The organism is Specibacter sp. RAF43 (assembly GCF_052114065.1).
In the GTDB taxonomy this organism is placed as follows: Bacteria; Actinomycetota; Actinomycetes; order Actinomycetales; family Micrococcaceae; genus Specibacter.
Window position 1 is genome coordinate 1 of the sequence record NZ_JBFREA010000024.1, and the last position, 56,969, is coordinate 56,969.

The following is a 56,969-nucleotide window of genomic DNA, read 5'->3' on the forward strand; positions in this document are numbered from 1 at the left end:
GCGCCGATGGTACTGCATTCGTGAGGATGTGGGAGAGTAGGACACCGCCGGACAACACCCCAGGGTCGAGGCCCCCACCACCGTGGGGGCCTCCCCACCTTTAACCCCCCAAACACACCCCAAGCCGCGAGGCCCGGGGCCGGCCGAGTTCGCTCCACCAAATGTCGAGGCGATGGGCAGGATGCGCCGGGTAAGCTTGGACGATGCCCAGCCTCTTTTCGCACGCCTCAGATTCAATGGATGACCGTTCCCACACGTCAATTGATGTCTCAGCAACGGTAACCATTGCTGCTTCGATTGAGGATGCCTTCGACGGGTTTACCGAAGGCATTCATCTTTGGTGGCCGGTAGAGTCGCAGAGCATTTTCGGCGGGGAGTCGTACGTGGTATTCAGCGATCAGCTATTGCTGGAGGAATCGGACGCCGGGGATGTGCGGCCGTGGGCAGAGGTTGATGAGTGGGTCAGGCCGGAGTCGATTGCCATGCGGTGGGTGCTCGATCCGGATCCCCGGGCGCAAAGCAGCGTTCGGGTGTCTTTTTCAGCTGGCGGGGCGGAGCGCTCTACGGTTTCCGTTCGGCAGCAAAGATCCTCTACCAATCCTGGTCGTGGCGGCTTTGTTTGGGATTGGTCACTTATCTTGTCCAGATACGCCAGATACATGGGTGGGAGCGTCGGGCTCGACTAGACTTGAGGATGGGCTGGAGTGCCCAGGGAATTCTTGCAGTGGAAGATCAATAGTGAAGAGCGGCTGTTACTGTGCCAGTTGGTGCGCTCAAAGGTTTAGGAGTCGGCATGGCTGAGTATCACGGTAACAACCACGGGGGCAATTCCCAAGGACGCAATGGGGGATTCAACGGAGGACGAGACCGGGACGGCCAGGGGAGTCGTCCCACCGGGGCCGGCTCTGCCCGCTTCGGTGACGACCGTCCGTCGGCTGAACGGGACAACCGTGAGAACCGTAAGCCCTATGGCGGCCGACCCGGCCGCAGCGGCGGCGACAGGCCAGTCGGGAATCGAGATGACCGTCCGTTCAGGGCGGCAGACCGTCCGCTGGTCAACGGCCGTCGTGAAGACCGCAAGCCCTATGGTGACCGTCCGGCCCGCCCCTACGGTGACGACCGTCCGGCCCGCGGCGGCGGCGACCGCCCGTATGGTGACCGTCCGGCTCGTGATGAGCGCAAGCCTTACGGTGATCGTCCGGCACGCCCGTATGGTGACCGTCCGGCTCGTGATGAGCGCAAGCCTTACGGTGACCGTCCGGCACGCCCGTATGGTGACCGTCCGGCCCGTGACGAGCGCAAGCCTTACGGTGATCGTCCGGCACGCCCGTATGGTGACCGTCCGGCCCGTGACGAGCGCAAGCCTTACGGTGATCGCCCGGCACGCCCCTATGGTGACCGTCCGGCCCGTGACGAGCGCAAGCCTTACGGTGATCGCCCGGCACGCCCCTATGGTGACCGTCCGGCCCGTGACGAGCGCAAGCCTTATGGTGATCGCCCGGCACGCCCGTATGGTGACCGTCCCGCCCGTGACGAGCGCAAGCCTTACGGTGATCGCCCGGCCCGCCCTTTCGGTGACCGACCGTCCCGCAGCGGCGGGGACCGCCCGTACGGTGACCGTCCGGCCCGTGACGAGCGCAAGCCTTACGGTGATCGCCCGGCACGCCCCTATGGTGACCGCGACGAGCGCAAGCCGTACGGTGACCGTCCGGCCCGCGACGAGCGCAAGCCTTACGGTGATCGCCCGGCACGCCCCTATGGCGACCGCGACGAGCGCAAGCCGTACGGTGACCGTCCGGCCCGCAGCGGCGGAGACCGCCCGTACGGTGACCGTCCGGCCCGTGACGAGCGCAAGCCTTACGGCGACCGTCCGGCACGCCCCTATGGCGACCGCGACAACCGCGGCGGCGACCATGGGCATACCGGACCCCGCGTGGCACCGCCGCGCAATGCCGGGGACCTGCGCAGCTCCAACCGCCCGGACCGCGACCGTTCGCCGGAGATCGACCGGGACGTTACGGGGGAAGAACTGGACAAGGTAACCCGTGCCCAGCTGCGCATCCTGGATTCGCGCAACAATGAATGGGTTTCCAAGCACCTGGTGATGGCCGGGCGACTCATCGACTTCGAGCCGGAGCTTGCCTTCGAGCACGCCTTGGCGGCGAGCCGCCGCGGCGGACGCCTGGCCTGCGTCCGCGAAGCCGTCGCCATGACCGCCTACGCCGCCGGGAATTACGCCGAGGCGTTGCGTGAATTGCGCACGTACCGTCGCATCAGCGGCTCCAACGTCCACCTTCCGCTCATGGCGGACTGTGAGCGCGGACTGGGCCGGCCCGACCGCGCCCTGGACCTGATCAAATCCGAGGACGCGTCGTCGCTGGACCTCGCGGGCAAGGTTGAGTTGGCCATCGTGGAGTCCGGCGCCCGCGGCGACCTGGGCGACTATGACGCAGCCCTCTCGGCCCTGGAGATCCCGCAACTGGACATCAACCGCGCGTTCTCCTTCAGCCCCCGCCTGTTCCGCGCCTACGGCATCGCCCTGCGCGCCGCCGGACGCAAGGCCGAGGCCAAGACCTGGGAGCACCGGGCCGGTGTGGCCGAGGAGGCGCTGGGCATCGAGGACGACACCGATTCCTTGATCATCGACCTTGGCGCTGACGACGACGAGGACGGCGTGGAGGTTCGGCCCCGGACCCGCGTCTCGGACGTCATGGACGCCTCCGACGCCGGAGCGCCGGCCGCCGCTGAAAGCGTTGCGGCCCTCGACGCAGAGCCGGGCAAGGGGCATGACGTGCCGGAAGTGGACGACGCCGAGTCCGACTACTTCGAATCCGACGACGCCGAGTCGGACATTGACAGTGCCGAGGACGATCTCGATCAGGCGGTCGGGGAACCGGATACCGACGCTCAGCGCGACGACGACGCCGTCCAGCACGACGGCCCGCTCGAGTCCAGCGATCACCAGGGGAACTAGCGAATTGGTGTCGGAAACACTGCTCAGCCGGTTCGACGCCGTCCTGGCCGATCTGGACGGCGTCGTATACGCCGGCCAGCACGCCATCCCGGGTGCGGTCGAGGCCCTGACCGCACTGGCGGACCATGGCGTAAAACTGGGGTACGTGACGAACAACGCGTCGCGCACCCCGGCCCATGTGGCGGCGCACCTGCGGGAGCTGGGCGCCCCCGCCGCGGACGACCAGGTGGTCAGCTCGGCCCAGGCCGGAGCCGCCCTGCTGGCGGAGAAATTCCCGGCCGGCAGCACCGTTCTGGTGATCGGCAGCGGCGCGCTGGCCCGCGAGATCGAGCTGGTGGGTATGACGGTTGTCAACGGCGCCCAGGACCGGCCCGACGTCGTCATCCAGGGTTTTGACCCCGACCTGGGCTGGGCGGACCTGGCCGAGGCCGCGTACGCCGTCAACGCCGGCGCCGCCTGGATCGCCACCAACACGGACCTGACCATTCCACGCGACCGGGGGATCGCCCCGGGCAACGGGGCGCTGGTCGCGGCGGTGCGCACCGCCGTCGGGCAGGACCCGCTGGTGGCCGGCAAGCCGGCGGCGCCGCTGTTCCACACCGCCGCTGGCCGCTTGGGCGCGAGCGCCCCTCTGGTGGTGGGCGACCGCCTGGATACGGATATCCTCGGCGGCAACAACGCCGGCATGGCCACCGCGCTCGTGCTCACGGGCGTGGACTCCGGCGAGACCGCGCTGAGGGCGCGCACCGCCGAACGCCCGGACTTCATCCTCGAGACCCTCGCCGACTTGTACCAGCCCTATCCTGCGATCACGGTCGCGGACGGCGTTTTCACGTGCGGTGACGTGTCGGCCACGGTCGAGCACGGAACCGTCACCGTGACCACGCCGCAACCCGGTGGGATCAATGCCTGGCGCGCCATCTGCGCCGCCTGGTGGGCGGCGGTGCCGGAGTCGGACACGGCGACCGACCCCCGGCTGGAGTGGCAGCGCGCCGTGACGTTGATCGGGGGGGCGGAGACCGGTGAGTGATCACGCGGCCGTGCCGCCGACCAACGCGTCGCCCACGGGGGACCCTGCCGTGGACGCCATCGTCGCCCGCGCGGCACAGGCCGCCACGCGCCCGACCCAAGAGCACAACCCCCTGTACGCCGGGCTCGCCGATGCCCTCCAGGAAGAGCTCGACGCCGACCCCGACGCCGACCCCGACGCCGGCCTGCCGGACGGCACCGCATGAACCGCCTGGATGCGGAACTTGTCACCCGGGGACTGGCCCGCTCCCGGACACTGGCCGCCACCCTGATCAAGGCCGGCCGTGTGACGGTGGACGGCAAGCCCGCGGCCAAGGCCTCACAGCGGGCGGACGCAGACATGGTCATCGAGGTGGGTGCGGCAGGTGAGCCCGAGTACGTCTCCCGCGCCGGGCACAAGTTGGCGGGGGCGCTGGCCCACTTCCCCCAGGTGAGGGTGGCCGGCCAACGCTGCTTTGACGCCGGCGCGTCCACCGGCGGGTTCACCGACGTGCTGCTGCGCCACGGCGCCGCCCGGGTGGCCGCCGTCGACGTCGGCCACGGCCAAATGGTCCAGGCATTGCGGCAGGACCCCCGCGTGGACGTGTATGAGGGCGTCAACATCCGTTACCAGCAACCGGAGGATATCGGCGGGCCGGCCGACCTGACCGTCTGTGACCTTTCCTTCATCTCCCTGACCATGGTGATGGTGCCGCTGACGCAGGCAACACGCCCGGGCGGGAATCTTTTGCTCATGGTGAAACCCCAGTTCGAGGTGGGCCGGGAGCGGCTGGCGCGCACCGGCGTCGTCAGTTCCGAGAATGAACGACGGCGCGCCGTCGCCCAGGTGGCGCAGGCGGCGGTCGCGGCGGGACTGTCGTTGCGGGGGCTGGGGGTCAGCCAACTGCCCGGCCAGGACGGTAATGTTGAGTATTTTCTGTGGGCCAGCCGGGAACTGTCGGCGCAGGCACCTAAGATCGAAGAACAGGCAAGGGCCGTGGAAGGGTTGCTGGCGCAGCTCTGGCCCTGATGAACTTGACCCAGCCCACCATTGGCACCCGGCCGGATTGACGAGGAAGCGGAACACATGACACGGCGCGTCTTGATTCTTGCCCACACCGGGCGCGAGGAATCGATGATTGCTGCGCTCGAGGCCTGCGTGCAACTCCACGCCAACAACATCGTGCCGGTCATGTATGCCGAGGAGCTGGCGGACATGACCGGGTACCTGGGGGTCTCGGACGTCAGCATGGAGATCTTGGACCGCGACGTCACCTTGGCCGACGTCGAGCTGGTCATGGTGCTCGGCGGCGACGGGACCATCTTGCGCGCCGCCGAGCTGGTCCGCGACTACGACGTCCCGCTGTTGGGCGTGAACCTGGGCCACGTGGGCTTCCTGGCCGAAAGTGAACGCGCCGACCTCATCCAAACCGTTGACTGGGTGGTCCGGCGCGAATACTCCGTGGAGGAGCGCATGACCCTGGACGTCACGGTCCGGGTCAAGGGCAAGGTCGTGGCGCACACCTGGGCGCTGAACGAGGTGGCCCTGGAAAAGGGCAACCGCGAACGCATGATTGAGGTGGTCACCGAAGTCGACGGGCGTCCGCTGAGCTCCTTTGGCTGCGACGGTGTCGTGATGGCCACCCCCACAGGCTCCACCGCCTACGCGTTCTCCGCCGGCGGCCCGGTCGTGTGGCCCGAGGTGGAGGCACTGCTGATGGTCCCGATCAGTGCCCACGCCCTTTTTGCCAAGCCGCTGGTCGTGGCGCCCACCTCCACGCTCGCGGTGGAGGTCCTCACCCGCAACGGCGCCTACGGGGTGATCTGGTGTGACGGGCGGCGCACCGTGGACCTGCTGCCCGGCGCCCGCATCGAGGTCACGCGCTCCAACCAGCCGGTCAAGCTCGCCCGCACCCAGGCGTCGCCGTTCTCCGAGCGCCTGGTGCGCAAGTTTGAGCTGCCGGTACAGGGCTGGCGCGGGCCCTCCGGGGACGAGTCCGTGGCACCCACCACCCAGCTGCCCATCATCGCCCCGCCGCGGCCAAAAACGCAGCCGGACGGCCCGCACGCCGGCCCGGTCCCGCTCGTGCCCGACCTCATGGCCGCCCCGGACGGCGCCGCGGACGGGGGGTGGCCAAACCATGATTGAGGAAATCCGCATTCGCGACCTTGGCGTCATTTCCGAGGCCACCTTGCCCCTCGGCCCGGGCCTGAGCGTCGTCAGCGGCGAGACCGGCGCCGGAAAGACCATGGTGGTGACCGCCGTCGGACTGCTCCTGGGCAACCGGGCCGACGCCGGGGCCGTGCGTACCGGGGCGAAATCGGCGTCCGCCGAGGCAACGCTGACCCTGCCGGCCGGCCACGCCGCCCTGAGCCGGGCCCTGGAGGCCGGCGCGGACATTGACGAGTTCGACGGCGGCGCGGAGCTGATCCTGGCCCGCACGGTGGGTGCCGACGGGCGCAGCCGGGCCCATGTGGGCGGGCGCAGTGCGCCCGTGGGGGTGCTGACCGAGCTGGGGGAGACCCTCGTGGCGGTGCACGGGCAGTCGGATCAGATCCGGCTCAAGGGCGCCTCGGCGCAGCGGGAGGCGCTGGACAAGTTTGCCGCGGAGGCGGAAAAGTCCTTTTCGACCCGCCTGGCCGCCTACCGGGCCGTTTTTGAGCGGTGGCGCGAGGCCCGGGCGGAGCTGGAACTGTTGCGCACCTCCAGCCGGGAACGGTTGCGCGAGGCCGAGTCGCTGGCCACCGCCCTGGCGGAGATCCAGGCCGTGGACCCGCAGCCGGGCGAGGACGAGGCACTCAAGGCCGAGGCCATCAAGCTGGGCAATGTCGAGGAACTGCGCAAGGCCTCCCTTGGCGCGCACGAGGCACTCATCGCCGAGGACTACGGGGAGGGCCCGGACGCCGTGACCCTCGTCGATGCGGCCAGGCGGCTGCTGGAGGCCGTGGCCGACTCCGACGACGAGCTCGCCGAGACCTCCAAGCGCATCTCCGAGGTGGGCTACCTGCTCGCCGACATCGCCCGGGACCTGGTCGGTTACGCGACCTCGCTCGACTCCGAGGGGCCCGGCCGGCTGGCTGAGGTGGAGGACCGTCGCGGCGAACTGGCGGTCTTGGTGCGCAAGTACGCACCCAGCATTGACGAGGTCTTGCAATGGGCCGCGGCGTCGCAGCTCCGGCTGGATGAACTGGCGGATGATTCCGGCCGCATCGAGCTCCTCGAAGCCGAGGTGGCCGACGCCCTGGCGGAACTGGCGGCGCTGGCCGCCGACGTCACCAGGCTGCGCCGCTCCGCCGCGGACAAGCTCTCCCGCCAAGTCAGCGCCGAACTGAAGGCGCTGGCCATGCCCGACGCCAGGCTGGTCATCGAACTGGCCGCCGCGGAGCGCGGCATCCACGGGGCGGACGATATTTCCTTCCTGCTGCAGCCGCACGCCGGCTCCCAGCCCCGCCCGCTGGGGAAGGGCGCCTCCGGTGGTGAGCTCTCCCGCGTCATGTTGGCGCTGGAAGTGGTGCTGGCCGCCGTCGACCCCGTGCCGACCTTCGTCTTCGACGAGGTCGACTCGGGCGTGGGAGGCAAGGCCGCCGTCGAGATCGGGCGGCGCCTGGCCATGCTGGCCCGCCACGTGCAGGTCCTGGTCGTCACGCACCTGCCACAGGTGGCCGCGTTTGCCGACCAGCACATCCTGGTCACCAAGAGCTCCGTGAACAACCGCTCAGGGGGCGGCATCACCACCAGCAACGTCCGGCTGCTCAATGATGAAGAGCGTGTCAGGGAACTGGCCCGCATGCTGGCAGGACAGGAGGAATCCGCGACCGCGCAGGCCCACGCCAAGGAACTGTTGGCCGGCGCCCGGCGAACTTCACCGTAGCGACTCCGCATATCCCGTGACCGGCCGGCTACGCGGCGGCGGTCCGCTGACGAATATTGGCTCATTAGATGATAGGCTCGAATTCCGTGGTGCAACGATCAAATTCCCGGTTCAGTGGTCAGTCCAAGACGACCAAACACATCTTCGTCACCGGTGGTGTCGCGTCCTCGCTCGGTAAGGGGTTGACGGCGTCCAGCCTCGGTCACCTGCTTCGTGCACGCGGCCTCTCGGTGACCATGCAAAAGCTCGATCCCTATCTCAATGTGGATCCTGGCACAATGAATCCCTTCCAGCACGGTGAAGTCTTCGTCACTGATGACGGCGCCGAAACCGACCTCGACATTGGCCACTACGAGCGCTTCCTCGACGAAAACCTTGAAGGCTCCGCCAACGTCACCACCGGCCAGGTGTACTCCACCGTCATCGCCAAGGAACGCCGCGGCGAATACCTCGGGGACACCGTCCAGGTCATCCCGCACATCACCGACGAGATCAAGCGCCGGATGCGCCTGCCCTCGGAGGCCAAGAACGCCCCCGACGTCATCATCACCGAAATTGGCGGCACCGTCGGGGACATCGAGTCCCAGCCGTTCCTGGAATCCGCCCGCCAGGTGCGCCAGGACGTGGGCCGGACCAACGTGTTCTTCGTGCATGTCTCCCTGGTGCCCTACATTGGCCCGTCGCACGAACTCAAGACCAAGCCCACGCAGCACTCCGTCGCCGCGCTGCGGTCCCTGGGCATCGCCCCGGACGCCATCATCCTGCGCTCGGACCGGAACCTGCCGGACGCCATGCGCGCCAAGATCGGCCGCGCCTGCGACGTGGACCTCGACGCCGTGATCGGCTGCCCCGACGCCCCGAGCATCTACGACATCCCCAAGACGCTGCACGCGCAGGGCCTGGACTCGTACATTGTCCGGGCCCTGGACCTGCCGTTCAAGGACGTCAACTGGACCAAGTGGGACAAGCTCCTGGAAGCGGTCCACAATCCGCTGCACAACATCGAGATTGCCTTGGTGGGCAAGTACATCGACCTGCCCGACGCCTACCTGTCCGTGACCGAGGCCCTGCGTGCCGGCGGGTTTGCCAACAGCACGAAGGTCGCCATCCGCTGGGTCCCCTCCGACGACTGTGCCACGGAAGCCGGGGCGCTGAAGGCGTTGGCCGACGTCGACGCGATTTGCGTGCCCGGCGGCTTCGGCATCCGCGGCCTGGAGGGCAAGCTCGGCGCCCTCAAGTACGCCCGGGAAAACCAGGTCCCCACCCTTGGGCTGTGCCTTGGCCTGCAGTGCATGGTCATCGAGTACGCGCGCAATGTGGTCGGCCTGGAAGGGGCATCGTCCTCCGAGTTCGACGACGACCCCACCTACCCGGTCATCGCCACGATGGAGGAGCAGCTGGACATTGTGGACGGCAAGGGCGACCTGGGCGGCACGATGCGCCTGGGCCTGTACCCGGCCGTCCTGGCCGAGGGTTCGGTCATCGCCGAAACCTACGGCACCACCGACGTTTCCGAACGCCACCGGCACCGCTATGAGGTCAACAACAAGTACCGCGACCAACTCGCGGCCGCGGGCCTGGTCTTTTCCGGCACGTCCCCGGACGGCAAGCTGGTGGAGTATGTGGAACTGCCGCGCGAGGTCCACCCGTACTACGTCTCCACGCAGGCCCACCCGGAACTGAGCTCACGGCCCACCCGCCCGCACCCGCTCTTTGCCGGCCTGGTGGCCGCCGCCCTGGAGCGCCAAAACGCCACCCGGCTGCTGGAGGTCTAGGCGGCGGTGACCAGTCCCGAGACACCGTTGACGGCGGAGACCACGGAGCGGCTCCCGGCCGGTGCGCCGGCTCCGGCCGGTCTGCCCGGCGTCGGCGGCGGCCCGGTGGCCGACCAGATCAGCGCCCGCGCCGTCCAGTCCTCCTCAACGGTGTACCAGGGGCGCATCTGGGACGTCGTCTCGGACACGTTCACGCTGGAACCCGGGTCTGCGCCACTGACCCGCGACTACATCGCCCACCCGGGGGCCGTGGCCGTCGTCGTCCTCAATGAGCACGACCAGGTGCTGTTGCTGCGCCAATACCGCCATCCCGTCCGGATGAACCTGTGGGAGATTCCCGCCGGGCTGCTGGACGTCGAGGGCGAGGATTTTGTGGCGGGCGCCGCCCGGGAGCTGGCCGAAGAGGCCGACCTCGTCGCGGCCCGGTGGCAGGTGCTGACCGACTTCTTCACGTCGCCGGGCTCCTCCAGCGAGGCCATCCGGATCTACCTGGCGCGCGGCATTTCCTTCGTGCCCGAGGCCGGCCGCCACGTGCGCACCGAGGAGGAGGCCGAAATCCAGTTCCGCTGGGTGGACCTGGACGAGGCCGCCGACGCGGTCGCGGCCGGGCACATCCACAACCCGTCCGCCGTCGTGGGCATCCTCACGGCCGCACGGGCCCGGCGCAACGGATTCTCCACCCTGCGTGAGGCACACGCGCCCTGGCCGGCCCACCCCAGCCAGCGCCGGCCGTGACCGAGGCGCCCGGCCCGCCCTCGGTTGTGGACCGGGCCGTCGAGGACTACCTCCAGCATGTGGGGGTGGAACGCGGCCTTGCCGCCAACACGCTGCAGGCCTACCGGCGCGATCTTGTGCGCTACGGGCGGTTCCTGCGGTCCGCCGGGGTGGCTGCACCCGGGGACGTCACCCGCCACCACGTGAGCGCCTTTGCCCAGGCACTGGCCGACGGTGCGGACGGGGGAGCGGTGCTCGGGTTGCGCTCGGCCGCCCGCACGGTCGTGGCCGTCCGCGGCCTGCACAAATTTTGGGCCCTGGAGGGGCTGACCGCCGCCGACCCGGCCGCCGACGTGCACCCGCCCATGGCCGGGCGCCGCCTGCCCAAGGCCATCAGCGTGGCCAACGTGACCCGGATCCTGGACGCCGCCGGCTCCGACACCGCGGCCGGCCTGCGCGACCGGGCCATGCTGGAGTTCCTGTACTCGACCGGGGCGCGCATCAGCGAGGCCGTGGGGCTGGACGTGGATGACCTGGTCCTGGCCGGGTCCGGCGACACCGGCCCGTCCCTGGTGCGGCTGTTCGGCAAGGGGTCCAAGGAGCGGCTGGTGCCGGTGGGCTCCTACGCGCAACGGGCGCTGGAGGCGTACCTGGTGCGTGGGCGCGGATCGCTGGCCGCCAAGGGCAGGGGGACCCCCGCATTGTTCCTGAACACCCGCGGTGGGCGGATCAGCCGGCAGAGCGCATGGGCCATCCTCAAGTCCGCCGCCGACAGGGCCGGGCTGGACCTGGACGTGTCGCCGCACACGCTCCGGCATTCCTTTGCCACCCACCTGCTCGAGGGCGGCGCGGACGTGCGGGTGGTGCAGGAGCTGCTCGGCCACGCATCGGTGACCACCACGCAGGTGTACACGCTGGTCACGGCCGAGACGCTGCGCGAGGTGTACGCGGCCGCCCACCCGCGCGCGCTGGGCTAAACGGATGGCCTACGCTGAGGGCATGAGAGCAGCCCATGTGACCTTGTGCTTTGTGATCCGCGACTTCGACGGGGCGGAGCAGGTGTTGTTGGGGCTGAAGAAGACGGGGTTCGGCACGGGCAAGGTCGTGGGGATCGGCGGCCACGTGGAACCGGGCGAAACCCCGGCACAGGCCATCTGCCGCGAGGTGGCCGAGGAGTCCGCCCTGGTGGTGGCCGAGAGGGACCTGATCCCGGCCGGCACCGTTGACTTCGTGTTCCCGGCCCGGCCGGAGTGGGATATGTTTACCACCGTCTACCTGTGCCGGACCTTTGCCGGCCAGGTGCAAGAAAGCGACGAGATCGCCCCCGCCTGGTACCCGGTGGACCAGTTGCCGGAGGCGCGCATGTGGGCCGACGCCGTCCACTGGCTTCCGGCGTTCCTGTCCGGGGAGCGGGCGGCCTGGCGGATCGAGCTCAACCCGGACAACGAGACGGTCGCCTCCAGCACGTCCGTGCCCGTCCCGGAGAGGATCTGACCCGCACCAAACGTCGAAAAACTCCCCGGCGACGCGGATTCTCGACATCTAGTGCGGGCCAGTTTTCTGGTTGGAGTCAGGGCTTGACGACGGTCAGCAGGAACGTCGAATCCTCCAAGGCCTCCACGGAGTGCCGGGCCATCGGGATCACCAGCAGGTCACCGGTCGAGCCCTCCCAGGACACGTCGCCGGAGGCGAGCACCAGCCGCCCGCCCAGCACTTGCAAGGTGGCCTCGCCCGGGTTGTCGTGGGCATCGAGCATGGAACCGGCGGTGAGCGCGATGACCGTCTGGCGCAGCACCTTCTCATGCCCGCCGTGCACGGTGCGGGCGCTGCGCCCGTTCTTGGTGGACTGCGCGGCCGCCAACAATTCCCGGGCCAACGCCTTCAGCGAAGATTTTTCCACGATGCTCCTTCTACCTGCCGTGCCTACCAGTCTTGTACGCCACTTTACCGCTGCCCGGCCCCGCCAGGGCAAAAGACCCCGCCACGGCAAAAGACACCGCCGCCCCGGGGCGGCGGTGTGGCGGGCAAGTTCTAGCCCAGGTGGCGTTCGTCCACGCCGTTGTACGCGCTCAACGGGCGGATCAGGGCGTTGGAGGCGCGCTGCTCCATGATGTGGGCCGTCCAGCCCGTGATGCGGGAGGCAATGAAGATGGGCGTGAACATGTCCGTGTCGAAGCCCATCAGGTGGTAAGTCGGCCCGGCCGGGTAGTCGAGGTTGGGCTTGATCGCCTTGGCCTCGTCCATGGCCTGCTGCAGGCCGTCGTACAGGCCCAGGATCTCCGGCCGGTCGAAGTGGGCAATCATGGCATCCAGCGCGCCCTTCATGGTGGGCACGCGGGAGTCCCCGTGCTTGTAGACGCGGTGGCCGAAGCCCATGACCTTCCTCTTCTTGGCCAGGGCGTCCTCCATCCACGCCTTCGCGCGGGCGGCGGCGTCCTCGCGGGATTCCTCCTTGCGGATGCCGATCTCGTCAAAGGTGTGCATGACGGCCTCGTTGGCGCCGCCGTGCAGCGGCCCCTTCAACGCCCCGATCGCCCCCGTCACCGCCGAATGCAGATCCGACAGCGTGGAGGTGATGACCCGGGCGGTGAACGTGGAAGCGTTGAAGGAGTGCTCGGCATACAACACCATGGACACGCGGAACGCGTCCACCACCTCGGGCGCCGCCTCCTCGCCAAAGGTCATCCACAGGAAGTTCTGCGAGTAGTCCAGGTCCTCCCGCGGCTCCACCACGCCCAGGGAACGACGACGGCGCTGGTCGTAGGCGACGACGGCCGGGAAGTGCGCAAACAGGGATTTTGCCTTCTCCAGTTCGGCCGCGGGCGAGGAGTCCTCGACCAGGGCGTGGTTGGCGCCCAGGACCGAGACGGCGGTGCGTGCCACATCCATCGGGTGGCAGTCCAGCGGCAGCAGGTCGATGGCGGCCCGCACGTTGGCATCCAGCGCCCGGTTGGCCCGCTCGAAGGCCTCGAACCGGGTCAGCTCCTCCTCGGTGGGCAGCTCGCCGGTCCACAGCAGCAGGGCCACCTCCTCAAAGGACTTCCGGGCGGCAAGTTCCTGGACCGGGTAGCCGCGGTACAGCAGCGAATTGGACTCGGGATTGACTTTGGAGATGGCCGTGTAGTCGGCCACGACGCCGGCAAGACCCTTACGTACGACTTCGTCACTCACAGTGGGTGCTCCTTGGGGCCTAGAGATTGGCGTTGTTGGTGGTGATGTCCAGGCCTGGAACCTGGAAATTGAAGATGCCTGTATCAAACTGGTTATACGCTTCGTAGTCAACCAGTTCATAGAGGCGGGCGCGAGTGAGCATCTCCGGCACGGCGGCCTCCTGGGTGCCGTCGGCGGAAATCGCGTCCAGGACCCTTTCCGCGGCCCCCATGGCGCTGCGCAGCAGGGTCACCGGGTAGATGATCATGGCGACGCCGGCGTTGGCCAGGTCCTTCCGCGAGAACAGTTCGCTCTTGCCAAATTCGGTCATGTTCGCCAGCACCGGCACGGAGACGGCCTGGCAGACCGCTTCAAATTCGGCGACGTTCTTCATGGCTTCCGGGAAGATGGCGTCCGCGCCGGCGTCGACCAGGGCCTTGGCCCGGTTGATGGCCGCGTCGAGGCCCTCTACGGCGCGCAGGTCGGTGCGGGCCATGATCAGGAAGTTCGGGTCGCGGCGGGCGTCGGCCGCGGCGGCGATGCGCTTGACGGCCGTGTCCAGGTCCACCATGTTCTTCCCATCCAGGTGGCCGCAGCGCTTGGGGTTGAACTGGTCCTCGATGTGGCAGCCGGCCAGGCCGGCGTTTTCAAGTTCCGCGATGGTGCGGGCCACGTTCATCGGTTCCCCGAAGCCGGTGTCGGCGTCGATGAGGCACGGCAGGTCCGTCATGCGGGCGATCTGCCCGCCGCGGGCCGCCACCTCGCTCAGCGTGGTCATGCCGATGTCCGGCAGGCCCAGCTCGTTGGCCAGGACCGCGCCGGAGATGTAGACGCCGTCGAACTTCTTTTCCGCGATGAGGCGGGCCGACAACGGGTTGAAAGCGCCGGGGAACTGGCGGGCCGCACCCGGGACGAGCATGGCGCGCAGATCGCGGCGCTTCTGCTCCGGGGACTTCTTGGAATACAGCATTTAGAACAATCCCTTCGGGGCGGCGGCGAGGTCAATGACGCCCGGGGCCGCGGTGATGTTCAGCTGGCCCAGTTCGCCCGCGGCCAGCTGGGGCAGGTTTTCGGCCGCCGCGATGAAGCGGTCGATCTCGGCCGGCTCGACGAGGCCGGCGGCCAGGGTGCGGAACTTGTTGATGTACTGCTCGCGCGCAAACGGCCGGGCGCCGAGCGGGTGGGCGTCGGCGACGGCGATCGAGTCCGTGATGACCGTGCCGTCGGTGAGCGTGATCTCCACGGAGCCGCCAAACGCCTTCTCGGCGATGTCCAGCGAGTGGTAGCGGCGGGTCCATTCGGCGTCCTCCGCCGTGGTGACCTTCTGCCACAGCGCCACGGTGTCGGGGCGGCCGGCGCGTTCGGGCGAATAGGAGTCCACGTGGTGCCACGAGCCGTCCTGCAGGGCCACCGTGAAGATGTAGGGGATGGAGTGGTCCAGGGTCTCCCGGGAGGCGGTGGGGTCGTACTTCTGGGGGTCGTTGGCGCCGGAGCCGATGACGTAATGCGTGTGGTGGCTGGTCTTGATCAGCACGCCGGCAACGTTGGCGGGGTCCGCGGCTTCGGGGTGTTCGCCGTGCAGCTTGCGGGCCAGGTCGATCCACGCCTGGGCCTGGTACTCGGCCGAGTGTTCCTTGGTGTAGGTGTCCAGGATGGCACGCTTGGCCTCGCCGTCGGCCGGCAGCGGCACCGTGTACCGGGCCTCCGGGCCGTCCAGCAGCCACGCGATGACGCCGTCTTCACCCTCATAGATCGGCACCGGGGAGGTCTGGCCGCGCATGGCGCGATCCGCCGCCTCGACGGCCATCTTGCCGGCAAACGCCGGGGCGTGCGCCTTCCAGGTGGAGATCTCGCCCTTGCGGGACTGGCGGGTGGCCGTGGTGGTGTGCAGGCCCTGTCCCACGGCCTGGAAAATGGTCTCGACCTCCAGGCCCAGCAGGGTGCCGATGCCGGCGGCCGCGGACGGGCCGAGGTGGGCAACATGGTCGATCTTGTGCTTGTGCAGGCAGATGGCCTTGACCAGGTCCACCTGGATCTCGTAGCCGGTGGCGATGCCGCGGATCAGGTCCGCGCCGCTGGCGCCGGTGTGCTGGGCGACGGCGAGAATCGGCGGGATGTTGTCGCCCGGGTGCGAGTACTCGGCGGCGAGGAACGTGTCATGGTAGTCGAGTTCGCGCACGGCCACGCCGTTGGCCCAGGCCGCCCACTCGGGGGAGACCAACTCGCGGATGCCGAAGACGGAGGCGCCGGCCCCGCCCGAGGAGGGGGCGTGGGCCAGGGCCTGGGCGCGGGCCGCGACGATGGGGCCGCGGTTCAGTGACGCGATGGCCACCGAGGCGTTGTCGATCACGCGGTTGATGATCATCTCCGTCACCTCGGGCGTGACGGCGACCTGGTCGGCGGCAACCTTGGCGATCTTGTAGGCGAGCTGGTCTTCGCGGGCGAGGTTCTCTTCGCTTTTGTAGACACGAACGGCGTGCTGGGTAACCATGGTGGTCCTTTCAAAGGGCGGTTGGTGGGGCTTGAGTTCTTGGGGCCGGTGGGGCGCTGCCCCGGGCGGGACGCTGCCCGGCTAGGAGGCGGCCGGCTCGGGTGTTCGCTGCGGGGTCCCGGCCGGCTGGGGGGTCGGCTGTTCGGGTGCGGCGGAGAGCAGGTGCCGCAGGCTGTTGTCCAGGTGGACGGTGGTGGCGGCGTTGGCCACGACGGCGTTGCCGTTGGCGATGGCCAGGGCGATGGCCGCGTGTTCCTTGGCCGCGTCCCGGAGCCGGGCCGGATTGTCCTTGGAGAACCGGCGCACGCGCACCAGGTGCACGCGCAGGCTCTTCAACGCCTGGGTCAGGTAGGGGTTCTCGATTGCGGCGTCGATGGCGGCATCCAATTCGCCCACCAGCTGGTAGTACTCCCGGCGGGCCGGGTCGTTGTCGCTGAGCAGCTCGCCGGCGTTGACCAGCTGCCGGTGCAGGTCCCGGAAGACCTTGGGGTCGCACCGCCGGGAGGCGAGCTCCGCGGCCCGGCATTCCAGGGCCGACCGGAGCTCGAACAGTTCGCCCAGGTGGTCCAGGGAGATGGCGCTGACGACGACGCCGCGCCCGCTCTGCGGCTCGGCCAGCCCCTCCGCGCTGAGCTTGGCCAGGGCCTCCCGGACCGGGGTGCGGGAGACTCCCAGGCGGGCGGAGAGCTCGACCTCGGCCAGGACGGTGCCGGGGGGCAGGCGCCACTCCACAATGTCGCTGCGCAGCGTGGCATAGGCCTTGTCGCTGGCTCGCATCCGCGCCTCCTTTGGCTACTCGCGCCGTTTCACGCCGTTCCACGGCACGGCATCAGTGCATACAACGAGTGTATACAAAGATTGCAGGAAATTGCAGTTTCCTTGGAAATAGTTCCCGGCAAAGCGATTTGTGTATACAGAAATGCTTGTGCGCCGGCCCGAAATCTGCCTAACATGGTGCACGTCACATCAACGCGGATGGAGAACCCCCATGGCACCACACGGCACCGGCTACATGTCCGAATACCAGCGCAGCCTCAACGATCCGGAGCGGTTCTGGCTGGACGCGGCACGGGCCGTGGATTGGGTGGTTGAACCCCGCCGCGCGCACAGCGACGCCGAGGCGCCCATCAGCCGCTGGTTTCCCGACGGTGAACTCAACACGTGCTTCAACGCCCTGGACCGGCACGTGGCCGCCGGCCGCGGCGACCAGACGGCGCTGATCCACGATTCGGCGATGCTGGGCACCATCCGCCGCTACAGCTACAAGGAATTGACCGACGAGGTGGCCCGGTTTGCCGGAGTGCTGCGGGCCCATGGCGTGGGCAAGGGCGACCGTGTGGTCATCTACCTGCCCATGATCCCGGAGGCGGCCATCGCCATGCTCGCCACCGCCCGCCTCGGTGCCATCCACTCGGTGGTCTTTGGCGGGTTTGCCGCGACCGAATTGTCGGTGCGCATCAAGGACGCCGCGCCGGCCGCCATCGTGACCGCCACCGGCGGGCTGGAGCCCAACCGGCACATCGAATACCTGCCCACCGTCCGGGAGGCGCTGGCCAAGGCCGGCCGGGAAGACACGCCCGTGATCATCAAGCAACGCCCGGGCTTTGCCACGGACCCGGCGGCACTGGAGTGGACCTGGACGGACTGGGACGCCGCGCTCGCCGATGCGCAGCCGGCCGCGCCGGTAACCGTCAAGGCGACCGATCCGCTGTACATCCTGTACACCTCCGGGACCACCGGCACGCCGAAGGGCGTGGTCCGCGACAACGGGGGACACGCCGTCGCCCTGCTGTGGAGCATGAGGAACCTGTACGACATCCACCCCGGAGACGTGTGGTGGACGGCGTCGGACGTGGGCTGGGTGGTGGGGCATTCGTACATCGTGTACGGGCCGCTGCTGGCCGGAGCCGCCACGGTCATGTACGAGGGCAAGCCCGTGGGCACCCCGGACGCGGGCGCCTTTTGGCGCGTCATCGCCGAACACGGGGTCAAGGCCTTGTTCACCGCCCCCACGGCCATGCGCGCCATCCGCAAGATGGACCCGGCCGCCGCGCTGCTGGCCACGTACGACCTCGGCTCGCTGGAAACCCTGTTCACCGCCGGGGAGCGCCTGGACACCGATACMTACCACTGGGCCGGCAAGGTGCTCGGCGTGCCGGTCGTGGACCACTGGTGGCAGACGGAAACCGGCTGGGCGATTGTCGGCAATCCGCGCGGCATGGAGCCGCTCCCCATCAAGGCTGGCTCGCCCACGGTGCCCATGCCCGGCTACGACCTGCGCATTGTGGACGGCGGCGGCCAGGAGGTGCCCGCCGGGACCGAGGGCAACATCGTCTTGCGGCTGCCGCTGCCGCCGGGCACGCTGCCCACCTTGTGGGGCGACGACCAGCGGTACGTGGACTCCTATCTGGGGGCGTTTGCCGGCTGTTACGCCACGGGGGATTCCGGCTACGTGGACGACGACGGGTACGTGTTTGTCATGGGGCGCGCCGATGACGTCATCAACGTGGCCGGGCACCGCCTCTCCACGGGCGCCATCGAGCAGGTGGTGGGGCAGCACCCGGCAGTGGCCGAATGCGCCGTCATCGGCGTGGCCGATGAGCTCAAGGGCCAGCGGGCGGTCGGCTATGTGGTGCTCAAGAGCGGCGTGTCGATCGACCCGGCGGTGCTGGAGAGCGAGCTGGTGGCCCTCGTGCGCCGGGAGATCGGTCCCGTGGCCGACTTCAAGAACGCCACCATCGTGGACGCCCTGCCCAAGACGCGTTCCGGAAAGATCCTGCGCAAGACCATGCGCCAGATCGCGGACGGGGCCGACTACACCGTCCCGTCGACCATCGAGGACATGTCCGTCATCGAGGACCTTATTCCCGTCCTCACCGCGGGGCGGTAACCCGATCCAGGGGTATCCTGCCGGCCGAAATACTTCCCTTCGGCGCGGAACCCGGCCCGGGTTCCGCGCCAGTGGCCACCCTGCGCCGAACTGATCGTGAGTCGTGCGCCCGGCGGAAGTCCGCGGCCGGGGGCGCTCACTGGTGAGGCGACAACGGCGGGAATCGGCCCCTTTTGGCTAAGGGTGTGGCGGCTCCGTGGGGCGCAGCCAGCGGTATTCGAGTTCCGGCCGGCCGGGGGAGCCGTAGCGGGGGGCCTTGGCGGCGGACCCGGTCTCGGACAGGTAGTCCAGGTAGCGCCGGGCGGTGACACGGGAGATCCGCAACGCCTCCGCCGCCTCCRTGGCCGACGCCGGCGCCCCGGCCGCGCGCAGCCAGTCCACCACGGCGCCGAGCGTTTCCGGCAGCATGCCCTTGGGCAGGCGAAGCTTGCCGCTGGGCCGCAGCGTGGCCAGCGCCCTGTCGATGGCGTCCTGGCTGGTGACGGACCGGTCCGCCAGCACGGCGCTGTACCGCTGGTAGCTTTCCAGCTTTTCCGAGAACGCCGCAAACGTGAACGGCTTAATCAGGTAGGCCGTGATGCCCAGCGCGATCGCCGAACGCACCACGTGAATCTCCCGCACCGCGGTGATGGCCACAACGTCCGGCACCAGTCCCAGCCCGTGGATGCGCCGCAGCAGGTCCAGGCCGTGCCCGTCGGTGAGGTTCATGTCCAGCAGGATCAGGTGGATGGGCGCGGTGTCCGGATCGTTGAGGACGGCCAGCGCCGAGCCCATGCCGTCGGCCGTGGCGACCACCGAAAACCCGTCCAGCCGGCGCACGTAGTCCGCGTGCGCGGCCAGGGCGACGGGTTCGTCGTCGACCACCAGCACGCGGATGGGGGCGGCGTTGGTCATGCGGGCTCCATTTCGGCCAGGGGGACGACGACGGTCAGCACGGCGCCGCCGTCGTTCTCGGCCCGGAGGGTACCGCCCAGGGCGGCCACGGCACGCCGCACGAGCGCCAGGCCGAAGCCCCGCCCGCCCGGGGCCGCGCCGGTCTTGCCGCTCATGCCCAGGCGGCCCAGCACGTCGAGGTTGGTGTTGGGCAGGCCGGGGCCGTTGTCCGCCACGGTGATGGTGAGCGCGCCGTCGGCGACCAGCAGGTCCGCCCACACGTGCGGCCGGCCGGCCACGCCCCCGCCCTCCGTGCCGGCGGCTCCGGCCGCCGCGTCGATGGCATTGTCGACCAGGTTGCCCAGCACCGTCACCAGCTCGCGGGCGTCCAGGATGCCGTGCGCCAGGGTGCCGGAGCCGCTCAGTTCAAGGGTCACCCCGCGCTCATAGGCCTGGGAGACCTTGCCCAGCAGCAGCGCGGAGAGGAAGGGCTCATCCAGCGTGCCCACAAACTGGTCCCCGAACCGGTGGGAGTCATCCAGGTCGCGGGTGGCGAAGTCCAGGGCCTCGGGCAGGCGGTCCAGTTCCAGCAAGGAGATGATCGCGTGCAGCCGGTTCGCGTGTTCGTGCGTCTGGGAGCGCAACGCTTCCACCAGGGTCTGGGTGCTGCTGAGGTTTTCGGCCAGCCGGGTCAGCTCCGTGTGGTCGCGCAGGGTGGCGACGGCTCCGGCCGGGGCGTCGGAGCCGGGCTGCACGGCGGGGCGTTGGCTGACCACCAGCAGCCGGGACCCGGTCAGGTGGACCTCGTCCGTGGCGGGGCGCCCGCTGCGCAGCAGCTCCTTGAGGCTGTCCGGCAGCGGCAGGGTGTCCAGGGTCGGCGGCGTCGCCCGGACACCGGCGGTGCCGGGTTGCGGATCGATGCCCAGCAGCAGCGCGGCATGGTCGTTGTACAACACCATGGTGCCGCCGGTGTCCACCAGCACCAGCCCCTCCCGGACGGAGTGGAGGACCGATTCGTAGTACGCGAACAGCTGGGCCAGCTCCTCCGGACCCCAGCCCAGCGTGACCCGCTTGAGGTAGCGTCCCAGCAGCCAGGCGGCCAGCGAACCGGCCAGCAGCAGCGCCGCGGCCAGCCCCAGCACGGCCGGCAGCCGGGCGGCCACCAGCACCTGGACGTTGCTGACGGTGATGCCGGCGGCCACCATGCCCTTGACCACCTTGGCCGAATTCTTGATCGGCACGATCACGCGCACGGACGGGCCCAGGGTGCCCACGGTCGTCTCGAAATAGGTGTGTCCGGCCTGGGCCTGCGTGATGGACCCGGCATAGGTTTTCCCGATCTGGTCCGGGTTGGGGTGGGTCCAGCGGGTGCCGTGGGGATCCATGATGGTGATGAAGTCGACGTTGGCGTCCCGCATGACGTTGAGCGCATAGGGTTCCAGCACGGCGGCGGGGTTCGCGGAGTCGGCCGCGGCCAGGACCACGGGGCTGTCCGCCAGGGCCGTGGCAATCGAGAGCATGCGCTGGCGGGTCTGCTCATAGGTGCGGGAGCCGGCGTCGTAGACCATGACGGCGGCCAGGCTGCCGGTCAGCAGCAGCACAAAGAGCAGGTTGGCGGTGAACAACCGCCGCGCAATACTCCACCGGCGCCAGAACATGGGGAACCTTTCCTGCGACCAATATGAACGCAACGGTGAGTTGTATCACGCAAACGGGCACTGTTGTGTGAGGCGGATCGCACGCCGCACTAACCAATGCTAATCACAAGGAGTGAAAATGAGCTCTCAACGACGAGAGTCCGCCACAAAGGCCCGCCGCCTGGACAAGACACACTGGCTGTACCTGGCCGTGGTGGTCGGCGTCGTCCTGGGGGTGCTGGTGGGACTGGTGTTCCCCGGCAAGCACGGCTTTGCCGCATCCCTGAAGCCCATGGGCGATGCGTTCATCGGCCTGATCAAGATGATGATCACGCCCATCATCTTCTGCACCATCGTCATCGGCGTCGGCTCCATCAAGAAGGCGGCCACCGTGGGCAAGGTGGGCGGCCTGGCCCTGCTGTACTTCATGGTGATGACCACGTTTGCCCTGGGCATCGGCATGGTGGTCGGCAACATCATCCCCATCGGCTCCGGACTGCACCTCCAGGATGCCGTCTACAAGACCACCGCCGAGGCCAGCACCACGCAGGACTTCATCCTGGGCATCATCCCGGAGTCCATGTTCTCCGCCCTGACCTCCGGGAACATCCTGCAGACCCTGCTCATTGCGCTGCTGACCGGGTTCGCCCTGCAAAAGATGGGCCGGGCCGGGCAGGCCGTGCTGACCGGGATCGGGCACATCCAGACCCTCGTGTTCCGCATCCTGATCATGATCATGTGGACCGCCCCCATCGGCGCCTTCGGTGCCATCGCCGCCGTCGTCGGCGTCACCGGCTGGGCCGCCATCGGCGCCCTCGGCCTGCTGATGGCGGCGTTCTACCTCACCTGCGCCCTGTTCGTGGTGGTGATCCTGGGCAGCATCTTGAAGCTGGCCACCGGCTTCAACATCTTCAAGCTCATGCGCTACCTGGGCCGCGAATACCTGCTGATCGTCTCCACGTCCTCCTCCGACGTCGCCCTGCCGCGGCTGATCGCCAAGATGGAGCACCTGGGCGTGTCCAAGCCGGTCGTTGGCATCACGGTCCCGACGGGCTACTCGTTCAACCTCGACGGCACCGCGATCTACCTGACCATGGCCTCCTTGTTCATCTCCAACGCGATGGGCGTGCCGATGGACCTGGGCCAGCAGATCGGCCTGCTGGTCTTCATGGTCATCGCCTCCAAGGGCGCAGCCGGGGTCACCGGTGCCGGGCTGGCCACGCTGGCCGCCGGGCTCCAGGCGCACCGCCCCGACCTGGTGGGCGGCGTCGCCTTCATCGTCGGCATCGACCGCTTCATGTCCGAGGCCCGCGCGCTCACGAACTTCACCGGCAACGCCGTCGCCACGGTGCTCATGGGCACCTGGGTGAAGGAGATCGACGCCGCCCAGGTCGCCCGGGTGCTCGACAAGCAGGATCCGTTCGACGAATCCTCCATGCTCTCCCATGAGGACGCCCTCCTCGGCGCCGCGGACTCGGACGACGCCGGCACGCCCCTTGCGCTCGGGGTGTCCGCCGGGTCGACGGATCCCTCGGGCGAGGGCCGGGTTCCGGCCCGGGTGTAGCCGGCTGAGGCATCCACCTCGAGGGGTCATCCGACCACGCACTCGCCCCCCGGGCGAGGTGGCCGGGTGACCCCTCGTTTGTGGTTTGGGCGGGCGGCGCCCGTGTGCGCGGAGGCCCGAAGGGCCCTAGAGGTTGTCCATCGCTTCGCAGGGGCTGGTTCCCGGTTGGGTGCGGTGGACCTCCCGCGCGAGCCGTCCGATCAAGCGGCCCAGGGCCCGGGCGTCGTCCTCCTCGAGCCCGGCCAGGAGGTCGGCTTCGGCGGCCGCCACGCGGTCCTCGTACCGCGTGAGCATCCGCCGGCCGGCCGCCGTGGCAATGACCTTGCGCGCCCTTCGGTCCGCCGGGTCGGGGACGCGTTCGACGACGCCGGCATCGACCAGGGCGTCGATGAGGTAGGTCAGCACGGTCCTGTCGATCGCCAGGTGGGCGCCGAGGGCCTGCTGGTTGGGCGGATCCCGGTGCACCACCGCCGAAAGCACCTGGAAGCCGCGGATGCCGGCCGGCATGGCCTCAACGGCCGCCTCGAAACGGGTCTGGTAACCGCGCAGCACCATGCCCAGGTGCCAGCCAAGATCGCCCGGAACGGCCGCCGGCGCGGCCCCGGGGAGGGGTTGGGTGCTTTGGGTCATGACCCCATCATAACTCCAGTCATGAAGTTGCACAGATAATCTGTTTGAAATATAGTCTGTTGGACAGACTATATGGAGAAACGGAGGGACCGCAGCATGAGCGCTCCCGCGAACCAGCCCGCAGCAGCCCGGACCATCGGGATCCTCGGCGCCGGCAGGGTGGGGACCGCCGTCGCCCGCCAGGCCCTGAAGGCCGGCTACGGCGTGCGGATTGCCACCTCCCGCCCGGCCGAGGAAATCGCGCTGCTGGTGGAGATCATCACCCCCGGCGCGGCGGCCGTGGGGGCGGCCGAGGCGGCCGCGGCCGACATCGTGGTCCTGGCCGTGCCGCTGCACAAATACCGGACGCTTCAGCCGGGGCTGCTGGCCGGCGCAACGGTCATCGACGCGATGAACTACTGGGCGCCCATCGACGGTGAAATTGACGATTTCGAGGGCAGTCCCCGCACGAGCAGCGAAGTCATCCAGTCCTTCCTGGCCGGCGCCCTGCTGGTCAAGACCCTGAACCACATCGGCTACCACGACCTGGAGGCGGAGGGCCGGGATGCCGCAGCGGCGGGCCGGCGCGCCCTGGCCCTGGCCGGCGACCACGACGGCGCGAAAGCCGTGGTGGCCGCCTTCATCGACCGTCTCGGCTACGACCCGCTCGACGCCGGCCCGCTCCGGGCGGGCCGCGCCTTCCAGCCGGGCACCGAAATTTTCAACGGCGCCCACACCCTGCCGGAACTCCAGGAAATCCTGGCCACTGACCGGGAATCCGCACTCGCCTGACCCCGCCTGCCACACCCCGCAGCACTGCCCTTAGGAGAATATGATGGAACTTGGCGCCTACAGCTTTGGTGACACCCAACGCAATCCGGACGGAAGCCTGCGGCCCACGGCCGAGGCCATCGGAAACCTCTTTGCGGCGATCGTCCTGGCCGATCAGGCTGGGCTCGACTATTTCGGTGTGGGCGAACACCACACCCTGGACATGCCCGCGTCCTCCCCGGGGACGGTGATCGCGGCCGCGGCGGCCGCCACACGGCGGATCAAGCTCGGCAGCGGCGCGAGCATCATCAGCACCGATGACCCCGTGCGGGTGTTCCAACAGTTTTCCACCGCCGATGCGATCTCCGGCGGCCGGGTGGAAATCACCGCCGGCCGCGGCTCCTCGGTGGAGACCTTTCCGCTCTTCGGCTTTGATCTGGACGACTATGACCGGCTCTACGCCGAGAAGCTCGAGCTGCTGATGGCCATCAATGACAGCCCTACCGCGAACGTTTCCTGGTCCGGGACCGTCCGGGCGCCCATTCACGACCTGGCCGTCGTGCCCCGGCCGGTCCACGGCAAGCTGCCGATCTGGCTGGCCACCGGAGGCAGCGCCCCGTCCTCGGCCCGCGCCGGCAAACTGGGCCTGCCCATTTCCTACGGCATCATCGGCGGGGCCCCCGCCCGGTTCGCCCCGCTCGCCAACCTCTACCGGGCCTCGGCCGCGCAGGCGGGGCACGCGGGGGAGAACATCAAGGTCTCCGTGGCGGCCCTGGGGCTGATCGCCCCGACGAAGCAGGAGGCCCTGGACCGCTTTTACCCCGGTTGGTACAACCTGAACATCGGGATGGGCAAGCTGCGCGGCTGGCCGGCCCCGGACCGGCGGGCGTTCCTGGCCCAGGCCGAGGCCCCGGGAGCGTACTACGTCGGCGACCCGGACGAGGTCGCGGCCCGCATCGTGGATCTCCATGGACACATGGGGCATATGCGGCATTTCCTGCAAATGGACATCGGCTCCCTGCCCCAGGAGCACTTCCTGGAGTCCCTCACACTGCTGGCCACCGAGGTCAAGCCCCGCGTGGAGCGCCTGCTGGCCGGCAAGTAAACGCCGGCCCCGCAACGGGGGGCGGCTACTTCGCGACGGGAACGGCGGGCATGCCGAACAGTCCGCCGTTCTTGGCCGACTTGGGCTTGCGCACGTGCGTGCCCCACAGATAGGCGATCCAGGTCAGCGTCAGCTGGGCCGGGAAGGCCGCCGCCGGGACGCCGCCGGAGATCAGGCAGATCAACACGGGCAGCAGGACAATGAGCGAGAGGTCCGGGCCCACCAGGAAGGCGCGGACGGCGCCGGTGGGCACGGGCCCGGAGGCGGTGGCGACGGCGGGCATGTTCCAATCCGGCGCGGGCCGGAACGCGGCCCGCAGCGTGGCCGCACCCAGGCCCGGGCCGGCGACGACGGCGAGCAGGAACAGCGGCCAGGAGCCCACGCCCAGGGCCATCAACAAACCGAAGCACACAATCGCCCACACGGTCATGCCCACGGCGGGGATGACGAAGTGAATGCGCCGGATCGTGGTGGCGGGCAGCGGCATCAGCGCGTCCACGGCCGGGTTCCCCGACGCGAACCGCGCCGTGTTCCCCAGCGACGTGGCCGCAAAGTGTGCGCACAAAAACAGCACCACGGCAATCAAGACCGCATTGCCCAAGAACTCGATGGCGGCCAGGCTGGCCGGGATGGCGGCCAGCACCAGCACGCGCAGCAGTTGCACCGGTTCCCGCAGCGCCATGGTGGCGTGCGTGCTCAATGACGTCTTGACGCTCCGCGACACAAGTGTTCCGCCGCGGAAAACCAGCGGCAGCCGCACCCGGGACCTGCCCTGCCTGGGCCCGCCGCCCAGGGAGCGCGAGAGCTCCGAGGCGTCCATGGCCATCAGGGAACCGGCCACGTACGCGCCCGCCGCGGCACTGGCCTTCAGTCGCGCGGTGGTGATGCGCTCCAGGTTCCAGTACACGGCCCCCAACAACAACAGCGCACACGGCACGACCACCAGCGGCCACACGGCGCCCCCGGCCACCAGCAGCGGCCAGCTCGTGGGCAGGTATTCCAGCCAGGCCGTCTGCGTCCCCGTGATGGCCGCCGATCCGGCACCGTTGTTGTACAGCGCCGTGCCCACCACCGTCAGCGGCGCCAGCAGCGTGATGACCCCGGTGAGGTTCTTGAGCCACTTGCCGGAATTGGAGACCTGGCACCAGCCGGCCACCCCATACAGCAGCCACGCCAGCCCTATGCCGCACAGCACCGCGAGGGCCATCCTGCCCGGATGCGCCGGGTCCGCCATGCCCAGGGCCAACGGCGTCACCACCACGATCCCGGCCACCGCCGGCCAGATTAGCGACTTGAAGAATCCCGGCTGGATGAAACCTCGACGGCGGACAGGCAGTCCCAGCCACCAGGCGGTTTGCGGGACGGTCATGGTGATGGGACCGACGGTCATCTCCACCGCCAGGAGGGCCGCGGCCAGCGTCAGCAGCACGGTAGCGCTGGCCTGCAGCAGCGTCACGCTGTGAAAGCCCGGGGCGACCACGGAGGCGGTGAGCGCGGATTCGGTGCCCACGCCCAGGCTGTTGCGCAGGCCGACGATGATGGCGCCGGCCATGGTGAGCAGCGTCAGCCCGCCCAGGATAAAGGTGTAGGCCTCGGAGACGAGCTCCATGACCCCGCCCTCGGTGCGGCTGAGTCCGACCTTGAACGTGTATTGCCGAATTTCCCTGGCGCTGAAGCGCTCGCTTGTTTGCATCGTCATCGCAGGGCCTAGTCGACGTGCGGGTTCTCGGTGGAGATCGCCGCAGCCGCCTGGGCCGGCGTCATGGGATGGATCGTGTCCGCGATGAACAACGCCTTGGTGGCCACCGTGGCGAGGAACTCCGGATCGTGGGTGACCACCAGCAGCGCCAGCCCGCCGTCCACCTCCTCGCGCAGCCGGGCGGCGAGCCGGTGCCGCATGGCGGTGTCCAGGCGCTGTTCGGGCTCGTCCAGGACCAGCAGGGAGCGCGGGCGGACAAAGGCGGCGGCCAGCAGCATGCGCCGGCGTTGCCCGGAGGAGAGGTTGTACGGGCGGGTGCCGGCGAGCCCGGCCAGGCCGAAGAACTCAAGTTCCGCGCCGATGACCTCCTCCACGTCTTCCACGCCGTGCCCGGCGGAGACGATGGCCAGGTGCTCCTCGACGGTGAGGGCCGGGAAGAAGGCGTCGTCGTCAAAGACCACAGCCACCTCGCGGCGAAAGCCCAGGGTGCGGTCATCCACGGTCGCGCCGTTGATCAGCGTCTGCCCGCTGACCGGCTCGAGCTGGCCGACCACGGTCTTGACGACGGTGGATTTTCCCGCGCCGTTGGGGCCCACCAGGGCCAGGGCTTGGCCGGCGTGCAGACTGAAGCTGACGACGCCGCACACGCCCTTGGTRCCGTACCCGGCCTGAAGTTTCTCGGCCCGCACCACGTCCTTGTGGCGCTCGCGGTTGACGGGGGAGGTGGAGCGCTGGCCGGAACTGGTGTTCTTACTCATTATGATGAAGTATAGGCACGGCGCCCCAACGTTCATCCTCCACGTGAGGGTCAAGGCTCAAAATGGAATCGACGCAAATGTCCAAAGCATGCCGTGGGCACCCGGTAACGTAGGGCGTGGTAGAGGAAGGCCGGCGATTTTGGCGCAAGTTTTGGCGAGAGAGTGGACTGACAGGTGAGCAACGAGCAGGGTTCAACAACTCTTGCGGGCGTAGACGTGGATGACGCCGTCATGGGACCCACGGGCCGGCCCGTGACGGACTTTCCCGAGCCCCCGGTACTTGCCTCGCACGGTCCGGCCCGGATCATCGCCATGGTGAACCAGAAGGGCGGGGTGGGCAAGACCACCTCGACCATCAACCTGGGCGCCGCGCTCGCCGAGGCGGGCCGGAAGGTGCTGCTGGTGGACTTTGACCCGCAGGGCGCCCTGTCGGCCGGGCTGGGCACCAATCCGCACGAGCTCGACATCACCGTCTACAACGTGCTGATGGACCGCAAGGTGGACATCCGCGACGCCATCTTGCACACGGACATCGAGAACATCGACATCCTGCCGGCCAACATCGACCTCTCGGCCGCGGAGGTCCAGCTCGTCAACGAGGTGGCCCGCGAGCAGGTCCTGGCCAGTGCGCTGCGCAAGGTGGAGGACGACTACGACGTCGTGCTCATCGACTGCCAGCCCTCCCTGGGCCTGCTGACCGTCAACGCCCTGACCGCCGCACACGGGGTGATCATCCCGCTGATCTGCGAATTCTTTGCCCTGCGCGCGGTGGCCCTGCTCGTGGAGACCATCGACAAGGTCCAGGACCGGCTCAATCCGGGCCTGCAGGTGGACGGCGTGCTGGCCACCATGTACGACGCCCGCACCCTGCATGGCCGCGAGGTCCTGGCCCGCCTGGTGGAGGCGTTCGGCGACAAGGTGTTCGAGACTGTCATTAAGCGCACCATCAAGTTCGCCGACGCCTCGGTGGCCGCCGAACCCATCACGTCCTACGCGGCCAACCACCCGGGCGCCGACGCGTACCGGCGCCTGGCCAAAGAGCTGGTAGCCCGTGGCGGCGCTCCCTAAACTGGCCGAGAACCCAACCGTCGCGGGGACCGCGGCCGAGCCGGCGGCCGCAGCGCCCAAGCAGCGCTTTGAGGTGCGGCTGGCGAACTTCACGGGCCCCTTCGACCTGCTCCTGGGCCTGATTTCCAAGCATGAGCTGGACATCACGGACGTCGCCATCGCCACAGTCACCGATGAATTCATCGCCTACCTGCGCGCCCTCCAGGAGCTCGGGGAGGAATGGGCGCTGGATGAGGCCAGCGAGTTCCTCGTCCTGGCCGCCACACTCCTTGACCTGAAGGCCGCGCGCCTGTTGCCGGCCGGCGAGGTCGAGAACGACGACGACCTGGCCCTTTTGGAGGCCCGTGACCTTTTGTTCGCCAGACTCCTGCAATACAAGGCGTTCAAGGAGGTGGCCGGGCTGATGGGCGCGGAGCTGGAGCGTGAGGCCCGGCGCTTCCCCCGCCTCGTCGGCCTCGAGCCGCACTTTGCCGCGTTGCTGCCGGAGCTGGTGTGGCGGCACACCCCGGAACAGTTCGCCGCACTCGCTGCCAAGGCCATGGAGCCGAAGGAGCCGGCGGCCACCGAGGTCGGGCTGGCCCACCTGCACGTGCAGCCGGTGAGCGTCCGCGAGCAGGCGGCCGTGCTGACGATCATGCTCACCGCGGGGATGCCCGGCCCCGGCGACCCCGCCGCCGCGGACTGGACGGGACCGGCGTTGTCCTTTCGAATGTTGACGGCCGACGCCGGGAACCACATGGTCGTGATCGCCCGGTTCCTGGCCCTTCTGGAGCTGTTCCGGGACACGGTCATTGCCTTCGACCAACCCAGCCCCCTGGGGGAGCTGCTGGTGCGATGGACCGCCGGTGCCCGCCGCGACGTGGTCACCGACAGCGACTTCGACGACGAACATCCCGTCCAGGACGAGCACAAGGACTTGCTGGAGGCCGCCGTATGAGCACCGGGACTGGTCCCGGGAACACCCCGGCGGACGCCATGATGGGGGAGGGGCCCGACCCCGAAGGCACGCTCAACGGGCCGGGAGGGGTCCGCGCGGCGCTGGAGGCGGTGCTCATGGTGGTCGATGAACCGGTCTCCGACGTGCAGCTGGCCGCCGTTGTGGGCCTGCCCACGGCGCAGGTTGCGGATTTGCTGGCCGAACTGGCGCGCGAGTACGACGGCTATACTAAGGAGGGTGGCACCCTACCGGTGCGCGGCTTTGAACTTCGACAACTTGCCGGGGGATGGCGGATTTATTCGCGGGCCGCATATTCCGGGATCGTGTCACAGTTTGTTGTGGACGGCCAGACGGCCCGGCTCACGCAGGCGGCCTTGGAGACCCTGGCGGTGATTGCCTACCGCCAACCCGTCTCGCGGGCCCGGGTTTCCGCCATCCGTGGCGTGAACGTGGACTCGGTGGTGAGGACGCTGGCGCAGCGCGGCCTGATTGAGGAGGCCGGGACCGATCCGGTGTCCGGCGCTTTCTTGTACCGCACCACGGCGTACTTTCTGGAACGGTTGGGGATTGGAAGCGTGGACGAGTTGCCGCAAATTGCACCGCACCTGCCGGGCCTGGAAAACCTTCATGAATTCAACGACGCCCAGTATTAGTTCCACGCACCACCTGCCGGCATCCCACTTTTGAGCATTCTTTTGAGAATTATTTGAGCATTAAGGACATACCATGACACCGTCGCCCCGTTCCGGGAGCTCCTCCGGGCAAGATCAGCCGCGAGGCGGCCAGGCGCGCTCCGGAGCGCCCAAGTCAGGCGGCGCCAAGTTTGGCGGCGCGAAGGCAGGCGGCGGCAAGTTCGGCGCCCCCAAATCCAAGTTCGGGGCCCCCAAGGCCGGCGCCCCCAAATCCAAGTTCGGCGCCCCGAAGGCCGGCGGAGCGAAGAAGCCCTCACAGTCCGGCGCCCGCCCGTTCAGCAGTGAACGGTACGGCCGCAACCTCGGTCCGGTGAAGAACCGCCCCACCGAGCAAAACCGCCGTCCGCAGACGACAAGCGACGACGTGGACATGCACAACCCCGAGGGCCAGCGCCTCCAAAAGGTCATGGCCATGGCCGGGGTGGCCTCCCGCCGGGTGTGTGAGGACATGATCCTGGAAGGCCGCGTGCAAGTTGACGGGGTCACCATCACCCAGCTGGGCCTTCGCGTGGACCCGGAAACCGTGGACATCGCCGTGGACGGCATGACCATCCAGACCAACGAATCCATGGTGTACATGGTGTTCAACAAGCCCAAGGGCGTCGTCTCGACCATGGCCGACCCCGAGGGCCGGCCCTGCATCGCGGACTTCCTGAAGAAGCGCCAGACCCGAGAACGCCTGTTCCACGTGGGCCGCCTGGACACCAACACCGAGGGCCTGCTGCTGTTGACCAACGACGGCGAGCTGTCCAACCGCCTGAGCCACCCCAAATACGAGGTCCAAAAGACGTACCTGGTCCAGGTCCGCGGACCCATGGCCCAGGGCATTGGCGCGCAGCTGAAGGACGGCGTCGAGCTCGAGGACGGCTGGGCGCGGGTGGACACCTTCCGCCTCGTCGACTCCACCCCGGGCCACGTGCTGGCCGAGGTCGTCCTGCACTCGGGAAAGAATCGCATTGTGCGCCGCATGTTTGACGCCGTCGGCTACCCGGTGGAGCGGCTGGTCCGCGTGAAGTTCGGCCCCATCGCCCTGGGCGACCAGCGCCAAGGCAGCATCCGCGTCCTGGGCCGCCACGAGGTGGGCCACCTCCTGGCAGAAGTGGGGATGTAGGCAGCGGATGAATCCAACGCATCTGGTGGGACCGGTGCTGGTACTTGGCAGCGGTCTGCTCGGGGCCAGCATTGGCATGGGACTGCGGGCGCACGGCCTGGACGTGGTGCTCTCCGACCCGTCCCCGTCCGCGCAGGCCGTGGCCGTGGACATCGGCGCCGGGCGCGCCTTTGACCCCGCCGAGAACCTGTCCCCGGAGCTTGTGGTGGTTGCCGCCCCGCCCGACGTGACCGCGGCGGTGGTGGCCGGTGCGCTGAAAACGTATCCGTCCGCCGTCGTGGTGGACATCGCCAGCGTCAAGGGGGCCGTGCTGGCCGAGCTTCGCCAACTGGTGGGCGCGGAGCGCGAACTGCTGCACCGGTACGTTGGCACCCACCCGATGGCCGGGCGGGAGAAGTCCGGACCGGTTGCCGCGCGGGGGGAGCTGTTCAACTCGATGCCGTGGGTGCTCTGCCCGTCGGAGGCCAGCGCCAAGCATGCGGTGAAGGTGGCGCATTCGCTGGCGATCGACCTGGACGCCGTGGTGTTCCGGTTCAGCCCCGATGAGCACGACGCCGCCGTGGCGCTGGTCTCCCACCTCCCGCAGGTGATGGCCTCGCTGGTGGCCAGCCGGCTGCAGGAAACCCCGGCGCACGCGCTGTCGCTGGCCGGCAACGGCCTGCGGGACGTGACCCGCATCGCCGCCAGCGACCCCGCCCTGTGGGTGCAGATCCTGGGCGCCAATGCGCCGAAGCTGCTGGAGATCATGCAGGGGGTCCGGGCCGATCTGGACCGGCTGATCGCCACGCTCAGTGCCCCGACGGCCCCGGGCGCGCGGCTGGACCTGGCGCAGTTGATGGCCGAGGGCAACGCCGGGCAGACCCGCATCCCGGGCAAGCACGGCGGCCCGGCGCAGCAATATTCGTGGCTGACCGTGCTAGTGGACGACAAGCCGGGGCAGATCGCGAAGCTGCTCACGGAGATCGGCCACATCGGTGTCAATGTGGAGGATTTGCGCCTGGACCACTCATCCGGCGTGCAGGTGGGCATGGTGGAGCTTTCCGTCATGCCGTCCAAGCGTGTGGGCTTGGTGGAGGAACTGACGGAACGCGGTTGGAAGGTCATCTTGTGACAGGCATCGAGACAGCCGGCGTGGCCGGAACATACCTCGCGGGCGCAAACCTTGCCGCGGAAGGCCCCGCCGGCGCGGGCCTGGCCGGCGTGCACAAGATCATGCTGCGCCAGGGGAAGCCGCTGGTGGTCGCCATTGACGGGCCGTCCGGGTCCGGGAAGTCGAGCGTGAGCAAGGCCGTAGCGCAGCGGCTGGGCCTGGCCTACCTGGACACCGGCGCAATGTACCGGGCCGTGACGTGGCACTGCCTCAACGGCCGGATCGACCTGGACAACGCCCAGGCCGTGGAAAGCGCCGCCCGGGAAATCCGGCTGGAACAAAACCTGACCCCCGGCGAGGAGTTTGTGAAGGTCAACGGGATCACGGTCACCGGCCCCATCCGCGAGCCGAAAATTTCCGCCGCCGTGAGCACCGTCGCCGCCAACCTGGGCGCCCGCGCCGAGCTGATCCGCCGCCAGAAGGCCATCATCGCCGAGTGCCACCACCGCATTGTGGTGGAGGGCCGGGACATCACCACCGTGGTGGCCCCGAACGCGGAGGCCCGGCTGATCCTGACCGCCAGCGAGGAAGCCCGGCTCCGCCGCCGGGGACTCCAGCTCGGCGGCACGCAAACGCAGGCGCAGCTGAAGGAGCAGGTGCTCGGCCGCGACGCGAAGGACTCCACCGTGGTGGACTTCCGGCGCGCGGCCGACGGCGTGTTCACCGTCGATTCCTCGAACCTGGACTTTGAGCAGACCATTGGTGCCGTGATCACCGTGGTGCGCCGGGCCGTGCACGAGGACTTGCCTGCATGACCAAGCGGGATCGGGTGCTGCGCACCCTGACGTCTGTGCCGCCGCCGTGGAAGACGCGTTGGAGCCGGCCGCTGGGCCGGGTCCTGGACCACCTCATTTACCACACCACGGTGCACGGCCGGGCCAACATCCCCGCCGACGGCCCCGTGATCTTCGCCGCCAACCACCTCAGCTACCTTGACGGGCCGGTGATGGTCGGCGCCGCCAGCCGATACATGCACGTGATGGTCCGCCACGACATGTTCAAGGGATTCCTGGGCTGGGTGCTGGCCACCTCCGGCCAGATCCCGGTGAACCGCGACGGCGACTGCGTGGGGATCCTGCCGGAGGGCACCCGGGGGACCGGCGACGCCGCCAGCATGAACGCCGGCGTGGCGTGGCTGGCACTGAACTCGGGGGCCGGCGTCGTCCCCGTCGCCATCCTGGGCACCCGGGTGGGCGGCGAACACCGGGACACGATTCCCCGGCCCCGGCGGCGTTTGCACGTGGTGTTTGGCGAGCCGGTGAAAATCGTGCGTGAACCCGGAGTTTCCGGGCGTGTTTCAATGGACAGAGCAACGGAACAGATCCGGGTGCGGCTGGCGGCCCATATCAGCGCCGCCACCGCCGCCACAGGGCAGGATTTGCCTGCGGATGATGACCCACCCCCACACCAAAAAGGACAGCAACCATGAGCGAGACGCAGTCGAGCCCGCGCCCCGATGAGGGTGAGATTGGTCACCAGGACTACACGCCCACGGGGACAGACCATGTGGCCGAGCGGCTGGCGGGGATCTCCGACGCCGACGCCGACGAGCGTGCCGCGTCGCTGCTGGCCGGCCTGGCCAACTACGAACTCGAGGCCGAGGACGCCGCGCTGCTGGCCGGCGAGTTCGACGACGGCACGGACGAGGCCGCGCTCCGGGCGGATCCGGTGCTGGCTATTGTGGGACGGCCCAACGTGGGCAAGTCCACGCTGGTGAACCGGATCCTGGGCCGCCGCGAGGCCGTGGTGGAAGACACTCCGGGCGTCACACGCGACCGGGTACAGTATGCCGCCCACTGGAACGGTCGCAACTTTACGCTGGTGGACACCGGCGGCTGGGAGCGCGCCGCGCGCGGCATTGACCTGCGCGTGGCCGAACAGGCCGAGATCGCCGTGGAGATGGCGGACGCCGTGCTGCTGGTCGTGGACGCGATAGTGGGCATCACCGCCACCGACGAGGCCGTCGTGCGCATGCTGCGCAAGGCCAAGAAGCCGGTCATCCTGGTCGGGAACAAGGTCGATGACATTGTGCAGGAGGCCGACGCCGCCTCGCTGTGGGGCCTGGGCCTGGGGGAGCCATACCCGGTTTCGGCCGTGCACGGCCGCGGCGTCGCCGACATGCTGGACCGCGTCATGGACGTCTTGCCGGAGTTTTCCGCCGTGGCCGGCGTCGAGCGCACCGGCGGCCCGCGCCGTGTGGCCCTGATTGGGCGCCCGAACGTGGGGAAGTCGTCCCTGCTGAACAAGCTCGCCGGAACCGAGCGCGTCGTGGTGGACACCGTTGCCGGCACCACGCGCGACCCGGTGGATGAGCTGATCGAGCTCGGCGAGCGCACCTGGCGCTTTGTGGACACGGCCGGCATCCGCCGCCGCCAGCACATGGCCCAGGGCGCCGACTTCTATGCCTCCCTGCGCACGCAGACCGCGTTGGAGAAGGCCGAGGTGGCCGTGGTGCTGCTGGCCGTGGACGAGGTGCTCAGCGAGCAGGATGTGCGCATCCTCCAGCTGGCCATCGAATCCGGCCGCGCCCTGGTCCTGGCGTTCAACAAGTGGGACCTGCTCGACGACGAGCGCCGCAAGTACCTCGAACGCGAGATCGAGCAAGACCTGGCGCACGTTGAGTGGGCTCCGCGGGTGAACATTTCCGCCAAGACCGGCTGGCACAAGGACAAGCTGGTGCCCGCGCTGGATTTGGCGCTGGAGAACTGGGACCGGCGCATCCCCACGGGCCGCCTGAACGCGTTCCTGGGCGAGCTGGTCTCCGAGCACCCGCACCCGGTGCGCGGCGGCAAGCAGCCCCGCATCCTGTTCGGCACGCAGGCATCGAGCCGTCCGCCGAAGTTCGTGCTGTTCACCACCGGCTTCCTGGACCCCGGCTACCGACGCTTCATCACCCGCCGTTTGCGGGAAACCTTTGGCTTTGAGGGCACGCCGATCGAGGTCAGCATGCGCGTGCGGGAGAAGCGCAGCCGCAAGAAGTAGGCGCGGGGCAAGGGATCGGGCGTGCCGGGATCGAGAGACTTCCGTCACGCCCGGACTGGTTAGCCGCGCCAAAAATATGGGGTAAGCTTTTTCAGGTGGTTCAGCCACGGAATGAACGTTCCGGGCGTCGAACTTTCGGGCTGTAGCGCAGCTTGGTAGCGCACCTGACTGGGGGTCAGGGGGTCGCAGGTTCAAATCCTGTCAGCCCGACATTTTTTTCTGGAGGCGGTGTCCGTGAGGGCGCCGCCTCCTTTGCTTTCCCGGCGCCGCCGGGCTCCCGCGGGCCGAAGATTATTCTTTCCCCGGGCCTCGCACTCACCTAAGATGCTGAACCAGGCGATCATCATCGACGGAGGGGTCGCGATGAAGGACATGACGGTCATTGCCCGGGGCATCGGGATGGGCGAATCGGCGCGTTGGCATGGCGGCCGGTTCTGGTACGCGGACTGGATCAACGGGAAGATCCACGCCGTGGACGCGGACGGCACCTTGCACCAAACCATCCCCGTCCCGTCCTTCCCCATCACCTTTGACTGGCTCCCGGACGGCCACCTGCTGATCGTCTCCGGCTCCGACGCCCGCCTGTTGAGCCTGACCCCGCAGGGGGTGCTGGAGCCGGCCGCGAACCTGCGGCCTCTTTCCGCCTCGCCGTGGAACGAGGTGGTGACCAATGGCGCCAACGCCTACGTCAACTGCATTGGCTTCACCTTCCCCGGCCCGCCGGAGGTTGCCGGCCTCATCGCGCTCCTGACGCCCGACGGCGGCACGCGCGTCGTGGCGGACGGCCTCGCCTTTCCCAACGGCATGGTCATAGTGAACGACGGCGGCACCCTGGTGGTCGCCGAATCGCATGCGGGGTGCCTGACGGCTTTTGACATCCGGGTGGACGGCTCCCTGGCCAACCGGCGGGTGTGGGCCGAGGTGCCAGGCAGCGCCCCCGACGGCATTTGCGTGGGCGACGGCGGTCTCTGGTACGCGGACGTGCCCAAGCAACACTGCGTGCTGGTGGCCGAGGGCGGGGAAATCCTGCGGACCGTGCAGCTGGAGCAGGGCTGCTTCTCCTGCGTGGTGGGCGGTGACGACGCCGACACCCTGTTCATCCTGGCGGCGACCTGGCCGGATGTCATGAATCCGGCCGGCCCGCCCACCGGTCGTGCCGTGGCGGTTCACCTGGGCTTCCCGGGGCGGTGATTCATGACGGCGACAACGGTAGTGGTTGGGTGCACCGTGCTTCTGTTGGGTGGGTGCCTCGTGGCGGCCCTGTGGGGAAACCGGCATCTCCGCGAACCGGGTGACATGGCGGCAGCCCTCGAGCCGGCAGCGGCAACCGCAACCCCGGCCGAACGGGCCGAGGCCCGCAGGACGGCCACGCTGCGGGCCGTGCGCCGATACTTCTGGTGGGCCAACCTGGTCTCCTTCTCCGCGCTGGTTTCCGCGCTGCTGGCGGCCTGGCCGGGCGGACGGCTGGCCATGCGGGTGCTGGCCGCCACGTCGCCCGACTTGGCCCGGGGCCGGCTCACCGAGGCCCAGTTCATCGTCGGCCTCCCCACGCTCGAAGGTTCCCTGGCGCTGCTGATCTTTGGCGCAATACCGGCCGGCTACTGCACCGCGTTGCTCTACGTGGTCCTGCATCGCCGGCTGCCGGCCGGGCGGCTGGCCGGCCCGCTGCTCGGCGTTCTTGTGCTCGTGTGGCTGGGCGCGCTGGTGGACCCCCTGCGCGCGGGCAACATCGATTTCGACATCGTGGGACCCGGCTGGCTGGCGGTCGCGCTGTTTGGCTCCCTGGCGCTCCTCCAGGGCGCCGTGGCGGTCGCGGCGGCAAGTTGGTGGAGCGAACGGATGCCGCCGCGCCGGCAACTGGCGTTCGGGCACTACAGTCCGCTGCTGCTCGGCGCCGTCCTCCTGCCCCCTGCCGGTCTGGCCGTGGCCTTCGGGGCCCTGGTGGTGCTCCTGTGGATGGGCGTTGTTCCCGTCGCCGGCGTGCCTCCCACGGTCGGGTCCACGGTCGGGTCCACAGTCGGGTCCACGGTCGGGTCCACGCGCCGGCGCCGGAAATGGGCATGGCTCGGAACCGGCGTGGTCATTGCGGTTTCGATCGCCGCGCTGCCCCCCTTCCTCGGTGCTGAGGCCTCCATCGCGTCGCGGCCCGGGTGACCGGCCGGTCCGGGGCCCAGGCGCTCTTAGGCGGACCCGAGGGCCGGGAGGAACTGGCGGTTCCTGATCCGTGACGGACCGAATTCCAGCGCCAGGGGCTGAATCTCCCGGCTCCCGCGGTCATGGGCTCGTCGCCGCCCCACGGCCACGTGCGGCGTCCAATGAGGGTATCTGAAGCCCAGGGCCGGCGAGCTAAGTATGAAGTCGTCCACATTGTCCACGAGCAGCCCATCCAGCAGCTCGTGCAGCGCCTGGACGAGGGAGACCTGGTAGGTGCGCACGTGCTGGGGCACGTCGACCACAAGCCCGAACACGCCGCCGCCGCCCAGCGCGACCAACGTCTCGGCGGTCCCGGAAAAGCTTTCCAACGCCGGCAAGCCCTGCAACCATGCAACCGTCCTGGCGGTGGCGACCTCGGACGTGGTCACGCCCCGCGTCCACTCGACGACGTCCCGGGCGAACTCCGCCAGGACACCGATGTGCAATAGCGTCATGTGTAGTCCCGGCCGCCTGCGCAGCGCATCGACGTAACCGCCCAGTTGCTCGTAGTCCGAGGGGCTGGAGCCAATGGCCAGCACCGGCACCTCCACCGTGATGCGCGCAATCGTCTGCATCCACACCTCCACTCATCCGTGCTGGTCGTTCACCCTCGAAAGGGCCATTATCCTCCCGGGTGCGGGGTTCGAACCGTGATCCGGGGGCCGGAAATCGCAACCCTTGACAAGCAAGTGGCAACTTGCCTATGGTTTTGTTGTGGGCGATGTTTTCAAGGCCCTGGCCGACGAAACGCGCCGGGCCATCCTCGATGAACTATCCGACCGGGACGAGCAGACGCTCTTTGAGATCTGCACCCGATTGGCCGTCAGGCACGGCCTGGGCTCCTCGCGGCAGGCGATATCGCAGCACCTTCAGGTGCTTGAGGACGCGGGGCTGATCCACACCGAACGCCGCGGCCGCCACAAATTTCACATGCTCGACACCACCCCGCTGGCGCAAATCCCCCAGCGTTGGCCGAAGAAGGATGCACCATGAAAATCAACCTCATGTCCATCTTTGTGGACAACCAGGACACCGCCCTGGCGTTTTACACCGAGAAGCTTGGCTTTATCCCCGCCGCGGACATTCCGATGGGTGAATACCGCTGGCTCACCGTGGTGTCCCCGGAGGAGCCGGGCGGCACGCAGATCTCGCTGGAACCCTCCGATCACCCCGCGGTCAAGCCCTTCCAGGATGCGATCACGGCCGACGGCATTCCGTTCACGTCCTTTGCCGTCAGCGACGTGCAGGCCGAGTACGACCGGCTGCGTGCCCTGGGGGTGGCCTTCACGCAGCGACCCACCACCAACGGCCCGGTCACGACGGCGGTCCTGGACGACACCGTCGGCAACCTCATCCAGATTGCGGCGATGACGGACGCTCCCGACGGAACAGGAGGCGGCGATGACGCAGCGGAACCGGGTGACACCCCTGGGTGACGTGGTGGCGATACCGCTGCGGGGCGCCTGGACGGGAAACCGCGGCCGGATCCACTCGGGCACAGGGATCACCAAATTCCACGCGGGCGATTTGTGGATCACCTGCGCGCTGGAGTACCGCGGCCGGTGGAGTGCCCAATGGCTGCCCAACCACTACACGTTTCTGTACTTCCACGACGAGGCCGTGTCCTTCGCCGCCGGGCACCGGCCCTGCGCCGAATGCCGCCGCGACGCCTACAACGCCTACCGGGCGGCCTGGGCCGCCCACCACGGGGATCTGCCAACCGCGCAGGAAATGAACCGGCGGCTCCATGCCGAACGGTTGATTGCGGGAACGCACACGCGCCGCCTGCACGCCCTGCCCTGGCCGGAACTGCCCGACGGGACGTTCGTGCTCCGGGCCGGCACGCCGTCGCTGGTCCTGGGCGGCACCATTGTCGACTGGACCGCGGCCGGCTACGGACCGCGGCGGCCCCGCCCGGGCACGGGCGACGCCGACGTCATCACCCCGCCCTCCAGCATTGCCGTGCTCCGCGCCGGATACCCCGTCCACATCGATCCCGCGGCGCTGGGCGAGGCCCCCGATGTGACCCTTGCGCCGCCCGGGAGGTAGAGTTCTTGGTAGCCAAGGCGCTTTTCTCAAAGTCAGCCGCGGCTAGGCCCGTACAGCGATTCGCCGTCTCTGTGCGGGCCGTCCCAACTTAAGGCCCGGACTGGCGGCGTTGCGTCCTAGACGAACGAGCCGAGCCAGAGACCCACCGCGGCGGCGGCCACGCAGGCCAGGAGCGACCCCAGGGCGCTCCCGAGGGAGGCGAGGTAGCGGCGCTCGGCCAGCAGCCGGATGGTCTCGTAGCTGGCCGTGCTGAAGGTGGTGTACCCGCCCAGGAAGCCGGCCCCGAGGATGAGGCTCCAGGCGGCAGGCAGGTTGGACGCGGCCGCCAGGGCCGTGAGGACCCCCAGGGCAAGTGACCCTGTGACGTTGATCAGAAACGTGGCCCATGGGAAGACGGTGAGCAGCCTGCCCCGGATGGCGGCGTCGATGGCAAAACGGGCCGCCGCCCCCAGTCCGCCGGCAACCGCCAGCGCCGCAAACACCGCCGGCGTCATCGCCGGCCCCCGCCCGCGAACTCCGCCGGCTCACGCCCGGGACGCCGGGCGCCGCCCAGGGCAATCCCGGACCAGGTCGCCGCGGCACCGGCCAGCACGGTGCCCAGCCCGTAGCCGGCCGCCACCGCCCAACCGGCCGCGCCCGTGCCGTGTCCGGCCAGGGCCACAACCCCCACGGCGAGGGTGCTGTAGGTGGTGAACCCGCCGCAAAACCCGGTGCCCAGCAGCAGCCGCAGCCGCGGGCCCCGCGGTGCGCCCACGCCGTGGCGGCTCAGGGCCTCGTACAGAAAGCCGAGAAGGAACGCGCCCGCCATGTTGGCGACGATGATCGCCCATGGCAGGGGACCGGCGTCGGGCATCACCAGGACCAGTGCCTCCCGGGCAGCGGAACCAAGCATGCCCCCGAGCGCCATCCAGCCCACCGACGCCGGGCGCAGGTACGGCCCGGTCACGGGCGGCCGGTCCCCGCGGGGCCGGGATGGACGGGGACCACCACCACCGGACGGCGCTGCTTGCGGGTGAGGTTGGTGGCGACGGAATGCCGGAAGAACTCCCGCATGGAACCGCCGTGTGTGTCCTCATGCGTGCCGACCACGATCAACGCCGCATTGAGGGTGCCGGCGCAGCGGGCCAGGGCGTCGGCGGCGTCACCGGCCAGCAGCAGCGGTCGCCAGCGCACACCCAGCGGCTCGAGCACGGTTCCCAGGAAGGTGGCGAGGCGGGGCGGGAACACGGCCTCGCCGGCGTCGTCAAGGTCGGTGCCGTCAAAATCGGGGTCGACCGAGGCGGAGGTGACGGTGCCGTCTTCGGCCTCGGCCACCACGTAGCGGCCCGGGTTGGCATAGGCGCACACCAGCTCCAGGCCCAGCGCGGCCGCGAGGGTGGCGGCCTCCCGGGCCACGGCGGGGGACTGGCCGGGGTGCACGCCCGCCACCACAACGGCGGGTGCGGGCTGGGGCAGGTTCATCTACGCCTGCGGAGGGGCGGGAGCGGCGGAGCCGGCGGGCGGGCCATCCGGCGGCCCGGAGGGGCGATGCCGGGCGGCCCGTCCGGCATCGCGCGCCGTCTTCGCCGCCGCCCGGGCATCGTCCCGGGCCCGCCGATCCGCACGGCGCCCGGCGGCCTTCGCGGCGCGCGCCTTGGCGTCCTCGTTCTCGCGCACCAGCCGCTCCGCGGCCCTGATTTGGCGAATCTTCCGGCCCCGCCGCAGCCATGCCCGGCCCAGGACGATGACCAGCACGGCGGCGCCCACGCCCGCGACCATGAAGATTTGGCTCCACGTGCCGAACCAGTTCGCGTCGTTGGCCCAGATGGACCGGGCATTGACGGCCGAGGTGGTGGTGCCGTACAGCACGGCCAGGGTGAGCAGGTTGGGGACGGTGAGCAGCACGGCCAGCACCAGCACGCTCAGCCGCACCCAGTTGTTCAGCTTCTTGTGATGCGCCGGCCACGCCACCACCACGGGCACGAAGGAGAACATGAAGCCGTAGAACATGCCCAAGGGGATGCTGTTGCCCAGCTGCCCACCCACCTGGTCCCGGATCGCGTTGGCCCAGAAAAGTGGAACGGTCACCGAGGCGATCAGGTAGCCACCGATCAACACCAGGGCCGCCACCGCGGCGACGATGGTGCGCGCCTGCCACCGCGACCTGGGCGCCCTGGCGCCCACCGGGTGCGGCGGCGGTGTGGTCTCCGGGGACGGCGCTGGCGAATCGGTCATAGGTGAATCATGTCATCCGTGCCGTTTCCGGCGTTAGTACGTCTGCTCGAAACCACCTTCGACTTGTCAAGACGGCCCGCACACTAAAGACTGGACTTGGTCGGTGGGAATAACGCCCGCGGACCAGGCTGTCCTCTAAATTCACATTACTCGTGAGCAGCGATGAACCATGAAAGGCCCTCCCCATGAGCAATATTCCCGCAGACCTCTCCTACACTGCCGAGCACGAGTGGGTTTCGGCCCCGAACGCGGACGGTGTGGTCCGGGTCGGCATTACCGACTTTGCACAGGACGCACTGGGTGACGTGGTCTATGTCCAGGTCCCCGACGCCGGCACCGACGTCACGGCCGACACCGTGGTGGGTGAAGTGGAGTCCACCAAGAGCGTCAGTGACATCTACGCCCCGCTGACCGGCAATGTCGCGGCCCGCAATGAGGCCCTTGACGCCAACCCGGCACTCATTAACTCCGATCCCTACGGCGAGGGCTGGCTCGTGGAAATCACGCTCGCCGACGCGGCCAGCTACGGCTCGCTGCTCAGCGCCGCCGCGTACCAGGAAAAGGTAGGCTAGTTCACAGGCTTCACCGCCGTAGTGGCCGAAGTTTGCACTGAACGCTGTCCGGCGTCGAAAATCTGCGTTGGTCTCAGCGGATTGCCAGCGAGCGGACCTAGGTTTAATAACACGAAACGTCTACAGACGATTTACAAGGAGGAGCACCAATGGCCGACATGGGTAACGACGCCGGGGTGAACAGTCGGGCGGAATCCCACCAGCAGCCGGGTGCTTCCGACACTACGTCGATTCAGTTGCCTCCCGTCCAGTCGGGACCGACCGTGGTGCACCAGCTGGCCCCGGACGAGCAAAATGCGGTGAACTCGCTGCCCGCCGGCTCCGCCCTGCTGATTGCCCACACCGGCCCCAACGCCGGTGCCCGGTTCCTGCTGGACAGCAACGTCACCACCGCCGGGCGGCATCCGGATGCTGACATCTTCCTGGACGACGTGACGGTCTCGCGCCGCCACGCCCAGTTCCTGAAGGTTGAGGGCGGCTTTGAAGTCTCCGACGCCGGCAGCCTCAACGGGACCTACGTCAACGGCGACCGGGTCGACTCGATCCGCCTGCGCACCGGCAACGAGGTGCAGATCGGCAAGTTCCGGTTGACGTACTACTTCAGCCCGTCGGCTGCCGCAGCCTCGAATTCCTGAGGACGCGATGGCGGGGATGAACCAGAGCGCCGGACGCCGGTTGATGGACGTGCAGTCCACCAACCGGCGCTTGGGTGCCGCCGCGATCTTTAACATCGGCGATGTCCTGGCGCAGCTAGGTGATGACTTCCCGTCCGTCACCGCCTCCAAGATCCGGTTTTATGAGGAAAAGGGACTCATCACCCCGCAGCGCACCCCCGCCGGTTACCGGCAGTTCCGCGACGCCGATGTCGAGCGGTTGCGCTTTGTGCTGGCCCTCCAGCGCGACCATTACCTGCCCCTGAAGGTCATCCGGGAGTATCTGGATGCCATCGATCGCGGCGAGACGCCGCACAATCTCCCGCCGGGGGTGTCCATCGCGCCGCGCATGGTCTCGGACGACCTCGCCCTGGAGCTGAAGGGACGCTCGCGCCGGCTCTCCGCCGACCAGCTGCGGGCCGAATGCGGTGCCAGCGCCGAGCTGCTCGATGCCATGCTCAGCTACGGCCTGCTCGAACAACGCGACGGATTCTTTGACGACCATGCCCTGCGCGTTGCCAAGGCGTGCACCGACCTCTTTGCCCACGGGCTCGAGCCCCGCCACCTGCGTCCGTTCCAGGCCGCCGCCGACCGCGAATTCGGGCTGGTGGAACGCGCCGTCGCCCCGCTGTCCTCGCGCCGGGACGGGGCCTCCTCGGCCCGGGCCGCGGAAGCCGCCCGCGAGATTGCCGAACTATGCCTGAGCCTGCACAGCGCCCTGGTGCAGACGCGGATCGCGGAGATGGAATCGCAGTGATCCAGGTCCAGATTGTCGGGGTGCGGATTGAAATGCCGTCCAACCAGCCCCTGGTGTTGCTGAAGGAAAGTCTCGGCGAACGCCACATCCCCATTTGGATCGGCGCCTCCGAGGCGACCGCGATCGCCCTCGCCGAGCAGGGTGTCGTCCCGCCCCGCCCGCTCACGCACGACCTCCTGTGCGGGGTCGTGATCGCCCTGGGCCACCGGGTCATTCGGGTGAACCTGACCAAGGTGGAGGACGGCATCTTCTACGCCGAGCTCGTGTTCGAGGACGGCACCACCGTCGGTTCCCGCGCCTCGGACGCGATCGCCGTGGCGCAGCGGGCCGACTGCTCCATCTGGGCGGCGGAAAGTGTCATCGAGGAGGCCGGGGTCATCATCGCCGACCACGACGACGATGCCGACCCCGAGGACGACGCCAAGGAACGCCAGGTGCGCCAATTCCGCGAATTCCTCGATGAGGTTGAGCCCGAGGACTTCGACAAATAAGCCGGAATCCCGCGGCATCCTCCCTCAAGCCTAACGTTGAAGCTGAAGGTTAAACTTTCGACACGGGAAAATAGTTGGTCGCACGTCTTTGACCTTGGTCCCGCGCGGCTCTAACGTCAGAGTAATTAGTTCCCATTGCAAGCTGAGTCGACTGCGGTCACACTTGAGGTTAGAGCCCCTGCGGCGGTGCCTCACGATGCCCGCGGCAAGCGGTACGCAATATCCCGTTCAGGGGACTGCGATTAGGAGGATCCACGTGAGTCCGATCAGCGACGCYGGCGAGCTCAAGCCTGCTGCTGTCTCCGGTGCCGCCATCAACGCCGGCGCGCAAGGATTGCTTTTCACGGAGGACTTGCCGGTTCTCGATGAGGACGCCGGCTATCGGGGTCCCATCGCCTGCAAGGCCGCCGGCATCACGTACCGCCAGTTGGACTACTGGGCCCGCACCGGCCTGGTGGAACCGGCAGTCCGCGGGGCCGCCGGCTCCGGCTCGGCCCGCCTGTACGGCTTCCGTGACATCCTGGTCCTGAAGGTCGTCAAGCGGCTGCTGGACACGGGTGTGTCCCTGCAGCAGATCCGCACGGCCGTCGAACACCTGCGCGAGCGAGGGGTCGAGGACCTGGCCCAAATCACGCTCATGAGCGACGGCGCCTCCGTGTACGAGTGCACCTCCGCCGACGAGGTCATCGACCTGGTCCAGGGCGGCCAGGGCGTTTTCGGCATTGCCGTGGGCCGCGTGTGGCGCGAGGTTGAAGGCAGCCTGGCCGCGTTGCCCAGCGAGCATGCCGTGACCGACACCTACCCGGATGACGAACTGAGCAAGCGCCGCGCCGTCCGCAAGATCTCCTAGCCCCGCCCCTTCAACTGACTGTGAGTCTTATTGGTAGCTGGTCTGGGACTAGCTGGCAGAGTGGGTACTGGCCGTATCATCTTATGAATGTGACTCWTCAWCTGACTGGCTCCGTTTGGATGCCTTGTGCGGGACCTGTCCATTCATGGGGTGGTCGGCCGGTACCTGCCCGGCCCACCTCGGTGACTTRATYAGAAGGTTGTCCGCCCCWKGGGGCGTGRCTCGTCACAGTSTTGTTCCGAAGTGACCWCTAYCCGGACTGGTAYCGGCCGACAACGGCCCTGACCACAWGTCCGTCTAGRGGAAAGGTGGAGGAACCGCTATGTCTATCGTCGCGCATTCCCACCCGTTTGTCGTGGGCGTGGACACCCACGCCCGCAATCATGTCTACGCCATCATCACCGCCGCCACCGGCGCGTTGGAGGACACCGGCGAGTTCCCCACCGGAGCGGGTGGGATCAAGCGCGCCCTTGAGTGGGTGGCCCGGCGCACCGGCGCGGACCTTGCCACGTTGTGGGTGATCGAGGGCGCTGCCTCGTACGGGGCGATATTGGCCGGCACTGTCGCCGGTGCCGGCTACGAGGTTGCCGAGGCTGCACGGATGGATGCCCGCGCCCATCACGGGGTGGGCAAGACCGATGCCCTAGACGCGCAGCGGATCGCCCGTGCCGTGCTCCCCCTGGAGCCGTCACGGTTGCGCCGACCACGCCTCAATGACGGCGTCCGTGCAGCCCTGCGGGTGCTCGTCACGGCCCGGGATTTCATGACCGGTGAACGCACCCGCTACATCAACGCGCTGACCGCGCTGGTGCGGGTGAACAGCCTCGGATTGGACGCCCGCCAGGCCCTGACCAGGACGCAGATTGCCCAGGCCTGCCGCTGGCGTGCCCGCGAGGAGGAACTCGCGCTTTCCATCGCCCGGGCAGAAGCGACCCGGCTGGCCAAACGCATCCTGGAACTCGATGAGGAGGTGGCAAAAAATCGTGACCGGCTTACCGAGCTGGTCACGATCAGCGAAGCCGCCCCACTGCTGGACATCAAGGGCTTCGGGCCCGTCAGCACCGCGGCCTGCCTGATTGCCTGGTCCCACGAAGGCCGGGTCCATTCAGAGGCCGGATTCGCCTCCCTGGCCGGGGTAAATCCGATCCCGGCCTCCTCGGGCAACACGGTCCGGCACCGACTCAACCGCGGCGGCGACCGGGCCCTGAACAAGGCACTCCACACAGTGGCCAAAACACGTATGATCCACGACGAGGAAACCCTCGCATACATGGAAAAGCGAAAGGCTCAAGGCCTCACCTACAGGGAAATCCGCCGCTGCATCAAACGCTTTCTGGCTCGCCGCGTCTACAAGATCCTCAACGCACAAACCACGACCCACAACGAGGCACCAAATGCAGCTTGACAAATATAGAAGGGTCCCGCACTAGATGTCGTAAATTCGCGATTTCCGCGAGTTATTCGACATCTGGTGCGGGTTAGTTCGGTTTGGGGCGCCAGCCGCGACTGTAGAGGGYGTTGCGGATCTTGCGGACCGCGGCCTTGGCGTCGTCTTGCATGTGCTGCTTGCCGATGCGGACTTCGATCCAGCCGGCCGCCTGGAAGTCTTCCTGACGCTGGATGTCCCGGACCACCTGCCCGCTCTCACCGTGGGTGCCGCCGTCGTACTCCACCGCCACCCGGTACGCGGGGAACGACTCGTCCGGCGTGCGGGAGATCCCGTTGGCCAGCGGCACCGGAACATTGATGTGCGGTTCGGGCAGGCCGGCGTATCCGATGGCCAGGCGGAGCCGTGTTTCCGGTGCCGAGTCCGACCCGACCCGGGCCAACGCCAGGGCCGCGCGGGCCTTTTGGATGCCCGGGGTCCCCTTGTGTCGCGCCAGCATGAGCGAAAGCTGCTCGATGGTGGCATACGGCTCGGTGCGGGCCTCCAGCCCGGGGCGCGGGATGCGGATCAGGTGGTCCGCCACGACCACCAGCTCGTCAACGCCCATGCGCCGGGCGCAGTCCAGCCACGTGCGGGCGCGGGTGGTGATCCACAGGCCGTCGAGGCACTCGACCTCCTCATCGGCGAACATGGTCGTGTGCCCGGCCACGCCGTGGCGCCGCGGCTCGTCGTGGGGTGCCTGGCGGGAAATGTGAATGAGCGAGGCGTCCGTCACGGGCAGGAACCCGGGCAACTGCCAGAGCGCAAAGGCCGTGGCATGGGAGGCCGCCGAGTATCCCGTGACCTGGGTGTACGGGCGGGTGAGCAGGGTCAGCGGGAGATCGGCGGCGCCAAGGCTCTTGATGCCGCGGCTGAGGCTGACGATGTCTCGGTGCCGGAGTTTGCCCGGGCCGATTTTCAGGACCTGCGCACGACGAGTCGTGAACGGGCCCGAGCGCAGTTCCGGCGGAAAGTCCTGTGGATGGAACATGTCCCCATCATGGCAATTCCTGCCGCGTCTCGCTTGAGTTATCCACAGGCGGCACCTAGCGGCGCAAGTGGCCCGCAATAGATGGCCACTGGTGGATGGGGTGCGCGGCGCCCTGGATCTGCTGCCAGTTCGCCTGCTCCGGGATGGTGGGGGAGAGCAGCAGATCACCAAACATGGTCTTCATCTCCGCCAGCCGGTACGTGTGCTCGCTGGAACCGCTGCGCACCCGGTTGGCCACAATGCCGGCCGGCACCAGGGCGGGGGCAAATTCGGAACGGAACAGCTCGATCGCGCGCAGCGTGCGCTGGGTGCCGGCCACGGAGAACAGGCCGGGTTCGGCCACCAGCAGCACCCGGCTGCTGGCCGTCCACGCCATGCGYGTGAGCCCGTTCAGCGACGGCGGGCAGTCGATCAGCACCAGCTGGTACGGGGCCGTGCCGTCGCGGTCGGCGTTGGAAAGCACGGCGGCCAGGCGGCGCAGATCGCGCCGGCCCAGATCGGGACGGTCGTAAATGCCGCTGAACGCCGAACCCATGGCGACGTCGAGCACCGGTGCGGTCCCGTCGTCGTGCTGGTGGGCGGCCAGCCAGCCGCTGGGGACAACATTGGCGGCGAGGTTGGCCCGGCGCGGTGACTTGATCAACCGGCCGATGTCCACCTGGCCGGCGGCGCGCACGCCCAGCCCGGTCGTCGCATCGGCATGCGGGTCAAGGTCGATCACCAGGGTCGGGATGCCTGCGGCCAGTGCGGCGGAGGCCAAACCAAGCGTGACGGACGTCTTGCCGACGCCACCTTTGAGGCTGCTGATGCTCACTACTTGCACGAGTTGTCCATTACCTTTGCCTTGCGTACTCGATCATGTCCTGGCGCTGCTTGCGGGTTCCGTGCCAAATGCGCGTGACACATACAATAGCTGTGGAACGTTCGCGACTTGGAGAAGCCATTGACAAACACCCCAGATAATTTGACCGGCAATCGGCTCGCAAACAGCTTTGTGTCGGCCACCTTTAGTGAGCGACACATTGGGGTCAGTGCACAGCCCCACGTTCATCATATGTTGAGCACCCTTGGATTTGGCTCTTTGGAGGAGCTTACGGTGGCCGCGCTGCCCGAATCCATCTACACCACCGCACCGATGGGCCTGGCGGCCGCCGTGTCGGAGGAGGCCATGCTGGCCGAGCTGAAGGCGCTTGCCGCCAAGAACACCGTCAACAAGTCCTTCATCGGCCAGGGCTACTATGGCACGCACACGCCCGGGGTCATCCAGCGCAACGTGCTCGAAAGCCCCGCCTGGTACACCGCCTACACCCCCTACCAGCCGGAAATCTCCCAGGGCCGGCTCGAGGCGCTGCTGAACTTCCAGACCGTGGTCTCGGATCTGACCGGCATGGTCACGGCCAACGCCTCCATGCTCGATGAGGGCACCGCCGCGGCCGAGGCGATGGCCCTGATGCGCCGGACCAACCGCACCGCCCCCGCCGACGCCGTCTTCCTGGTCGACGCCGATCTGTTCCCGCAAACCCTGGCCGTGATCAATACCCGGGCCAAGGCCATGGGCATCCCCGTCCTGGTCCACAACTTCGACGCCGGGCTGCCGGACGTTGGGTTCTTTGGCCTGCTCATGCAATACCCGGGCGACTCCGGGCTGGTGCGGGACATCGCCCCGATCATTGCCGCCGCCCACGAGGCCAAGGCCGTGGTGGGCGTCGCCGCCGACCTGCTGGCCCTGACCCTGCTGGAATCCCCCGGGGAGCTCGGCGCCGACCTGGCGGTGGGCACCTCCCAGCGCTTCGGCGTGCCCATGGGCTTCGGCGGTCCGCACGCCGGCTACATGGCCGTCCGCCAGGGCCTGGAGCGTGCCCTGCCCGGCCGCCTGGTCGGGGTCTCCAAGGATGCCGCCGGCAACCTGGCCTACCGGCTGGCGCTGCAGACCCGTGAGCAGCACATCCGCCGCGAGAAGGCCACCTCCAACATCTGCACCGCCCAAGTGCTGCTGGCCGTCATGGCCGGCATGTACGCCGTCTACCACGGCCCGGACGGGCTGCGTGCGATCGCCGTGCGGGTGCACGCCCTGGCGCTGGCCGTGGCGCAGGCCGCGACGGCCGCCGGCCACACCGTGGTGCACGAGAACTTCTTTGACACGGTCAAGATCCAGGTGGCCGCCGGCAGCGGCCACGCCGCCGCCGAATTGGTCGCCGCCGCCCACGCGGCCGGCTATCTGCTGCGCCAGGTGGACCACGACCACATCCAGGTCGCCGTCGATGAAACCACCACCGAGGCGGACATCGCCGCCCTGGCCGGCCTGTTCGCCGGCGACGGCCCGGCACTGGCGGGGCCGTCGCTGCCCGCCGAGGCCGCCGACGTCGCACTTCCCGCCCCGGTCCGGGCCACCGCGTACCTGGGCAACCCGGTGTTCCACGTGCACAACTCCGAGACGCAGATGCTGCGCTACCTGCGCCGGCTCGCCGATGCCGACTACGCGCTGGATCTGGGCATGATTCCGTTGGGATCGTGCACCATGAAGCTCAACGCCACCGCCGAGATGGCCGCCGTGACCTGGCCCGAATTTGCCAACCTGCACCCGTATGCGCCGGCGGCGGACACCGTGGGCATGGTGGAGATGGCCACGCAGCTGGAGGCCTGGCTCGCCGAGATCACCGGCTACGACGCCGTCTCCGTCCAGCCCAACGCCGGCTCGCAGGGCGAGTTTGCCGGGCTGATGGCCATCCGCGCGTACCACCTGGAAAACGGCAACCCGGACCGGGACATCGTGCTCATCCCCACCTCCGCGCACGGCACCAACGCGGCCTCCGCCGTGATGGCCGGGCTGAAGGTGGTGGCGGTGGCCACGGACGGGCTCGGCAACATCGACATGGACGACCTCAAGCGCCAGATCAGCGTCCATGAGGGACGCCTGGCCGCCATCATGGTCACGTATCCGTCCACTCACGGCGTCTTTGAAACCTCCATCAGCACCATCTGTGCCATGATTCACGACGCCGGCGGGCAGGTGTACGTCGACGGCGCCAACCTCAACGCCCTCGTCGGCCTGGCCCAGCCGGGCAAGTTCGGTGCCGACGTCTCGCACCTGAACCTGCACAAGACGTTCTGCATTCCGCACGGCGGCGGCGGACCGGGCGTGGGGCCCGTCGGTGTGGGTGCGCACCTGGCCAAGCACCTGCCGGCCCGGGAACTGGGCCTGGACACCTCGGTGGGGCTGGTCTCCAGCGCACCGTACGGCTCGGCGTCGATCCTGCCCATCTCCTGGGCCTACATCCGCATGATGGGCCCGGACGGGCTGCGCCTGGCCACCCAGACGGCCATCTTGTCCGCGAACTACATTGCCCGCCGCCTCGGCGAGCACTACCCGGTGCTGTACACGGGCGCCCACGACCTGGTGGCGCACGAGTGCATCCTGGACCTGCGCGGCATTACCGCCGACTCCGGAGTCAGCGTCGACGATGTGGCCAAGCGGCTGATCGACTACGGGTTCCACGCCCCCACGATGTCCTTCCCGGTGGCGGGTACGCTCATGGTGGAGCCCACGGAGTCCGAGGACCTCGGCGAGATTGACCGCTTCATCGATGCCATGATCGCCATCCGCCAGGAAATTGCGGACGTCGCGGAGGGAGTGTGGCCGGCCGGGGACAACCCGCTCGTCAACGCCCCGCACACGGCCCGGAGCCTGACGCAGGAATGGGAGCACCCCTACAGCCGCGAGCGTGCGGTCTACCCGGCCGGGGTGGACCCGCGGGCCAAGTACTGGCCGCCGGTGCGCCGGATCGACCAGGCGTACGGGGACCGGCACCTGGTGTGCTCGTGCCCCTCCATCGAAGAACTGGCCGAGGTCTTCTAGGGCCCTCAGGGAGCCCGCTTTATTACGCGGATTGCGCGTGAGATGCACCACAGCATTTGGCGCACGGGCCGTGCACGGGTGAGACTGGCATCACTTTGGTCCGCGGTGGCCGGGCCCTCGGCAGCGCCGGGGATTCATCCACCCGGCCGGCCAGTGGTCCCTTGCGGGCGGCCGGGCCGGCACCACCATGGCAAGATCGCCGGAGGCACCTTAGCCGGTATTTGCAGCACACATCACGACCCGCAGGCTGGCTGTTACCTCAGCCGGACGGCGGCCAAACCAGCGTTCACACAGGAGTGAGATGTTTTCAAAGATTCTGGTTGCCAATCGCGGCGAAATCGCCATCCGTGCCTTTCGGGCCAGCTACGAGCTCGGTGCCAAGACGGTGGCCGTGTTCCCCTATGAGGACCGCAATTCCTTCCACCGGCAAAAGGCCGACGAGGCGTACCTGATCGGCGAGGAGGGACATCCCGTCCGCGCCTACCTGGACGTGGCCGAGATCATCCGCGTTGCCAAGGAAGCCGGCGCGGATGCCATCTACCCCGGCTACGGATTCCTGTCCGAGAACCCCGAGCTCGCCGCGGCCGCGCGCGACGCCGGCATCACCTTCGTGGGCCCGCCCGCCGAAGTCCTGGCCCTGACAGGCAACAAGTTCCATGCCCTGAACGCCGCCCGCGCGGCCGGCATCCCGGTCCTGAAGTCCAGCGAGCCCAGCTCGGACCTGGACACCCTGATCGCCGCGGCCGAGGAAATCGGCTTCCCGATCTTCGCCAAGGCCGTCGCCGGCGGCGGCGGTCGCGGGCTGCGCCGCGTGGACACCCGGGAGGAACTCCCCGAGGCGCTCAGTGCCGCCATGCGCGAGGCCGACGCCGCGTTCGGTGACCCGACCATGTTCCTGGAGCAGGCCGTCCTGCGTCCGCGCCACATCGAGGTCCAGATCCTGGCCGACGCCGAGGGCAACGTCATGCACCTGTTCGAGCGTGACTGCTCGCTGCAGCGCCGGCACCAAAAAGTGGTGGAAATCGCCCCGGCCCCGAACCTGGATGAAAACATCCGAGCGGCCCTGCACAGCGACGCCGTGAAGTTCGCCAAGGCCATGGGCTACGTGAACGCCGGAACCGTTGAGTTCCTGGTCGACACCGTGGGGGAGCGGGCCGGCCAGCATGTGTTCATCGAAATGAACCCGCGCATCCAGGTGGAGCACACCGTCACGGAGGAAATCACCGACGTCGACCTGGTCCAGGCCCAGCTGCGCATCGCGGCCGGGGAAACCCTGGCCGACCTGGGCCTGAGCCAGGACACGGTCCACGTCAAGGGTGCCGCCATGCAGTGCCGCATCACCACGGAGGACCCGGCCAACGGCTTCCGCCCCGACGTCGGAAAAATCACCACCTACCGTTCGGCCGGCGGCGCCGGTATCCGCCTCGACGGCGGCACCATCTACGCCGGCGCCGACGTCAGCCCGCACTTTGACTCCATGCTGGTCAAGCTCACCTGCCGCGGGCGCAACTACGCGACCGCCGTCTCGCGGACGCGCCGCGCCCTGGCCGAGTTCCGCATCCGCGGCGTCTCCACCAACATTGCGTTCCTGCAGGCCGTGATGGACGACCCGTCCTTCATCGCCGGCGACATTGCCACCTCCTTCATCGACGAACGCCCCGAACTGCTCAAGGCCCGCGTGTCCGCGGACCGCGGCACCAAGTTGCTGACCTGGCTGGCCGACGTCACGGTCAACAAGCCCAACGGCGAGCTGCGGGTGCACGATGACCCGGCCGCCAAGCTGCCCGTCGTTGACGCGGCCGCCGCGCCGGCCGGCTCCCGCCAGAAACTGCAGGAGCTGGGCCCGGAAGGGTTCGCCGCCGCGCTGCGCGCCCAGACGGCCGTGGCCGTCACGGACACCACCTTCCGCGACGCCCACCAGTCACTGCTGGCCACGCGCGTGCGTACCAAGGACCTGGTGGCGGCCGGTCCGGCCGTGTCGGTGCTGACCCCGCAGCTGCTCTCCGTCGAGGCCTGGGGCGGGGCGACGTACGACGTCGCCCTTCGCTTCCTGGGCGAGGATCCGTGGCAGCGCCTGGCCAAGCTTCGCGAGGCCCTCCCCAACGTGTGTTTGCAGATGCTGCTGCGCGGGCGCAATACCGTGGGCTACACGCCGTACCCGGCCGAGGTGACCGACGCGTTTGTGCTTGAGGCGGCGGCCAGCGGGATCGACATCTTCCGCATCTTTGACGCGCTCAACGACGTCGACCAGATGGAGCCGGCCATCAAGGCCGTCCGGGCCACCGGAACCGCCGTCGCCGAGGTGGCGCTGTGCTACACCGGCGACCTGCTGGACCCGGCCGAGAAGATCTACACGCTGGACTACTACCTGGCCTTGGCCGAGCGCATCGTGGCCGCCGGCGCACACATCCTGGCCATCAAGGACATGGCAGGGGTGCTGCGCCCGGCCGCCGCGGCCAAGCTGGTCACGGCCCTGCGCGAACGCTTCGCGCTGCCGGTCCACCTGCACACCCACGACACCGCCGGCGGCCAGCTCGCCACCCTGATGGCGGCCGTCAATGCCGGGGTCGACGCCGTGGACGTCGCCTCGGCGTCGCTGGCCGGCACCACGAGCCAGCCCTCGGCCTCCGCGCTCGTGGCGGCGTTGGCGCACACCGAGCGGGACACGGGCATCGACCTGGCCGCCGTCAGCTCGCTGGAGCCCTACTGGGAAGCGGTACGCCGCGTGTACGCCCCGTTTGAGTCCGGCCTGGCCGGGCCCACGGGCCGCGTCTACCAGCACGAGATCCCCGGCGGCCAGCTCTCCAACCTGCGCCAGCAGGCCATTGCGCTGGGCCTGGGGGAGCGCTTCGAGGAGATCGAGGACATGTACACGGCCGCGGACCGGATCCTGGGGCACCTGGTGAAGGTCACGCCGTCGTCCAAGGTGGTGGGCGACTTGGCCCTGCACCTGGTGGGCATCAAGGCCGACCCCGCCGACTTCGAGGCCAACCCGCAAAACTACGACATCCCGGACTCCGTGGTCGGTTTCCTCGGCGGCGAGCTGGGTACTCCGCCCGGCGGCTGGCCCGAGCCGTTCCGCACCAAGGCGCTCCAGGGCCGGACCGTGCTGCGCCGCATGGGCGAGCTCACCGCCGCGGACAGTGCCGAGCTGGCCGCGGACAGCGCCACGCGACGGAACACGCTGAACCGGCTCCTGTTTGCCGGGCCCACGGCCGAGTTCGAGAAGATCCGCGAAACGTACGGGGACGTGTCCGTACTGGACACCCGCGACTACCTGTACGGGCTGCAGCGCGGCAAGGAGCACTACATGCCCCTGGGCCCGGGCGTACGCCTGATCGCCTCGCTGGAGGCCGTGTCGGAACCAGACGAAAAGGGCATGCGCACCGTCATGTGCACCCTCAACGGCCAGGCCCGCCCCGTCACCGTGCGCGACCGCAGCATCGAAAGCACCGTGAAGCTGGCCGAAAAGGCCGATTCGGCCGTGCCCGGGCAGGTTGCGTCCCCGTTCGCCGGCGCCGTCAGCCTGAAGGTGGCCGTGGGCGACGTCGTGGAGGCCGGCAGCACCATTGCCACCATCGAGGCCATGAAGATGGAGGCGTCCATTACGACGCCGGTGGCCGGCACCGTGACCCGGCTCGCCGTTGGCGCGATCGAGCAGGTCCAAGGCGGGGACCTGCTGGTGGTCATCGAGGGATAAATCACGTCCCTGGCACGATTTACCCTGCGGCGGTGTCGCGGGGCTGGGTTACACTGAAAGTCAAATAACCGCTTCCGCGGCCGGAAAACACCGTTTCCGGCCGCGGCGGCATTTGACGGTGGAGATATGGCGAAGAAGATGAGCAAGTCGACAATGCCCGGCACGCCCGCTGGGCCGGATGCCGGGCTCGATGCCGGGACGGAAATAGCACCGGATGCCGCTGCGGGCCCCGAGACGGCCGTGGACGCGGGCACAGAGGCCGTGGACGCGGGTGTGGAGGCCGGCGTTGATACCGTCCGCCCCGGGGGTCCCGAGCCAGATTCAGCCGTTCTTGATTCCGAGGCGGCCGAACCCGGCACCGGCGATCTTGCCACGTCCGACGACGTTGCGACCAAGGTGACCATCACCTCCGGTCCCGTGCCTAACGCCGGCGAAGACCCGGACGCCCTGGACCTGTTGACCCCGTCCACGGATCCCGCCTTCACCGGCGCGGTCCAGGCCATCGAGCCGACCGCTCCTGCCGCCATCCCCGAATCGCCGGCCGCCGCCCTGCATAATGTCCCGCCGGCGCCCGCCCCTCAGGATTTAGCGCCGACGGCCGCCCCGCCGGCGCCCGTCCCTCAGGATCCGCCGCCGGCCGCCCCGCCGGCGCCTGCCCCCCAAGACTTAGCGCCGCATTCCGGCGAGCACAGCGCTGTCCGACACAGTGCCGGCCAGGCGCCGGAGCAGACGGCATTCGAGCAGACAGCACCCGAGCCGGCGGCAGCCCCGGCGTCGTACATGCCGTCGGCCCCGGCGCAGGCACCGGGAGCGCCCGCGTGGGAGCCGTCCACGGCCCATTCCCCGGGCGCGCCGGGCGGCAGCCCCCGCCGCCAGCGTGAGGACGGCCCGGAGCCGGCCGCCGCACTGACCAGCGACCGGCTGCTCTCCAAGGTGGCCGCCCCGCCCGTTGGCGGCTGGCGCCGATGGCTGTACGCGTTGACGCTGGGCGCCGTAAACGTCGGTGATTCGGACAGGGTCCGGCTGGAGCGCGCCCAGGAGAATCTCATCGCCTCGCGCCTGGGCAACCAGACCCGCTATGTGCCGGTGCTCTCCCGCAAGGGCGGCGTCGGCAAGACCACCGTCACCACGCTGCTGGGCATGGTGTTGGCGGAGACCCGCGAGGACCGGGTCATCGCCATGGACGCCAACCCGGACCGCGGAACCCTGTCCGACCGTTCGCCGGGCCGCGCCGACTACACGGCCCGCAACCTGGTCAAGGACCGCTTCACCGTCACCACGTTCTCGCAGCTCTCCGACTACGTCTCCCGGGACGGGTCGCGGCTGGACGTGCTGGCCTCGGACACGGACCCCACGGTCGCCCAGGCCTTTGACGACTCCGACTACC

At 68.8% G+C, this 56,969-nt stretch carries 55 protein-coding genes and 1 tRNA gene (1 of these 56 running past the window's edge); 38 read left to right on the plus strand and 18 right to left on the minus strand.

Annotation, left to right across the window (positions count from 1 at the left end):
• The first annotated feature begins 236 nt into the window (after positions 1–236).
• Entirely contained in the window at positions 237–686 is a 450-nt protein-coding gene (locus tag AB4Y80_RS13045; RefSeq protein WP_442214650.1) for a hypothetical protein, read from the plus strand.
• A gap of 95 nt (positions 687–781) precedes the next feature.
• On the opposite strand, the gene AB4Y80_RS13050 is transcribed toward AB4Y80_RS13045, so the two are convergent.
• Entirely contained in the window at positions 782–1,921 is a 1,140-nt protein-coding gene (locus tag AB4Y80_RS13050; RefSeq protein ID WP_442214652.1) for a hypothetical protein, read from the minus strand.
• Between the two features lie 12 nt (positions 1,922–1,933).
• Here AB4Y80_RS13050 and AB4Y80_RS13055 point away from each other — a divergent pair, with 12 nt between their 5' ends.
• The 10 genes from AB4Y80_RS13055 to AB4Y80_RS13100 all read left to right on the plus strand — a co-directional run bounded on the left by AB4Y80_RS13055 (position 1,934) and on the right by AB4Y80_RS13100 (position 11,837).
• A complete protein-coding gene (locus AB4Y80_RS13055; protein WP_442214653.1) occupies positions 1,934–2,974 on the plus strand; it encodes a hypothetical protein in 1,041 nt (346 codons plus the stop codon).
• A gap of 4 nt (positions 2,975–2,978) precedes the next feature.
• The gene (locus AB4Y80_RS13060) at positions 2,979–4,004 is read left to right on the plus strand and encodes an HAD-IIA family hydrolase (RefSeq protein WP_442214655.1); all 1,026 of its coding nucleotides are present in this window, start codon (positions 2,979–2,981) and stop codon (positions 4,002–4,004) included.
• Positions 3,997–4,209, plus strand: coding sequence for a hypothetical protein (locus AB4Y80_RS13065; RefSeq protein WP_442214657.1), 213 nt, complete (start codon positions 3,997–3,999; stop codon positions 4,207–4,209). Before AB4Y80_RS13060 ends, AB4Y80_RS13065 begins: the two co-directional genes overlap by 8 nt.
• Entirely contained in the window at positions 4,206–5,012 is an 807-nt protein-coding gene (locus AB4Y80_RS13070) for a TlyA family RNA methyltransferase (RefSeq protein ID WP_442214659.1), read from the plus strand. The genes AB4Y80_RS13065 and AB4Y80_RS13070 overlap by 4 nt, the downstream gene beginning before the upstream one ends.
• Positions 5,013–5,069: 57 nt before the next feature.
• On the plus strand, positions 5,070–6,131 hold the full coding sequence (locus AB4Y80_RS13075) for an NAD kinase (RefSeq protein WP_442214660.1): 1,062 nt from the start codon (positions 5,070–5,072) through the stop codon (positions 6,129–6,131).
• Complete coding sequence (gene recN / locus AB4Y80_RS13080) at positions 6,124–7,854, plus strand: DNA repair protein RecN (RefSeq protein WP_442214661.1); 1,731 nt, start codon at positions 6,124–6,126, stop codon at positions 7,852–7,854. The genes AB4Y80_RS13075 and recN overlap by 8 nt, the downstream gene beginning before the upstream one ends.
• Before the next feature lie 68 nt (positions 7,855–7,922).
• Positions 7,923–9,629 (plus strand): CTP synthase, encoded by a 1,707-nt coding sequence (locus tag AB4Y80_RS13085; RefSeq protein WP_442214662.1) that lies wholly within the window; start codon positions 7,923–7,925, stop codon positions 9,627–9,629.
• A gap of 81 nt (positions 9,630–9,710) precedes the next feature.
• Positions 9,711–10,364: an NUDIX domain-containing protein gene (locus AB4Y80_RS13090; RefSeq protein ID WP_442214754.1), complete on the plus strand. Its 654-nt coding sequence runs from the start codon at positions 9,711–9,713 to the stop codon at positions 10,362–10,364.
• Positions 10,361–11,320 (plus strand): site-specific tyrosine recombinase XerD, encoded by a 960-nt coding sequence (gene xerD, locus AB4Y80_RS13095; RefSeq protein ID WP_442214663.1) that lies wholly within the window; start codon positions 10,361–10,363, stop codon positions 11,318–11,320. The genes AB4Y80_RS13090 and xerD overlap by 4 nt, the downstream gene beginning before the upstream one ends.
• A 22-nt stretch (positions 11,321–11,342) precedes the next feature.
• Positions 11,343–11,837 (plus strand): 8-oxo-dGTP diphosphatase, encoded by a 495-nt coding sequence (locus AB4Y80_RS13100; protein WP_442214665.1) that lies wholly within the window; start codon positions 11,343–11,345, stop codon positions 11,835–11,837.
• A 76-nt stretch (positions 11,838–11,913) separates the two neighbouring features.
• On the opposite strand, the gene AB4Y80_RS13105 is transcribed toward AB4Y80_RS13100, so the two are convergent.
• The 5 genes from AB4Y80_RS13105 to AB4Y80_RS13125 all read right to left on the minus strand — a co-directional run bounded on the left by AB4Y80_RS13105 (position 11,914) and on the right by AB4Y80_RS13125 (position 16,761).
• Positions 11,914–12,243, minus strand: a complete 330-nt coding sequence (locus AB4Y80_RS13105; protein ID WP_442214666.1) for a cupin domain-containing protein — start codon at positions 12,241–12,243, stop codon at positions 11,914–11,916.
• Positions 12,244–12,374: 131 nt separating this feature from the next.
• Positions 12,375–13,514 carry a bifunctional 2-methylcitrate synthase/citrate synthase gene (locus tag AB4Y80_RS13110; protein ID WP_442214667.1) on the minus strand — a complete coding sequence of 380 codons (1,140 nt, stop codon included), beginning with the start codon at positions 13,512–13,514 and terminating at the stop codon, positions 12,375–12,377.
• A 19-nt stretch (positions 13,515–13,533) separates the two neighbouring features.
• Positions 13,534–14,463: a methylisocitrate lyase gene (gene prpB / locus AB4Y80_RS13115; protein ID WP_442214668.1), complete on the minus strand. Its 930-nt coding sequence runs from the start codon at positions 14,461–14,463 to the stop codon at positions 13,534–13,536.
• Positions 14,464–15,984, minus strand: coding sequence for an MmgE/PrpD family protein (locus AB4Y80_RS13120; protein ID WP_442214670.1), 1,521 nt, complete (start codon positions 15,982–15,984; stop codon positions 14,464–14,466).
• 81 nt (positions 15,985–16,065) lie between these two features.
• On the minus strand, positions 16,066–16,761 hold the full coding sequence (locus AB4Y80_RS13125; protein ID WP_442214671.1) for a GntR family transcriptional regulator: 696 nt from the start codon (positions 16,759–16,761) through the stop codon (positions 16,066–16,068).
• A 211-nt stretch (positions 16,762–16,972) separates the two neighbouring features.
• Between AB4Y80_RS13125 and AB4Y80_RS13130 the strand changes: the two genes are divergently transcribed.
• Positions 16,973–18,874: an AMP-binding protein gene (locus AB4Y80_RS13130; RefSeq protein WP_442214672.1), complete on the plus strand. Its 1,902-nt coding sequence runs from the start codon at positions 16,973–16,975 to the stop codon at positions 18,872–18,874.
• A gap of 177 nt (positions 18,875–19,051) precedes the next feature.
• On the opposite strand, the gene AB4Y80_RS13135 is transcribed toward AB4Y80_RS13130, so the two are convergent.
• Both AB4Y80_RS13135 and AB4Y80_RS13140 read right to left on the minus strand, forming a co-directional pair.
• The gene (locus AB4Y80_RS13135; RefSeq protein ID WP_442214674.1) at positions 19,052–19,768 is read right to left on the minus strand and encodes a response regulator; all 717 of its coding nucleotides are present in this window, start codon (positions 19,766–19,768) and stop codon (positions 19,052–19,054) included.
• Entirely contained in the window at positions 19,765–21,405 is a 1,641-nt protein-coding gene (locus AB4Y80_RS13140; protein ID WP_442214676.1) for a sensor histidine kinase, read from the minus strand. The genes AB4Y80_RS13135 and AB4Y80_RS13140 overlap by 4 nt, the downstream gene beginning before the upstream one ends.
• 118 nt (positions 21,406–21,523) lie before the next feature.
• Here AB4Y80_RS13140 and AB4Y80_RS13145 point away from each other — a divergent pair, with 118 nt between their 5' ends.
• A complete protein-coding gene (locus AB4Y80_RS13145) occupies positions 21,524–22,948 on the plus strand; it encodes a cation:dicarboxylate symporter family transporter (protein WP_442214677.1) in 1,425 nt (474 codons plus the stop codon).
• Positions 22,949–23,074: 126 nt separating this feature from the next.
• Here AB4Y80_RS13145 and AB4Y80_RS13150 read toward each other — a convergent pair whose 3' ends face one another.
• Complete coding sequence (locus AB4Y80_RS13150; RefSeq protein ID WP_442214679.1) at positions 23,075–23,578, minus strand: MarR family winged helix-turn-helix transcriptional regulator; 504 nt, start codon at positions 23,576–23,578, stop codon at positions 23,075–23,077.
• A gap of 96 nt (positions 23,579–23,674) precedes the next feature.
• Here AB4Y80_RS13150 and AB4Y80_RS13155 point away from each other — a divergent pair, with 96 nt between their 5' ends.
• A complete protein-coding gene (locus AB4Y80_RS13155; RefSeq protein WP_442214680.1) occupies positions 23,675–24,349 on the plus strand; it encodes an NADPH-dependent F420 reductase in 675 nt (224 codons plus the stop codon).
• Positions 24,350–24,389: 40 nt separating this feature from the next.
• Positions 24,390–25,433, plus strand: coding sequence for an LLM class flavin-dependent oxidoreductase (locus AB4Y80_RS13160; protein WP_442214681.1), 1,044 nt, complete (start codon positions 24,390–24,392; stop codon positions 25,431–25,433).
• 25 nt (positions 25,434–25,458) lie between these two features.
• Here the strand turns inward: AB4Y80_RS13160 and AB4Y80_RS13165 are convergent, their stop codons facing one another.
• Together AB4Y80_RS13165 and AB4Y80_RS13170 are read right to left on the minus strand one after the other, a co-directional pair.
• A complete protein-coding gene (locus AB4Y80_RS13165) occupies positions 25,459–27,132 on the minus strand; it encodes a DUF6297 family protein (protein WP_442214683.1) in 1,674 nt (557 codons plus the stop codon).
• A gap of 8 nt (positions 27,133–27,140) precedes the next feature.
• On the minus strand, positions 27,141–27,890 hold the full coding sequence (locus AB4Y80_RS13170) for an ABC transporter ATP-binding protein (RefSeq protein WP_442214684.1): 750 nt from the start codon (positions 27,888–27,890) through the stop codon (positions 27,141–27,143).
• A 174-nt stretch (positions 27,891–28,064) separates the two neighbouring features.
• On the opposite strand from AB4Y80_RS13170, the gene AB4Y80_RS13175 reads away from it, so the two are divergent.
• The 11 genes from AB4Y80_RS13175 (at position 28,065) to AB4Y80_RS13225 (ending at position 37,984) form a co-directional block, all read left to right on the plus strand.
• A complete protein-coding gene (locus AB4Y80_RS13175; protein ID WP_442214685.1) occupies positions 28,065–28,958 on the plus strand; it encodes a ParA family protein in 894 nt (297 codons plus the stop codon).
• A 1-nt stretch (position 28,959) separates the two neighbouring features.
• Positions 28,960–29,895 carry a segregation and condensation protein A gene (locus tag AB4Y80_RS13180; protein ID WP_442214755.1) on the plus strand — a complete coding sequence of 312 codons (936 nt, stop codon included), beginning with the start codon at positions 28,960–28,962 and terminating at the stop codon, positions 29,893–29,895.
• Complete coding sequence (scpB, locus tag AB4Y80_RS13185; RefSeq protein ID WP_442214687.1) at positions 29,892–30,548, plus strand: SMC-Scp complex subunit ScpB; 657 nt, start codon at positions 29,892–29,894, stop codon at positions 30,546–30,548. Before AB4Y80_RS13180 ends, scpB begins: the two co-directional genes overlap by 4 nt.
• Positions 30,549–30,621: 73 nt before the next feature.
• Positions 30,622–31,698, plus strand: a complete 1,077-nt coding sequence (locus tag AB4Y80_RS13190) for a pseudouridine synthase (RefSeq protein WP_442214688.1) — start codon at positions 30,622–30,624, stop codon at positions 31,696–31,698.
• Positions 31,699–31,705: 7 nt separating this feature from the next.
• Entirely contained in the window at positions 31,706–32,809 is a 1,104-nt protein-coding gene (locus AB4Y80_RS13195; RefSeq protein WP_442214690.1) for a prephenate dehydrogenase, read from the plus strand.
• A 101-nt stretch (positions 32,810–32,910) separates the two neighbouring features.
• A complete protein-coding gene (gene cmk, locus AB4Y80_RS13200) occupies positions 32,911–33,603 on the plus strand; it encodes a (d)CMP kinase (protein WP_442214756.1) in 693 nt (230 codons plus the stop codon).
• Positions 33,600–34,277 (plus strand): lysophospholipid acyltransferase family protein, encoded by a 678-nt coding sequence (locus tag AB4Y80_RS13205; RefSeq protein WP_442214692.1) that lies wholly within the window; start codon positions 33,600–33,602, stop codon positions 34,275–34,277. Before cmk ends, AB4Y80_RS13205 begins: the two co-directional genes overlap by 4 nt.
• Positions 34,274–35,830, plus strand: coding sequence for a ribosome biogenesis GTPase Der (der, locus tag AB4Y80_RS13210; RefSeq protein ID WP_442214694.1), 1,557 nt, complete (start codon positions 34,274–34,276; stop codon positions 35,828–35,830). The genes AB4Y80_RS13205 and der overlap by 4 nt, the downstream gene beginning before the upstream one ends.
• 136 nt (positions 35,831–35,966) lie before the next feature.
• Positions 35,967–36,040 (plus strand) — tRNA-Pro (locus AB4Y80_RS13215).
• Between the two features lie 114 nt (positions 36,041–36,154).
• Positions 36,155–37,021, plus strand: a complete 867-nt coding sequence (locus AB4Y80_RS13220) for an SMP-30/gluconolactonase/LRE family protein (RefSeq protein ID WP_442214696.1) — start codon at positions 36,155–36,157, stop codon at positions 37,019–37,021.
• A gap of 36 nt (positions 37,022–37,057) precedes the next feature.
• Complete coding sequence (locus AB4Y80_RS13225; protein ID WP_442214697.1) at positions 37,058–37,984, plus strand: hypothetical protein; 927 nt, start codon at positions 37,058–37,060, stop codon at positions 37,982–37,984.
• A gap of 26 nt (positions 37,985–38,010) precedes the next feature.
• Here AB4Y80_RS13225 and AB4Y80_RS13230 read toward each other — a convergent pair whose 3' ends face one another.
• Entirely contained in the window at positions 38,011–38,598 is a 588-nt protein-coding gene (locus AB4Y80_RS13230) for a hypothetical protein (RefSeq protein WP_442214699.1), read from the minus strand.
• A 139-nt stretch (positions 38,599–38,737) separates the two neighbouring features.
• Here AB4Y80_RS13230 and AB4Y80_RS13235 point away from each other — a divergent pair, with 139 nt between their 5' ends.
• From AB4Y80_RS13235 to AB4Y80_RS13245, 3 genes are read left to right on the plus strand one after another with little or no spacing between them, the layout of a single operon-like run.
• Complete coding sequence (locus AB4Y80_RS13235; protein WP_442214700.1) at positions 38,738–39,016, plus strand: ArsR/SmtB family transcription factor; 279 nt, start codon at positions 38,738–38,740, stop codon at positions 39,014–39,016.
• Positions 39,013–39,459: a VOC family protein gene (locus AB4Y80_RS13240; RefSeq protein WP_442214701.1), complete on the plus strand. Its 447-nt coding sequence runs from the start codon at positions 39,013–39,015 to the stop codon at positions 39,457–39,459. Before AB4Y80_RS13235 ends, AB4Y80_RS13240 begins: the two co-directional genes overlap by 4 nt.
• Entirely contained in the window at positions 39,425–40,072 is a 648-nt protein-coding gene (locus AB4Y80_RS13245; RefSeq protein WP_442214702.1) for a hypothetical protein, read from the plus strand. The genes AB4Y80_RS13240 and AB4Y80_RS13245 overlap by 35 nt, the downstream gene beginning before the upstream one ends.
• 116 nt (positions 40,073–40,188) lie before the next feature.
• Here AB4Y80_RS13245 and crcB read toward each other — a convergent pair whose 3' ends face one another.
• Genes crcB through AB4Y80_RS13265 form a run of 4 tightly spaced genes read right to left on the minus strand, consistent with a single transcriptional unit; the run spans position 40,189 to position 42,286 of the window.
• Positions 40,189–40,566: a fluoride efflux transporter CrcB gene (gene crcB, locus AB4Y80_RS13250; protein ID WP_442214703.1), complete on the minus strand. Its 378-nt coding sequence runs from the start codon at positions 40,564–40,566 to the stop codon at positions 40,189–40,191.
• Entirely contained in the window at positions 40,563–41,018 is a 456-nt protein-coding gene (locus AB4Y80_RS13255; RefSeq protein ID WP_442214705.1) for a fluoride efflux transporter FluC, read from the minus strand. The genes crcB and AB4Y80_RS13255 overlap by 4 nt, the downstream gene beginning before the upstream one ends.
• Positions 41,015–41,533 carry a universal stress protein gene (locus AB4Y80_RS13260; protein WP_442214706.1) on the minus strand — a complete coding sequence of 173 codons (519 nt, stop codon included), beginning with the start codon at positions 41,531–41,533 and terminating at the stop codon, positions 41,015–41,017. Before AB4Y80_RS13260 ends, AB4Y80_RS13255 begins: the two co-directional genes overlap by 4 nt.
• Positions 41,534–42,286 (minus strand): hypothetical protein, encoded by a 753-nt coding sequence (locus AB4Y80_RS13265; protein WP_442214708.1) that lies wholly within the window; start codon positions 42,284–42,286, stop codon positions 41,534–41,536. It lies immediately after the preceding gene.
• Positions 42,287–42,471: 185 nt separating this feature from the next.
• Here AB4Y80_RS13265 and gcvH point away from each other — a divergent pair, with 185 nt between their 5' ends.
• The 6 genes from gcvH to AB4Y80_RS13295 all read left to right on the plus strand — a co-directional run bounded on the left by gcvH (position 42,472) and on the right by AB4Y80_RS13295 (position 47,014).
• A complete protein-coding gene (gcvH, locus tag AB4Y80_RS13270) occupies positions 42,472–42,858 on the plus strand; it encodes a glycine cleavage system protein GcvH (RefSeq protein ID WP_442214709.1) in 387 nt (128 codons plus the stop codon).
• A 158-nt stretch (positions 42,859–43,016) separates the two neighbouring features.
• Positions 43,017–43,493 carry an FHA domain-containing protein gene (locus AB4Y80_RS13275; RefSeq protein WP_442214758.1) on the plus strand — a complete coding sequence of 159 codons (477 nt, stop codon included), beginning with the start codon at positions 43,017–43,019 and terminating at the stop codon, positions 43,491–43,493.
• Between the two features lie 43 nt (positions 43,494–43,536).
• Entirely contained in the window at positions 43,537–44,268 is a 732-nt protein-coding gene (gene ftsR / locus AB4Y80_RS13280; RefSeq protein WP_442214759.1) for a transcriptional regulator FtsR, read from the plus strand.
• Positions 44,265–44,759 carry a bifunctional nuclease family protein gene (locus AB4Y80_RS13285; RefSeq protein ID WP_442214710.1) on the plus strand — a complete coding sequence of 165 codons (495 nt, stop codon included), beginning with the start codon at positions 44,265–44,267 and terminating at the stop codon, positions 44,757–44,759. The genes ftsR and AB4Y80_RS13285 overlap by 4 nt, the downstream gene beginning before the upstream one ends.
• 256 nt (positions 44,760–45,015) lie before the next feature.
• On the plus strand, positions 45,016–45,609 hold the full coding sequence (locus AB4Y80_RS13290) for a MerR family transcriptional regulator (protein WP_442214712.1): 594 nt from the start codon (positions 45,016–45,018) through the stop codon (positions 45,607–45,609).
• A gap of 322 nt (positions 45,610–45,931) precedes the next feature.
• Positions 45,932–47,014, plus strand: a complete 1,083-nt coding sequence (locus AB4Y80_RS13295) for an IS110 family transposase (RefSeq protein ID WP_442214714.1) — start codon at positions 45,932–45,934, stop codon at positions 47,012–47,014.
• 73 nt (positions 47,015–47,087) lie between these two features.
• Here AB4Y80_RS13295 and AB4Y80_RS13300 read toward each other — a convergent pair whose 3' ends face one another.
• Positions 47,088–48,026 (minus strand): endonuclease domain-containing protein, encoded by a 939-nt coding sequence (locus AB4Y80_RS13300; RefSeq protein WP_442214716.1) that lies wholly within the window; start codon positions 48,024–48,026, stop codon positions 47,088–47,090.
• A 55-nt stretch (positions 48,027–48,081) separates the two neighbouring features.
• On the minus strand, positions 48,082–48,849 hold the full coding sequence (locus AB4Y80_RS13305; protein ID WP_442214717.1) for a ParA family protein: 768 nt from the start codon (positions 48,847–48,849) through the stop codon (positions 48,082–48,084).
• Between the two features lie 171 nt (positions 48,850–49,020).
• Here AB4Y80_RS13305 and gcvP point away from each other — a divergent pair, with 171 nt between their 5' ends.
• From gcvP to AB4Y80_RS13320, 3 genes are all read left to right on the plus strand, one after another.
• A complete protein-coding gene (gene gcvP / locus AB4Y80_RS13310) occupies positions 49,021–51,882 on the plus strand; it encodes an aminomethyl-transferring glycine dehydrogenase (protein ID WP_442214761.1) in 2,862 nt (953 codons plus the stop codon).
• Between the two features lie 301 nt (positions 51,883–52,183).
• Positions 52,184–55,582, plus strand: a complete 3,399-nt coding sequence (locus AB4Y80_RS13315; protein ID WP_442214719.1) for a pyruvate carboxylase — start codon at positions 52,184–52,186, stop codon at positions 55,580–55,582.
• A gap of 138 nt (positions 55,583–55,720) precedes the next feature.
• Positions 55,721–56,969, plus strand: the 5' portion of a protein-coding gene (locus tag AB4Y80_RS13320; protein WP_442214721.1) for a MinD/ParA family ATP-binding protein. Its footprint extends 425 nt past the window's final position; 1,249 of the gene's 1,674 nt are visible here — the first part of the coding sequence; the start codon lies at positions 55,721–55,723; its stop codon lies off the right edge, out of view.

Coding starts and splice junctions, on each gene's coding strand:
- AB4Y80_RS13240 (WP_442214701.1), top strand. CDS start 39,013: ATGAAAATCAACCTCATGTCCATCTTTGTGGACAACCAGGACACCGCC.
- AB4Y80_RS13155 (WP_442214680.1), top strand. CDS start 23,675: ATGAGCGCTCCCGCGAACCAGCCCGCAGCAGCCCGGACCATCGGGATC.
- AB4Y80_RS13120 (WP_442214670.1), bottom strand. CDS start 15,984: ATGGTTACCCAGCACGCCGTTCGTGTCTACAAAAGCGAAGAGAACCTC.
- cmk (WP_442214756.1), top strand. CDS start 32,911: ATGCTGCGCCAGGGGAAGCCGCTGGTGGTCGCCATTGACGGGCCGTCC.
- AB4Y80_RS13265 (WP_442214708.1), bottom strand. CDS start 42,286: ATGACCGATTCGCCAGCGCCGTCCCCGGAGACCACACCGCCGCCGCAC.
- AB4Y80_RS13070 (WP_442214659.1), top strand. CDS start 4,206: ATGAACCGCCTGGATGCGGAACTTGTCACCCGGGGACTGGCCCGCTCC.
- AB4Y80_RS13230 (WP_442214699.1), bottom strand. CDS start 38,598: ATGCAGACGATTGCGCGCATCACGGTGGAGGTGCCGGTGCTGGCCATT.
- ftsR (WP_442214759.1), top strand. CDS start 43,537: ATGGACGTGCAGTCCACCAACCGGCGCTTGGGTGCCGCCGCGATCTTT.
- AB4Y80_RS13085 (WP_442214662.1), top strand. CDS start 7,923: ATGATAGGCTCGAATTCCGTGGTGCAACGATCAAATTCCCGGTTCAGT.
- AB4Y80_RS13160 (WP_442214681.1), top strand. CDS start 24,390: ATGATGGAACTTGGCGCCTACAGCTTTGGTGACACCCAACGCAATCCG.
- scpB (WP_442214687.1), top strand. CDS start 29,892: ATGAGCACCGGGACTGGTCCCGGGAACACCCCGGCGGACGCCATGATG.
- AB4Y80_RS13190 (WP_442214688.1), top strand. CDS start 30,622: ATGACACCGTCGCCCCGTTCCGGGAGCTCCTCCGGGCAAGATCAGCCG.
- AB4Y80_RS13125 (WP_442214671.1), bottom strand. CDS start 16,761: ATGCGAGCCAGCGACAAGGCCTATGCCACGCTGCGCAGCGACATTGTG.
- AB4Y80_RS13275 (WP_442214758.1), top strand. CDS start 43,017: ATGGGTAACGACGCCGGGGTGAACAGTCGGGCGGAATCCCACCAGCAG.
- AB4Y80_RS13045 (WP_442214650.1), top strand. CDS start 237: ATGGATGACCGTTCCCACACGTCAATTGATGTCTCAGCAACGGTAACC.
- der (WP_442214694.1), top strand. CDS start 34,274: ATGAGCGAGACGCAGTCGAGCCCGCGCCCCGATGAGGGTGAGATTGGT.
- AB4Y80_RS13245 (WP_442214702.1), top strand. CDS start 39,425: ATGACGCAGCGGAACCGGGTGACACCCCTGGGTGACGTGGTGGCGATA.
- recN (WP_442214661.1), top strand. CDS start 6,124: ATGATTGAGGAAATCCGCATTCGCGACCTTGGCGTCATTTCCGAGGCC.
- gcvH (WP_442214709.1), top strand. CDS start 42,472: ATGAGCAATATTCCCGCAGACCTCTCCTACACTGCCGAGCACGAGTGG.
- AB4Y80_RS13075 (WP_442214660.1), top strand. CDS start 5,070: ATGACACGGCGCGTCTTGATTCTTGCCCACACCGGGCGCGAGGAATCG.
- AB4Y80_RS13220 (WP_442214696.1), top strand. CDS start 36,155: ATGCTGAACCAGGCGATCATCATCGACGGAGGGGTCGCGATGAAGGAC.
- AB4Y80_RS13165 (WP_442214683.1), bottom strand. CDS start 27,132: ATGACGATGCAAACAAGCGAGCGCTTCAGCGCCAGGGAAATTCGGCAA.
- AB4Y80_RS13140 (WP_442214676.1), bottom strand. CDS start 21,405: ATGTTCTGGCGCCGGTGGAGTATTGCGCGGCGGTTGTTCACCGCCAAC.
- AB4Y80_RS13315 (WP_442214719.1), top strand. CDS start 52,184: ATGTTTTCAAAGATTCTGGTTGCCAATCGCGGCGAAATCGCCATCCGT.
- AB4Y80_RS13145 (WP_442214677.1), top strand. CDS start 21,524: ATGAGCTCTCAACGACGAGAGTCCGCCACAAAGGCCCGCCGCCTGGAC.
- AB4Y80_RS13150 (WP_442214679.1), bottom strand. CDS start 23,578: ATGACCCAAAGCACCCAACCCCTCCCCGGGGCCGCGCCGGCGGCCGTT.
- AB4Y80_RS13195 (WP_442214690.1), top strand. CDS start 31,706: ATGAATCCAACGCATCTGGTGGGACCGGTGCTGGTACTTGGCAGCGGT.
- AB4Y80_RS13050 (WP_442214652.1), bottom strand. CDS start 1,921: ATGCCCATGGTCGCCGCCGCGGTTGTCGCGGTCGCCATAGGGGCGTGC.
- AB4Y80_RS13205 (WP_442214692.1), top strand. CDS start 33,600: ATGACCAAGCGGGATCGGGTGCTGCGCACCCTGACGTCTGTGCCGCCG.
- prpB (WP_442214668.1), bottom strand. CDS start 14,463: ATGCTGTATTCCAAGAAGTCCCCGGAGCAGAAGCGCCGCGATCTGCGC.
- AB4Y80_RS13260 (WP_442214706.1), bottom strand. CDS start 41,533: ATGAACCTGCCCCAGCCCGCACCCGCCGTTGTGGTGGCGGGCGTGCAC.
- crcB (WP_442214703.1), bottom strand. CDS start 40,566: ATGACGCCGGCGGTGTTTGCGGCGCTGGCGGTTGCCGGCGGACTGGGG.
- AB4Y80_RS13295 (WP_442214714.1), top strand. CDS start 45,932: ATGTCTATCGTCGCGCATTCCCACCCGTTTGTCGTGGGCGTGGACACC.
- AB4Y80_RS13100 (WP_442214665.1), top strand. CDS start 11,343: ATGAGAGCAGCCCATGTGACCTTGTGCTTTGTGATCCGCGACTTCGAC.